We start from the raw sequence: 53,998 nt of genomic DNA, 5'->3' as shown, positions 1-53,998 counted from the left end.
GTTCGTCGCTAAACGCTCGGGTGGAAAAGTTTATAGTGCCGTTAGTCGTACTCGTTGCGGCAGTGCACCTGATGTAGAAGCCTGCTTTACCATTGGTTAAGTTTGAGTAGAAGTAGATGCGGGGGTGGCGCCCCTCGAAATCGAAGTCTAAAAGAGTTCCCAAACTGCGCTGCGTCTCGTATGACAGGAGGCCCGTCATGACTTGGTATTCGACGCTTCGGTATTCAGGGATGGGATCGAAGGAACAGACCGATTCTTTGAATTGAGAGTCTCTTTCGGTTTCTGAGCTGTCGTGGGCGCGCAGCCCGATGCCAGCGAGTTCTTCGAGGGTGAAGCGGTCGCAGAAATCATGAACAACAAGGTCACGATCTGAGCGGTCGTATGCTTCTTGGTAACCCTCGAATCTGGGGTCATCAGGGTCCACATCGACTGGCTGCACGGTGGGGGCAGTAGTCTCGGGTGCGGTGTTAGCTGCAGTGCGAGACACCGTTGCCGTTTCAGTTTCCTTTGGTTCGTTTGGCCCAGAAGAATCTGGTGTGCACGCGCTAGCGCTAAGGAGTGCTGTGGTGCTGAGGAGGGTGAGTAGTTTGTTCATCAGGGTCGGCGTTTCTGTGATCGTGAGTGCGATTGGATTTAGCTTGCTGTGGCGGTGGGGTTGAAGGTGATCATGGCCATGGGACTCCGCTGAGGTTGATCAGCTCGATGAGTTTGTCGTGTGAGTGTTGACAGGTGCTAGCGGCATCGTTGAAGCGCGCATCAGGGATAAGTTCGTCGCTGAACGCTTCGGTGGAAAAGTTTATAGTGCCGTTAGTCGTACTCGTTGCTGCAGTGCAACTGATGTAGAAGCCTGCTTTACCATTGGTTAAGTTTGAGTAGAAGTAGATGCGGGGGTGACGCCCTTCGAAATCGAAGTTCAAGAGTTGGCCCAGATTGCGCTGCGTCTCGTATGACAGGAGGCCCGTCATGACTTGGTATTCGACGCCTGGGTATTCAGGGATGGGATCGAAGGAACAGACCGATTCTTTGAATTGAGCGTCTCTTTCGGTTTCTGAGCTGTCGTGGGCGCGCAGCCCGATGCCAGCGAGTTCTTCGGAGTTAAAGTGATCGCAGAAATCATGGACAACAAGGTCACGATCTGAGCGGTCGTATGCTTCTTGGTAACCCTCGAATCTGGGGTCGTCAGGGTCCACATCGACTGGCTGCATGGTGGGGGCGGTAGTCTCGGGGGTTTGGGGTGCTTGGGGTGCGGTGTTAGCTGCAGTGCGAGACACCGTTGCCGTTTCAGTTTCCTTTGGTTCGTTTGGCCCAGAAGAATCTGGTGTGCACGCGCTAGCACTAAGGAGTGCTGTGGTGCTGAGGAAGGTGAGGAGTTTGTTCATCAATGCTCGGCGTTTCTGTGATCGTGAGTGCGATTGGGTATAGCTTGCTGTGGCGGTGGGGTTGAAGGTGATCATGGCCATGGGACTCCGCTGAGGTTGATCAGCTCGATGAGTTTGTCGTGTGAGTGTTGGCAGGTGCTAGCGGCATCGTTGAAGCGCGCATCAGGGATAAGTTCGTCGCTGAACGCTTCGGTGGAAAAGTTTATAGTGCCGTTAGTGGTGCTCGTTGCTGCAGTGCAACCGAGGAAGAAGCCTGCTTTAGCATTGGTTAAGCTGGAGTAGAAGTAGATGCGGGGGTGACGCCCTTCGAAATCGAAGTTCAAGAGTTGGCCCAGATTGCGCTGCGTCTCGTATGACAGGAGGCCCGTCATGACTTGGTATTCGACGCCTGGGTATTCAGGGATGGGATCGAAGGAACAGACCGATTCTTTGAATTGAGCGTCTCTTTCGGTTTCTGAGCTGTCGTGGGCGCGTAGCCCGATGCCAGCGAGTTCTTCGGTGGTGAAGCGGTCGCAGAAATCATGGACAACAAGGTCACGATCTGAGCGGTCGTATGCTTCTTGGTAGCCTTCGAATTTAGGGTCGTCGGGGTCCACATCGACCGGCTGCACGGTGGGGGCCGTGGTGGGGGCAGTAGTCTCGGGGGTTTGGGGTGCGGTGGTGCGAGACACTGTTACTGTTTCGGTCCTATCAGGACCTGGTGGATTTGGTGTGCACGCGCTAGAACTAAGGAGTGCTGTGGTGCTGAGGAGGGTGAGGAGTTTGTTCATCAATGCTCGGCGTTTCTGTGATCGTGAGTGCGATTGGGTATAGCTTGCTGTGGTGGAGAGGCTATGGCCACTGTATTCCGCTGAGGTTGATCAGCTCGATGAGTTTGTCGTGTGAATATTTGCAAGTACTGGCGAGATCTCTTAGGGGTGTACTAGGGTCCAATAAATCTTTGTAGACAAGTGTCGAGAAGGATAATGTGCCGCTGGTAGTGCTTGTAGCAGCGCTACAATCAAAATTTTCGTCCGTCTCCCCATTGGGTAAATATGCAAAGAAGTAGATGCGGGGGTGACGCCCCTCGAACTCGAAGTCGAGAATAAGGCCAGCTGAGCGATTTTTTTTGTACGGTACTCCGTCGGTTGCGATGAGGTGAACGATATCTGGGTTTTCAGGGAAGGGCTTGAATTGGCAGACCGTGAGTTTCGTCTTCGGCGACTTGCTAGTTTCAAAAGTCTCATCTTTTTGTAGTCCGATACTGGCGAATTCTTCGGGAGTAAAGCGGTCGCAGAAATCATAAGGGACAAGATTGGGGTCTGAATAGTCGTATGCTTCCTGGTAGCCTTCAGACGCAGGATCGTTGGGGTCTATATTGACTGGCTGCATGACAGGTTGCGGCCACCTTATTCCGCTGAGGTTGATCAGCTCGATAAGTTTGTCGTGTGAATGTTTGCAGGTGGTGGCACTATCGTTGAAGTACGCATGTGGGTTAGTGGCGTTTTTGGAAACTTTCGTTGTGAGGTTTACTGTGCCTCCCGAGGTGCTCGTTGCAGCGGTGCAATTGAAGAGTTCACTCGACTCACCATTTTTTTGGGGTGATTGAAAGTAGATGCGGGGGTCCTGTTCTTCGAATTCGAAGAGCAAAAGACGGTTAAGTTGGTGGTATAAGTTGTGCTGTGTGAAGTTTGTCGCGACCGCATAGAGGACGTTGGGGTCTTGTGGATAGGGCTTATAGTCGCAGCTCGATAAAAACCCATCAGGGCTCCGCTCTGTCTCGGAGCTTTCGTCTTCTTGTAGTCCGATGCTGACCAGTTCCTCGGGGGTGAAGCGGTCGCAGAAATCATGGAGGACGAGGTTGGGATCAAAATGGCTGAAAGCTTCGTGGTAGTCTTCGCCCCTAGGGTCGGAGCGGTCTATGGTAATCGGTTGCGTGACGGGTGCAGTGGCGGGAGCTGTCGCCACGTTCAACTTGGACGGGTTGGTGGAATCGGCGTTGAGCTGTGGGGCATCGTTCGTACATGCGGTGAGAAGGGTAAGGCAGCCGCCTAGTATTCCAACTGGCAAGAATTTCATAGCTAGAGTCCTTCGGTCGTTGAATTTCGCGAGAGTAGCTGTATGTAAACCGTTGGACTGCGAATAAGCGCAATCGGTTCCCTGAATGTGGGAGAGACTTGGATATGTCGGTGTGAGGCGAACCTGATCACATACATGGGGAGATATATCCGGGTTAATCCAGATTTATGCAGTGAATCGCATTGTGAAGTCCGTGTGTGGATGCTAGCGCCCCTGTGGGAGGGGGACTTTAGTCACATCGTAGGCTTTACTCATGTTTTTATTAGGTTTTCATTAATATTATTCATATAATATGTGCGGCTTTTTGGCGATATCTAATTCATCGCAAGCTGACGTATTTTGCAATAAATGCGCCTCCTACAATCTAGTAAAGGAGCATTTCAGTGCTGACATGGCTACACACCCCGCCAGCTGCACCACGGTTGCCTCAAGCAGAAATCGACCGTAAATATCCCCGCCTCCGATTCCAAGTTTTCATGGGAATCTTCCTCGGGTATGCAGGCTTTTATCTTATCCGCAACAATATTTCGACTATCGCGCCGTTGCTTCTTGATGAAAATGGCGTCATCGATAAGCCCGCTGTCGGCATTATCGCCAACGCTGTATTGATCAGCTACGGGTTATCCAAATTCTTCAGCGCTATGGTTTCCGACCGCTCCAATGCGCGATACTTCCTTCCGTTGGGTCTGGGCCTGTCGGCCATTATGAACCTCATCGTCGCCTTTGTGCCGTGGGTTTCGGCCAGTGTGGGTATCTTTGCCACCGTTATGTTCATCAATGGATGGTTCCAGGGTATGGGCTATCCTCCGTGTGGGCGCGTTGTAGTTCAGTGGTTTAGTACTAACGAACGCGGCTGGAAAGGCTCATTGTGGAATACCTCCCATAATCTCGGCGCTGGCGCCCTGCCCTTCCTCGTCGCTTTTGGTTTGCACCTTACTGAGCAAAACTGGCGTGCAGCATTCTGGGTACCCGCTGTTGTGGCGCTTGTCGTCGCAGTTATCTCCTTTGTGCTCATCAGGGATAATCCTACCGCTGTGGGCTTGCCGCCAATTGATGAGTACCGCAATGACCCGCCTAAAGTCGCCGAAGACACCAATAATGGGTTGGGAATTTCCACCCGTGAACTGGTATTCAAGCATATCTTGACCAATAAGATCATCCTGCTGCTCGCCATCGGTAATGTCTTCGTTTATGCCTTGCGCTACGGCGTTCTTAACTGGGTGACTACCTATCTCTCCGAAGTGCACAATATGTCGATCACCAGCGGATTGATTAGCTTTGGGGCTTTCGAAATCGCCGGATTTATAGGCACGATTCTGTGTGGTTGGACGTCCGATAAAATTTTCAATGGTAATCGCAGTGCTTCGATCCTGCTCTTCACCACGGGTGCTGGCCTATCTATTGCGGGCTATTGGCTCATGCCTGTCGGCACCCCATTTTTGGTCATGGTGCTATTTGTCGCCCTCATCGGTGGATTCATCTATGGTCCCGTAGGCCTCATTGGTCTCCAGGCTCTAGATCTATCACCTGCTAATGTCGCCGGGACCGCCGCAGGTTTTACCGGTTTATTTGGTTATCTTCTCGGCGCTACCTTAGCGTCTACTGGTGTCGGCTACCTCGTGGAATACGCTGGCTGGGACGTGACCTTCATGGTCTTCCTCGGTTTCGCCGTTCTGATCTTCATCATCTTCCTTTTCATTCGAAGGGAAGAAAATGCTCTACTTGAACGTCGGAAGATGATGATCTAGAGATTTTCACCGAAAGGGCGGGGTGCACGCACACTCCGCCCTTTTTATTACCCGAATAAATAGCCCTGAGCATATATGCCATACTGCTGAGTATGTTCTTTGATTCTTGGTTTTCTCTGATTCGTATTCTTGTTATTGGTGTGCTGACCTATTTCACCATCGTTGCCATATTGCGCATGAGTGGTAAGCGAACCCTCGCGCAGCTCAATGCTTTTGACTTTATTATTACAGTGGCTCTCGGCTCGACTGTTGCGAGCATTATTCTCAGTACGGATGTGACATATTCTGAAGGACTGCTCGCCCTTGGCCTCTTGGCGTGCCTGCAGTTTGTAGTTGCACGAGCAAGCTCCAATAACTCTAGGATCCGGCGCATTGTCACCTCTCCACCTGCACTTCTTGTCCGAGACGGTGAGCCGCTACTCGATGTTATCCATACTCACCGTTTGAGCGTTGCCGGAGTTGAACAGGCGATTCGCCAAGCGGGGTATGGTGGCTTCGACCAAATATTCGCCGTTATCTTGGAATCCAATGGTCAGCTCAGTGTTATCCCCCACAGTAATCGAGGCGATGGAAGCGCATTAACTAATCTCTACTGATCAATGAGCACATTGTGAGTGTCCGTAGAGCTCGATCCCGTCATGGGTAAACCGTTAAGTTCAGAATGAATAGGACTACAGTGCGGAGACTATCGATTGTGTGCAATGGTTATGGTGTGCCGCACGGAAATAATCGCCCGCTTCCTATCATTGGTTTTGCCGCATTCGGCAAAACCGAGAAAATTGTGCACCGTGCACTGCCCCGCCTCGCTCACAACTGGTGGTACCTCAGCGTGCCTCGGTAGTGATGCGGCAGGTCCATATATACCCGGTGACTTAGGTTTTCCCCCACATCCTAAGATTCAGCGCACGCGCTAGGTGACTGGTGAGAATATGAGTTTCGCTAGCGTGCGGCTGTCGCGGGTCTGGCCTTGATTGCCTAATTAGGACATCAAAAAGGAGACTTTCCCCAAGGGAATGTCTCCTTTTCTACTTCTCACGCTCGCTGGTGCTCGTGGCGGGAGATTTTTTCAGAATATAAATGATCAGTCCTAAGGCTACCAGGAGCGCACACCCGAGAAGGACGAGGACATCCGAGATGGGACCAAGGTTGACAACAATCCATCCTTGAATCTCAGCTTGAGTATCAATGCTTATTGCGGACGGAAGATGCGTTGTGCCTTTGCTGAAGATGAAGAGCAGTCCAATGCCTATAAAGAGAAGCCCGGAAAGCATCGACATTGTATTCAGGCGAAGAGGACCACATATCAGCGTCCGGCCGCGCAACCACGATCGTGAACTCATATCAAAACGCTCCCATACTAGCGCTAAACATATGAGGGGAACGGTCATTCCAAGAGCATAGACGGCAAGGATGAGCGCTCCGTAGAGGGCGCTACCACCCACCACGGCTGTGGTGAGCACAGCACCTAAGAGAGGGCCGGCGCAGAACCCCGAGAAGCCGTAGATGGCTCCGAGGAAAAACGTCGCTGGATACCCACGTCCTGTGACTGCAGCTCGAGGACCTAGTCGAAATCCTCCTCCAAAGAAGCTAATTACTCCCATGATGCAAATGAGGACGCCCCCGTAGACAATGAGCTCGTGACGGTAGGTGTTCAGAAAGCTCCCGAGGGTTCCGGCCCCCGCTCCTAAGGGGACGAGAACTGCCAGCAATCCGAGGAAAAATACCCCTGTGCGGCTTAAAAGCTGTGCAGGCGCGCTAAATGCATAGGCGAAAAATGCTGGGAGTAAAAGTGCTGAACAGGGGCTGAGTAAGGCAAGGACGCCTCCGAGGAAGGCGCCCAGTAATCCAAAATCAATCACGATCGTTTAATTCTTAGCCTTTTCTAGCTCGGCGTCGATAACTTGTTTGAAAATTTCAAATGGTTGAGCGCCGTTGACGAACTGCCCACCAATAACAAATCCTGGGGTGCCCGTGATTCCCAAAGAAGCCCCATAGCTGCGGGCCTGGTCAACAGCCTCGTCGAAGGTTGCGTCCATCGCTTCTTGCTTGAATTTATCTAAATCGGGCACTCCTGCTTGACGTGCGAAATCCATAAAATTCTCTATGGTGTTGTGGGGGTGACCCGGGACAGATTGCGAGGCAGTGAACAGGGCGGCTAAGAATTCATGGAATTTACCCTGAGCCGCAGCAGCGCGAGCAGCTTTAGCGGCTGCGATCGAGTGATCACCATTAATAGGGAAGTCATTCCACTCAATACGCACCAATCCCTTATTCACATACTCCTGCATAATTTTAGGATGGGTCTCATTAGCGTGGCGCGCACAGAAGGGGCACTCAAGATCGGAGAATTCGCTGATGACTACGGGTGCGTCGAGGGCTCCAATAGCAAAGGGATCGGCTGGATTGCGGCGGTGGACATTCATGATATCCTCAGCGCGTTTCACTTCAGCCCCAGGTCCGTACATGGTGGCGTCGATAGTAGCACTATCCGTATTGGGGGCAATAGCCTGGCTGCCAGGAGTAGCCTCAGCACCAGCAGGAGCAGCCTCAGTTGCGGGATTGGGGTCGACGCTCGTCGGGGCCGCAGCTGTGGTGCTGATCGTCTCAGCTGGAGCTATGGCAGGTTCGCTACTACCTTTGTTATAGCCTAAGGCATAGCCGGCGAGACCGGCGACGGCGATGAGGGTAATAACAAGCGCCCAGATCGCCGGAGATACGCTGGCGAAAGCCGATTGCTTCGCGGGCGGATGAATAGGTGTTGCCATGGATGAATCTTTCTCTGTTAGGGTTTGTCCAAGTTTATCAGCGTCTGTTATTTCAACGTATTAAGCAGGAGGGCGCCATAACCTGATTTCGCGTATCGACGCTGCGCTAGATGCTTTAATTCCTCGGCACTAATGAAGCCCTGATGGTAAGCAGTGGCTTCGGGGGATCCGATGACAATCCCTGTGCGTTTTTCCAAAACCTCAACATAGGAGCTAGCTTCGCTCAGGGAATCGAAGGTGCCAGTATCGAGCCATACGTCACCTCGAGCCAATTTGACCACGTTAAGATGACCAGCCTGTAAATAGGCCTGGTTAATCGCGGTAATTTCTAATTCGCCGCGCTGCGAAGGGGTGATGGACTGCGCAATCTCCACCACCCGGTTGTCGTAATAGTAGAGACCTACCACTGCGAAATTCGACTGCGGCGCGGCGGGTTTCTCCTCAATGGAGGTGGCGCGCCCTTGATCATCAAAGGTCACCACTCCATAGCGCTGGGGATCTCTGACCTCATAGGCGAAGACTATTCCGCCATTAACTGAGCTGATGCTTGAGAGGCGCTCAGTCAGCTGGGAGCCGTGGAAAATATTATCACCGAGCACTAATGCAACATCATCGTTTCCGATAAAGTCAGCGCCAATGCGAAAAGCATCCGCGAGCCCCCGCGGTTGATCCTGGATAGCATAGCTAATGCTGATTCCGAGGTGGCTGCCGTCGCCTAAGAGGCGACGAAAGTGCTCGATATCGAAAGGAGTCGTAATAACGAGGATCTCTTTCATGCCCGAACTCATCAGTGTTGAGAGTGGGTAGTAGATCATAGGCTTGTTATAGATGGGCATCAATTGTTTCGAAATGCCTTGGGTAATGGGGTAGAGGCGGGTACCTGAGCCGCCGGCAAGAATGATGCCCTTCATTTAGATCATCTCCTCGAATGCGAGTTGCCAATCGCGTGGATAAAAGCCCGTGGCCTCAATCTTCGCTAGATCTAATACAGAATACTGTGGCCTCGGAGCCACCGCCTGATATTCAGCGCTGGTACAGCGGCTCACCCGTGAGGGATCGTGACCGGAGCGAGAAAATACTCGTTGAGCAATCTCGTACCAGCTCACCACCGGCCCGGAATTGCTGAGGTTATAGGTGCCATAGGGAGCCTGAGTATGAAGGAGGTGCACGATACCCGAAGCGATTTCATTGGCAAATGTTAAGCGCCCAAATTGGTCGCCCACAACCTGTGGATTAATCCCTGTGCGAGCAAGGGTGGCCATGGTGGTCATGAAATTTTTGCCGTCGCCAACTACCCAAGACGTGCGGATAATATAGTGCTTGGGGTTTCGGGCCGCAGCGATATCCCCAGCCGCTTTGCTGTGACCGTAGACATTAAGCGGCGACGGAATATCCATCTCGGTATAAGGATGCGCTGTGTCGCCGTCGAAGACATAATCAGAGGAAATATGAACCAGGCACAGGTCATAGTCACGGGTAATATCAGCTAGTGCCCCCACTGCCTGTGCGTTAGTAGACCACGCTTTTCTGCGGTCGGTTTCGCAAGCGTCAACGTTAGTATAGGCAGCCGTATTAATAATCGTGGAATATTTGGTGAAGTCGATGCCAGAAGCAGCCGGCCTCTCAATATCGAATTCTGCCCGCGTGAGGTAGTGCGCATCGGGGAGGATACGACGCAGGGCCGTGGCTACCTGGCCGTCAGCGCCAGTGACAAGAACCTTCTTATTCGGTACCGGTAGCGCCTCATCTAGCGGTGGGTGGTGGCGATCTTTTTCGGAGATTTCGGTAACAGGAAGAGGCCAAGAAATTTCGTCGAGGTTGGTAAAACTGTAGTGGGCCGTGGGAGACCAGTGGGCATCAACGAGGTAGCTATAGCTGGTTGCCGTGAGGGCCTGAAATCCATTGGCTACTCCGCGCGGTACGAAGACAGCTTCGCCGGGGCTTAGGCGGCAGTGGAATTGGGTTTTGAAGGTAGGGGAATCGGCGCGCAGGTCGATCCACGCCCCCTCGACCTCACCGGCGGCGAGGGAGATGAGCTTATTCCACGGTTCGGCGTGCATGCCGCGGGTCACTCCCGGGCGCTGGTTAAAGGAGATATTGTGTTGGACGGGTCGGAAATATTTTAAAGCCAGCGGTGCGAGATCGAGGTTCTGAAATTTTTCGCGCTGCCAATTCTCCTTGAACCAGCCACGGTTATCACCGTGGAGGTCGAGGTGGATGATGGCTAGATCTTTAATAGGCGTGAGGGTGATATTCATGAGTGTCCTTTGCGCGCATAGGTGGCCTCGACACGCTCTTTATCTCCTTCCCACCAACTGCGGTGGGTGGTGTACCAGTCAATAGTGTCCAACAGGCCTGCGCGCATGCCGGTGTCGGTATCGGTAAAGCGTGGTGCCCAGCCTAGTTCGGAGCGCAATTTGGTGGAATCAATCGCGTAGCGCATATCATGCCCCGGGCGGTCGGCGACATGCTCATAACTGCCCGTACCCATGAGTTCGCAGATCAGTTCAATGACCTGCTTATTATTCACGTGGTCGTTATCGGCGCCAATAACGTAGCTTTCTCCGATCGTGCCACGATCAATAATCATATTGACGGCGTCATTATGATCATCGACGTGGATCCAATCACGCACTTGAGTGCCTGAACCATAGAGTTTCGCAGGTTGGCCTATGAGAATATTGGTGATCTGGCGGGGGATAAATTTCTCTATGTGCTGATAGGGGCCGTAATTATTGGAGCAATTGGACAAGGTCGCGGCTATGCCGAAGCTGCGGATCCAGGCCTGCACCAGGTGATCGCTTGAGGCTTTACTCGCGGAATAAGGAGAGGATGGCCTATAAGCGGTGTGCTCGTGAAAACGCGCCGGGTCGTGCAGGTCTAGGTCGCCGAAGACTTCGTCGGTGGAGATATGGTGATAGCGGGTCTGGTGGCGGCGGACGGCTTCTAGGAGTGTATAGGTGCCAATAATATTGGTGTGAATAAAGGGCCACGGATCGGCTAAAGAGTTGTCATTGTGGGATTCGGCGGCAAAGTGAACCACGATATCGTGGGTTTTAACAAGCTCGTCGACAAGCTCAGTATTGGTGATATCTCCTATAACGGTGGTGATATCTAGGCCCTCAAGGTTAGCGGGGTTGCCTGCGTAGGTGAAGGAATCGAGACAGGTGATCTCGTAGTGGGGGTGAGTCGAGAGCGTGCGCCGGATATAGTTGCTTCCAATAAAACCGGCGCCGCCAGTGACGAGCATTTTCATAGTATTTATCGTACCGCGCGCAGCCTCTTCTTCATCCAGCTGTATACAAGTGCCTCCATAAAAGCCGATTGGGCATTATCGGCGGCACCTGCGTGACCACCTTCGGTGTTTTCGTAATAGGTAAGGTCCTGGCCAGCCTGAATGAGGGCGTGGCTGAAGAGACGAGCATGGGCGGGGTGGACGCGGTCGTCGCGGGTGGAGGTTGTTACCAGCGCCGGGGGATAGATCTGGTCGGATTTCGGAACCACGTTCTCTAGTGGTGAGTATGCCTGGAGATAGGGGCGTTCCTCAGGATTATCAGGATCGCCATATTCTGCCATCCAGGAGGCACCGGCAAGGAGGGTGTGATAGCGCAGCATATCGGTCAGTGGAACCTGTATGACCGCACCGCCGATTTTTTCGGGGTAGTGGGTAAGCGCGACCGCGCTTAATAGGCCTCCATTGCTACCGCCGCGCACGAATGTGGTCTCGGGTCGGCTATAACCGCGGTCAACGAGGTCATCGAGGATTGCCTGATGATCTTCGTAGACTTTGTAGCGGTTCTCCTTTGTTGCCTGGTTATGCCACCCAGGGCCAAATTCGCCGCCCCCGCGTAAATTGGGTTGCACGAAGTAATAGCCATCTTCCAGCCAGCCGATGCCCCGTGCCCCGCTATAGGCTGGGGTAAGGGAGACTTCGAAGCCCCCATAGGCATAGACCAGAGTGGGCTTGGGTTGCGGTTGATCAAAGACGCCAACAATGAAGTAGGGGATCTGAGTACCATCAGCGCTTCGTGCCCAGTGTTGCCGGGTCTCGATTTTCGTGGCATCGAAGAAGGTGGGGGCCTGGGCAATTTTTTCTAAAAGGGAGGCACCTTGGCGGTATAAGGTGTCGGGTTGGCTAAAGCTGGAACAGCTCAGCCATACTTCATCGCCGTATTCATCGGCTGAGATTATTCGTGCGGTTGTCAGCTGCGGAAGATCTAAGGTGCGCTGGGCAAAGCTGCGCAAATCAATCTCAATAATCGAGCTGCTGACATCTCGCATGATGGTGATATAGGCCTTGTAGCGGGAGAAATGGAGGCTCTGCAGACTCGTGTGCTCATCGGGGCTAAAAAGCACATGGAATTCTCGGTTACCCGCCATGAATTCTTCGAAGTCGATCACCCCGAGTCCGCCTGCGGGAATGGTGCAGAAATCGGTGCGGGGAACCACAAAGAGGAAATTTTCGCGCACATTCATGCTGGCATCGCCCGGCACCGGAACGGGCTCCAGCCCAGAGGGGGTGTGGACAAAGGTTGTAGAGGTATAAAAATCGATTTGGCGGCGAACAAAAACCCGCTCAAATCCTGGCGTTGGGTCGGCCCACCCCATCACCAGCAGGTCGGATTGTTCTCCAGAGTACAGTTCTTGGGCAGCGCTGATATCCTCTCCGCGGCGCCACACTCGAATCTGTCGAGGGTAGCCAGATATGGTCAGCGAGCCCGGTCCGAAATCAGTGCTGACCAGCAAGCTATCGCTGTCGATCCACGAGAGATAGGAGCGAGCCTCATCGAGGACAAAGCCATTTTTTACAAAACTCTGCGTGCAAAGATCAAATTCGCGCACGCAAGCAGCATCGGCGCCGCCACGAGAGAGGCTGACTAAAGCCACGTCTGCTTCACGGCGTATGACCACGCCCTTCCATACCCAGTTTTCCCCATCCTCGTGGGCCAGGGCATCGACGTCTATGAGTATTTCCCATTGAGTATGAGCGTCGCGGTAGCTCTCTAGCGTGGTGCGTCGCCAAATGCCGCGGGGATGGTGAGAATCGCGCCAGAAATTGTAGAGGAAGTCACCGCGGCGGGTGACGTATGCGATGCGATCAGTATTGTCATAGGCTTCTAAGATGCGACGGGCGAGCTTTTTGTCAACCTCTTTCGCTGCCCGCCCATTCAGAGTTGCTACCCAGCTTAAAGCCTCGGGAGAGTCGATAGGTTCGAGCTCCTGGGTGCTTATATTCGGTAGTGGGTGAGCGGGAGAAACAGAATTCATAGGTGATATGGGCCTTCTGACGAGCGAGTAAAGAGCTAGTGTCAGGCTACCCAACGCGACGGAGGGCGGCAATCAAACGGATAGAAAAATTCGACCCCAGCCCCCTTCTCACTACAGGGGCTGGGGTCGAATGGTCGGTTCGAGCTTTTAAGAATTGAAGGCGCGCTCGAAGGTTACCCAAGAGTTGCGCAGGTCATCTTGCCAATAACCCCACGAGTGGGTGCCGGTGGGGCGGAAATTGAAGTCCGCGGGGATGTTCAAGCTGTCCATCTTAGATTTGAGATCGTGGGTGCAGGCATTGGTGGCTGCCTCGATCACGCCACCTTCGATAATGGTGGTAGCGGCACCGACGGACTGGATTAAGGGATCTTGGCCAATCAGACGTGGGCCAGTGGGCATATCCCAGGCGCCGGCGAGTCCGGATCCGTTGGAAACGTAAACCTCGGAATTGCGTAATCCTTCAGCATTAATCACGGCATCATTATAGATCCAGGTGGGGTTGCCCCATGGACCCCACATTTGCTCGATAGTGGCTTGGCCACGTTGGAGAGTCAGTGCAATAAATCCAGTGGGTGCAGGTTTCGAGGACGCGTAGCAGCCAGAGAAGGCGCCTACAGCGTCATAGAATCCCGGATTGTGTTCAGCTAAGAGAAGCGCAGATGTTGCAGACATCGACATTCCGGCAATAGCGCGTTTGCCATTTGCGCCTAAGAGGTTCTCGATAGGGCCAGGCAGCTCTTTGGTGAGGAAGGTTTCCCAGCGCTGCTTGCCACCGAGATGGGGAACGTCCTGTACCCAGTCGGAATAATAAGAGAAGCGTCCGGCCATGGGGATGACGACGTTGATATCTTTTTCTTTGTAGAAGTCGATAGCATCCGTTTGCATGAGCCAGTTGGCGCGTCCCTCTCCACCGTCGCCACCATTGAGTAGGTAGAGGGTGGGGCGTGCGGGCTGACTGGCTTTGATAACGACTACCGGGATCGAGCGATTATCCATAGCTGGAGAGGTTGCCCACATCTCAACCACGCGATCGCCGTCAACGACACTCCGCCAGCGCGGGTTCTCATTGGTATTCGTTCCCACCGTGATCTGCGAGGTTGCCGCGTTGGCGGCGAGCTGCGCTGGGGTTATGGTGCCGGCCACGGCAGGACTAGCGCCTAAGAGTCCGAGGGCGAAAAGTGTTGCGCTAAGACGTCGGTACGTGTACTTCATAGTGATCCTTTGGGAGCGTATTTGTGCTTACTTCTCATATCATCGTTGTCAGCGCTTCAAACGTTAGCTGAGACGTGGCGAATAGACGATATTTCTGCGCTAATGGTTGCGCCATCAGTGCTCAACAGTATCACCAGTAATGTTACTAGAGTTGCTTATGATACTCGAGTGAATAACATGTGTAGATGGGCGATAGCAGGTATAGGTATAAGCGCTGATACCTTGATATAAGCATTTATAAGCACTTATAAGTGCTTATATAGGCGCGGGCAAAGCTGTTGATGTAACGCTGAAGGCCGCTTGAGCGCTGGTACTAGTTGAGAACTGTGAGCCCTCATCGGCTATTGTTTTTTAAATATATGATCCCTCGAGTAGGCAAGGAACACCATGCCCATTAATGTTATTGAGCAAATTATCGTCCAGATCAACGCCGCCCTCGGAGCCGTCCTTCACTTCGGTTCCTCCGCATCGAGTGAACTAGCGCTCATCTTGGGTCTCATCTAATCCCTAGTAGGCTTTAGGCGCCTCAAAGATCCAGTCTCGCTCGAAAGCCTTTACCCCCTTTAGGTGAGGAGGTCAAACATTTTCCCCGCATAAAAGGCGACATTCAGCGGAATTTTCCGTATCCTTGTGGGCGTGACTAAACATTATGACGTAGTAGTTCTCGGCGCTGGCCCTGGTGGCTATGTGGCCGCCATCCGCGCAGCTCAGCTCGGCAAGAAAGTCGCTGTGGTGGAGAAGCAGTATTGGGGCGGGGTCTGCCTCAATGTTGGCTGTATTCCATCCAAAGCGCTGCTAAAGAATGCTGAAGTGGCCCATATCTTCAATCATGAGAAGAAAACCTTTGGTATCGAAGGTGACGTTAGCTTTGATTTCCAAGTGGCTCACGCGCGCTCCCGCAAGGTTTCTGCAGGCATTGTCAAGGGCGTGCATTATCTCATGAAGAAGAACAAGATCGACGAGATCGACGGCTTGGGCTCTTTTGAAGATGCCACAACCATCCGTATTACTGAGGGTAAAGCAGCGGGCGAAACCCTCACATTCGATGACTGTATTATAGCCACGGGCTCCGTGGTCCGTTCCTTGCCTGGGGTGGAACTAGGCGGAAATATTGTCTCTTATGAAGAACAGATCTTAAGTGCCGATCAGCTCAAGTCCATTGTGATTGTGGGTGCCGGTGCTATCGGCATGGAATTCGCTTATGTACTGGCCAACTATGGTGTCGATGTCACCATCGTGGAATTTATGGACCGCGTTCTGCCTAATGAGGATCAGGACGTGTCTAAGGAGATTGCCAAGCAATATAAGAAGCTAGGTGTCAAGCTCCTTACCGGACATAAGACCACCGCGATCAAAGATCTCGGCGGGGACCATGGCGTAGAAGTGTCCGTGGAATCTAAAGATGGTTCTTCCTCCGATACCATTAAAGCCGATCGATGCATGGTCTCTATTGGTTTCGCCCCGCGCACCGAAGGCTTCGGTTTAGAGAAGACTGGCGTGAAATTAACCGATCGTGGTGCTATTGCCGTTGACGAGCGCATGCGTACGAATATTAAGGGTATTTATGCCATTGGCGATGTGACCGCGAAATTACAATTGGCTCACGTTGCTGAAGCACAAGGTGTGGTGGCAGCTGAAACCATTGCAGGGGCTCCAACCCAAGAGCTGGGTGATTATATGATGATGCCACGGGCAACATTCTGCAACCCCCAGGTCGCCTCATTCGGTTATACCGAAGAGCAGGCGAAGGAGAAATTCTCTGACCGGGAGATCAAGGTAGCAACCTTCCCCTTTAGTGCCAATGGTAAGGCCCAAGGTCTGGCGGAATCGGCTGGTTTCGTTAAGGTCATCGCCGATGGTGAATTCGGTGAACTCCTTGGAGCGCATATGGTTGGCGCTAATGTCTCGGAGCTGTTGCCGGAGCTGACCTTAGCTCAGCGCTTCGACCTTACGGCGGAAGAAATCGGGCGCAATGTGCATACGCACCCCACCCTTTCGGAGGCGATGAAAGAAGCCTGTGAGGGAACTATGGGTCACATGATTAACCTTTAAAGGTTCTCTTAGATAAAGGGGCGCGATCTCACAGGATTGCGCCCCTTTATGTGTACTCGAACAGGGCTTTGGTGCCTGAGTGACGCAATGTCATTTTGACGCTTACAAAAAGATCCGTCCTTTGATTGAATCCAAACGGGTGGACATCTATCGGTCGAAGCAGTATGCACCGCTTTTCAATAAGAGCATTTTAAGGGTGTGGCTTTCTTATAAAGCCAGCTCGAGGGGCTCTACCCGAAGTGAGCGACAGGTCAGGCTATCCTAATTTGCAGGTGAGAGGCTATTTTTAGCTATGTGAGGTGAATCACCTCCACGCTGTGCGAGTGGTAAAACTGTGGTCACGCCTAATAAAGTGGAGGTGACACTGGAGGTGCCATGACTATTAATAATGTTGACCGTGATGCACTCGCGCACGGTAAAATTACCGAAAAGCCGCTGCGTGAGCGGCCAAAGTTCCCAACCTGGGCGCTAAAACTAACTATGGCCATTACCGGCCTTATTTTCGCAGGTTTCGTTGTTTTCCACATGGTGGGAAACCTTAAGATCTTCCTGCCTTTCTACGAAGACGGAAGCCACCCCATCGATGTTTACGGGCATTGGCTACAAAAAGAAATTCTCTATCCGCTGGTTCCTCACGGCTGGTTCGTGTGGATCTTCCGCGGTGTCTTGCTACTCGCTCTGATTCTGCATGTCTACGGCGCTTTCGAACTCACCAGGCGCTCGAATCAGTCCCGCGGCAAATTCCGCCGCACCAACCTCATGGGCGGCATGAACTCCTTCACCACCCGCACCATGCTGGTGACCGGCATCGTGCTCTTGGCGTTCATTGTCTTCCATATCCTTGACCTCACCGCTGGTGTAGAGCCTGCAAGTAGTGACGTATTCGTCCATGGTGAGATCTACGCCAATATGGTTGCAAGCTTCTCGCGCTGGCCAGTAACGATTTTCTACGTTATTGCTATGGTGACCCTATTCCTGCACCTAAGCCACGGCATTTGGCTGGCAATTTCCGATCTGGGTGTTACTGGCAAGCGCACTCGCGCTGTGGTCTTGGCCCTGTCGTATATCGTTCCCGCAGCTGTGATGGTGGGTAATATTTCCATTCCGCTATCCATTGCTTTGGGCCTCATCGGCGCGAACTAAGAAGGACGAAAAGGTAAATCATATGAGCATTAACTCTGAAACCGTAACTCGCCCGGAGTTCCGTCACCCCGAATCCATCGTGCCAGGCGTTCGCCCTGGTACCATTTTGGAATCTCACGAGCCTAAAGGGGTTTCCACCCGTGAGATGTGGCAGTACCACAAGGACCATATGGAGCTGGTCTCGCCACTGAACCGTCGTAAATTCCGTATCCTCGTCGTTGGTACCGGACTCTCTGGCGGTGCCGCAGCCGCAGCTCTCGGTGAGCTCGGCTACGAGGTGCAGGTCTTCACCTACCATGACGCCCCTCGCCGTGCGCACTCGATTGCTGCGCAGGGTGGTGTGAACTCCGCTCGCGGTAAGAAGGTCGATAACGACGGCGCTTACCGCCACGTTAAAGATACCGTCAAGGGTGGTGACTACCGGTGTCGTGAGTCCGACTGTTGGCGCCTAGCATATGAGTCCGTCCGCGTGATCGACCATATGAATGCTATTGGTGCCCCCTTCGCTCGCGAATACGGCGGCGCCCTCGCCACCCGCTCCTTCGGTGGTGTGCAGGTCTCCCGTACTTACTACACCCGTGGACAAACAGGTCAGCAGCTGCAGCTGTCCACCGCTTCTTCCTTGCAGCGCCAGATTCATCTCGGATCGGTGGAGATCTTCACTCACAACGAGATGGTCGATCTGATCGTTACTGAAAAAGACGGCCAGAAGCGCTGCGAAGGCTTGGTGATGCGCAATATCCTCACCGGCGATCTGGTTCCTTATACCGGTCACGCAGTTATTCTTGCCACTGGTGGCTACGGCAACGTTTACCATATGTCTACCCTGGCCATTAACTCGAATGCTGGTGCCATCATGCGCGCCTACGAGGCCGGTGCCTATCTCGCATCGCCATCGTTCATTCAGTTCCACCCCACTGGTTTGCCCGTTAACTCGGAATGGCAGTCCAAGACCATTCTGATGTCGGAGTCCTTGCGTAACGATGGCCGCGTGTGGTCACCTTTGGTAGAAAAAGATGATCGCGATCCTAATACCATCCCAGAGGACGAGCGAGATTACTTCCTCGAGCGTCGCTACCCTGCCTTCGGCAACCTGGTTCCCCGCGACGTGGCTTCCCGTGCTATTTCGCAGCAGATCAATAAGGGCCTGGGTGTTGGACCGCTGCATAACTCCGCCTACCTCGACTTCCGCGATGCGATTGAGCGTCTCGGGGCCGATACAGTGCGCGAGCGCTACTCCAACCTCTTCCAAATGTACGAAGAGACCATTGGTGAAGATCCCTTCACCTCACCTATGCGTATCGCTCCAACCTGCCACTTCACCATGGGCGGTTTGTGGACCGATTACAACGAAATGACCTCCATCGAGGGTCTCTTCGCCGCTGGCGAGTGCTCGTGGACCTATCACGGCGCTAACCGTTTGGGTGCAAACTCTCTACTCTCGGCTTCCGTTGACGGGTGGTTCACCCTTCCGTTTACTGTTCCGAATTTCCTCGCCCATCACCTCGGTGAAGAGCGACTTCCAGCAGATGCCCCAGAGGCTCAAGCTGCTGTTCAGCGAGCCGCTGACCGTATCCATCGCCTCATGAATATTAAGGGTAACGATCCTCACGGCCCTGAGTATTATCACCGCAAGCTCGGTGCTATTCTCTACCGCTATTGCGGTGTGGCACGTGAAATCGATGGTCTCAAGAAGGGCATCGAAGATATCCGCGCACTGCGTCGCGAATTCTGGGCCAATATGCACGTCACCGGTCGCGCTGATGAACTCAACCAGGTGCTGGAATATGCAGCCCGCGTCGCCGACTATATCGATCTCGGTGAACTTATGTGCGTCGATGCTCTCGACCGCGATGAGTCCTGCGGTGCTCACTTCCGTGACGATCACCTCTCGCCTGAGGGTGAAGCTGAGCGCGACGATGAGAATTGGTGCTTCGTTTCGGCATGGGCTCCGGGTGAACACGAAGGTGAATTCATCCGCCACGCTGAACCACTCGAATTCGAAGCGATCCCTCTGATGACAAGGAATTACAAGTAATGAAACTGCATCTAGAAATCTGGCGCCAAGCCGGACCGACCGCGGAGGGGCACTTCGAGTCTGTCACTGTTGAAGACGCAGTTGCGCAGATGTCGATCCTGGAGCTGCTCGACCACGTGAACTCTGAGCGAATCGAACGCGGTGAAGAGCCCTTCATGTTCGCTTCCGACTGTCGCGAAGGTATCTGTGGTACCTGCGGCCTCCTGGTCAATGGTCGCCCTCATGGCTTGGAGCAAAATAAACCCGCATGCCAACAGCGTCTGATCAATGTCGCCGATGGCACCACTTTGAAGATTGAACCATTCCGCTCCGCTGCTTTCCCTGTGGTCAAGGATATGATCGTCGATCGCTCCGCCCTGGATCGCGTTATGCAAGAGGGCGGCTACGTCTCGGTAAACTCCGGTACGGCCCCTGACGCTGATACCCTCCACATGAACCACCAGACGGCAGAGCTCGCCCTCGACCATGCTGCCTGCATTGGTTGCGGTGCCTGCGTAGCAGCCTGCCCGAACGGTGCAGCGCACCTGTTCACCGGCGCCAAGCTGGTACACCTGGCCCTGATGCCGATGGGCAAGGAAGAGCGCGGTCGTCGTGCCCGCAAGATGGTCGATGAGCTAGAAACCAACTTCGGCCACTGCTCGCTCTACGGAGAATGCGCGGATGTCTGCCCAGCAGGAATCCCACTGACTGCCGTAGCCGCTATTAACAAAGAACGCGCTCGCGCCTTCTTTAGTAATAAAGAAGCCTAAAGATCCCTACCCCCGCAGTAGTGGTCAACCTCCTCGCGTGCTTGCTAAGCTTGGAGAATAACACCCTGCTGTGGGGCGATCGAAGACGAACGTGAGAGAAAGGCAGATTATGTCCGCTGCGAATAACACCACTGAGTACCCTGTATTCAATGGCGAAGAATCTAGCCGCATGCATTATATCGAGGGTTACGAGCCAGTTAGCTATGCCGCACCCCACTCGGCATTGCTGCGTACCAGCACCTGGGTCGGTATGGGATTCGTCCTCGCCTCGGTGGCAGGTTTTGGAACCTTAATCTTCGGTTTTGCGACGAAGATTTACGGCACCCAGGACAATGCTTCTTTCTTTATGCTGATCGGTGCCATCTTGGCCGTTAGCATGATGGTTATCGGCTTCGGCTTGATCTACCACGGGCGTCGCTTCAATCGGCAGTATCGTCAAGAGACTGGGCGAGTAGCCTAGCACGCCTAGCAGTTATTGCTAGGGGCACCTCCACTACGGGAGCTCACCGGCGAACCACTTCGGTTTGTCAGTGGGCTCCCGTGGCATTTCAGCAAAGGACAACCACGATATGAATAAACCCATGATCATTATCGCTATCCTAGCGAGCCTGATAACCCTGCTGACTGTGATCAGTTTTCTCGACCTAGCCAGGCAGCTATTATAAGAAATCAATCACAGCTCTCAAGAAAATCAAAGGGATGATATGAGCTTCTCCGGGGTTCCGGCCTTCAGCATGGAAGCTGAGGCCACACGGCGCATCGACTTACGTCGCCATAAAGCTCTAGCCACAGGCTTACTCATTCTCGCGGGGCTGATCTACCTAGCCTGCCAATGGTATGACACCGCTATCAACCCAGGCACCGTCTGGGTTGGCTTCGTGCGCGCTGCCGCCGAGGCTGGAATGGTTGGCGGTTTAGCGGACTGGTTCGCTGTCACTGCCTTATTTCGTTATCCCTTGGGGCTCAAGATCCCGCACACCGCCATTATTCGTCGCAAGAAGGACCAGGTGGGGCGTTCCTTAAGTGAATTCATAGGCGATAATTTCCTCAACGCCGCGCTGATTACGGAGAAAGTCGCGGCTTTGCAGCTGCCCCTGCAATTGGCGCGTTGGCTGAGTGTGGAGAAAAATGCTCGCACTGTTTCAGTTAAAATCTCGGAATTTCTTGTCAAGGCAATCTCAGCGCTCGATCCAGGTGATGCCGAGTCGGTGATCAAGAACTCTCTCATCGACCGGCTCGCCGAACCGCAGTGGGCACCACCTCTGGGCCGGGTGCTCAGCCAACTGCACCACGAAGGGCGCAGTGAACCCCTGGTCGATCAATTGGTGGCTTGGCTGCATCGTAAGGCGTTAGGGAGCGAAGCTCTGATCGCGCGACTCCTAGACGAACGCGCCCCCTCATGGGCACCGCGATTTGTCAATGAGCTGGTGGGGGATCTCGTGGCCGAAAAGGTATACCGCGAGCTCATCACATGGACAGGGACGGTCAATGCAGATAAAGATCATGAGGCTCGCCAAGGGATCCGCGATTTTATTGAGCGCTTCGCTAGCGATCTGCAATCAGATCCCACGTTGATTGCGAAAGTAGAAGAATTAAAGCAACAGTTCCTGTCCTCCACCCCGATTCACAATGCCCCGCAGCTGATGTGGCAGCATACCCGCGAAGGGATCATCACCGCGTGTTCTAATCCCGACTCCTTGCTGCGTCAGAAATTAGAAGAACTTGCACAGACATGGGGGCAACGCTTGGCTACGGATGAGGCCCTCCGCGACAGTGTGGAGCGCCGTTTTGAGTCTATTGCTGAATTCTTTGCCGATAATTATGCCACCGAGGTTACCGGTATCATCTCCGAAACGATTGAGCGCTGGGATGCTGACGAGGCGAGCGAAAAGATTGAATTGATGGTGGGTAAAGATCTGCAATATATCCGCCTCAATGGCACCTTAGTGGGTGCTCTTGCGGGCCTCGCCATCTATACAGTTTCTTATCTACTCTTCTAGGAGCTTGGTCTTTGGCCGTGGAATCCACTACGCTGGGGCTTGGATAGACTGTCTCTTTTGCCAAGAATGAGGGCGCTCGCGTGCTATATATTTCACTATTTCTTTCCTATGCCATTACGGGTGTGTACTGGGTTTTAGCGCTGTGCGCACTCATTGGTGCGGTCGAAGTGCTCTTTACGCGTGACGACGCTTTTACCGCCGCCGATCGCAAGCCCAAAATGATCTGGGCGGCTATCCTCGGTGGTTCCAGTTTTGCGGTGGCCCTGAGCCTGCCTTTCCTCTCGTGGATCGGTATTGTGATGACGGGCCTGTACTGGTTTGACGTACGTCCGCAGATAAAAAATATTATTTCCGGCAACTGGTAGATGAAGCGCTATACCACCTATCTTGATCCGCTTATAGTAGCTGCGGATATCCCCGCGAGCGGCGAGCCCATCTGCACCCCCGCTGGATTGATCGACAGTTCTTGGTCAGATAGTGCCGCGCTTATTGCCTATCCCAGCGGCAAGCACCATATGCTGGTCAAGGCAGCCGAAGCCCGACTGGCGGTAAGTCTTGGTGCACGTCTCGTTATAGTGGTAGCCGATCCGGGATTGGTTCATAGAAACCCCAATGCTTTCCTCACGGAAGCGATTATGATCCGCGAAGCAGCCTCCCACCCCACCACCATCGCGTATATGGTGGAAGCAGAACTACTTAATCCAGCGGATCTTAAAGCAATGGCACATCACGCCAAGCAAGCAGGAATTGATGCTTTGGTATCTGGAACCACCCAATCACACGCGCTCACCGATGAGCTCTTTAGCGAGTATCTGCCCACCATCAGTATGGGCCCTCAATCGCCAGAGCAAGCGATGATCTGGTTAGATACATCGTCTGCAGCCCCTTCTTAAGAAGGCCCCACAGTCGCGCAGGCCCAAGCGGGATGGCGAGGGCTCGCCCTCAACTCGCTTAAATCCCGTGCTCAGCAGTGACACCCGTGGATGTGACGGCAGTGGAACACTGTTGGGCACAAGAACTAAGTAGGAAAAAATCCCCTCGATTATAGCGAGGGGATGTCTGAGCTGGTGTCTTTAAGCTGGTACCTGCTCTTGTAAATCCTTCAAGGGAACGTCTGTACCGGCGAGGCGAAGGGACAATCCTTCGGGAGTAATCACAGCCTCGGTCACTTTCATCCGAGGACCAGCCACCTGAGCAATACCTTGATCAAGGGCCTCGGTAATGGCATTCGTGAGGTTTTCGGGGAGATCAAATCCCAATAATTGTGCATTTGTCGCCTCAAAGGTTAAATTACCTGCAACAACGACCGGTGTAAACGTCAGCACCGCAGCACCGCCTGTGAACTGCACATCAAAGGTGTTATCGGTGGCATTGGAGGAAAAACCCGTCACTGTGATGATCTGCTGCAGGAACTCCTGCGCTAGCGCCGCGATATCATCACTATCTGCCGGAGCTTCCGGCTGGTTCTCCGCCATACCCTTTTGAATCTGCGCTAAGACGAAATCATCGCTGAGAACCGTATGCATCTTAAGCGCCCCAATAGTGGCATCGGGATCTTGGCTCAGCGGCATATCGGTTATCTCAAGATTAATGCGGGGCTGTCCAGTAATGACCGGTGCTGCGCCTGAGATCCTACTAATACTGATGGTATCGGGGGCAGAGACTGCCAAATAGGGAATGCCGCCGCGCACCAAACCCAGGAGCAGAGGGGAGGAGCCTAGTTCCACGGTGGTCTCTTCCTTGGCGGTGCCGAAGGAAGACGTCAATTGATCTTTGATAAACCAACGCATCCCACCCTCAGCAACCACCAAGGTCACCACAATGAGTGCGAGGATTCCGACGACAATACTCGTGACGAGCTTTCCCTTATTCATAAGATACTAGTGTGGTCGAAAAGCCTAAGATTTTCCACCCCATCACTACTCAACCACATGCCACGGCACCGATAAGATATTATCCCGGCGCATCCGAGGCCGAGGCACCTGAAACTCTGGGTTCTCTGAGCGCAAAATCTTGGAAGCTTCAAACCAACGCACTCGAGGCCCGAAGGGGGCGAAACCACTCGCTAGATCCCACGCTCGATCCGCTGCGCTAAGCAGTGAATGGATCTTATTGCCAGGGGTATTGCGGTGGATTAAAACCTTAGGCAGGCGCTCAGCGATACCCGAGGGGGTATCTAAACTCCATGGGTTCCACGCTAGAGTCAACGATTGGGGCCCCTGTGGCGAGAGCAGCACCCATGTTGCCAATCTGCCTATCTCATCGCAGGTACCCTCGATAAAATAACCCTGAGGATCGATCCGACTGAGTACCGTATCCCAAGCTGCATGGACCTGATTCACATCATATTGCCGCAACACATTAAAAGCGCGCGCTAGCTGCGGGCGGTGCCCGGCTAATTCAAATCCGCCCTGTTCGAATTGCACGCCATCGCGTGGGGGTAATACACGCGCCGGGTCGATTTCTAGCCCAATGACTCGCATTGCGGGATTAACTGTGCGCAGCCAGCGGGCCCACTCGCAGGTGGTCGTATGGCTGGCCCCATACCCAATATCGATAGCTAAGGGGGAATCGGTCAGATGGCATGCAGCGCGAATAGCGGGCTGATGAAAAGCCCATCGGTCGGATTTGCGCAGCCGGTTGAATCCGGTGGTGCCGCGCGTAATAACGCCGATGGGCTTGGAAGTCGTGAAATCAGCGCGCTTATTATGCCCGTGATATGCCATGACTTACAAAGATTTTAAAGATGAGCTGAAATCCATTCCTCGGTCAGCTTAGCCTCGTTATTGAAAAGTTCCGCGAGTGCCTCAGCGACTTTAGGTTCAATAGCAGGTCCCATAAAAGGAATATTCACATCCACTTCATTGGCGTAGCTCAGCGTGGTGATCTCGCCCTCGCCACTGAGGTTAATGGTGCCGCGGAAGTCTACCGGCGTCCCCTTAACGTCGGCAGTGTAATCGAGGTGAGAGTTGGCGGCATTGAGGGCACCAACAGTGACCACACGCTTAACCTTGAGTGCCTGAGAAATCATCGCACGCACGGCCTCAGGGAGAATCTCTAGAGGTAGCACCTCGTAGAGGGTGATTTCGGCGCCAGACTCGGTGGCACGGAATTCGTGGACCTCGCCAGCTTCGGGGGAGAGGTGGGCTGCAATATGAGCCCAGTAATCGGCGTTGGTATAGGCTTTGTGAACCTTCTCGGCGCCGTGATTGATAGTTACAGTGTTTTCACTACGCGTTGTCATGGCAATAAGACTACCCTTTAAAGGGTGAGTATGCCTTCTGACACCCTCGAATCTCTATCCCGCATCGATGGCGTTGCGCTTGATCAGCGCAGCTTCGCGGATCTCACCACCTTGCATATAGGGGGTCGCCCCCGCGCTACTATCAGTTGCCAAACTTCTGACTCAGTGGTGGCCGTGGTATCGCTTCTCGACGCCCACCACATTCCCTTCCTCATCGTTGGCGGCGGTAGCAATCTGGTCGTCGCCGATGGAGAATTACCAATCGTGGCCGTGGTAGTAGAAAGTGATACGGTTCGGATCGATAAAGAGACCGGTCAGCTCTATGCTGAGGCCGGCGCCTGCTTCGATGACGTGGTGGCCAAGAGTATCGCCGCCGGCTTGGGTGGTCTGGAGTGTCTCTCCGGAGTCCCTGGTTCTACCGGCGCCACTCCGGTGCAAAATGTGGGAGCCTACGGGGTAGAAATCGCCGATATCCTGAGCGGGGTAGAGCTCTATGACCGTATAACAGGCATTAGGGAGTGGGTGAGCGCAGAAAGCTTAGAGCTGAGCTATCGCTATTCTAATTTGAAGTTCACATCCCGAGCCGTTGTTTTAGCCATTACTGTGCAGCTGCGTACCGATGGTCTTTCCGCGCCGGTGCGCTTTGGGGAATTGGCTCGCCAATTGGGGATCGAGGAAAGCGAGGAGGAGCCGCGCCGCCCAGCTCACCTGGTGCGTTCTGCGGTGCTGACCTTGCGCGCGCGCAAAGGGATGGTTTACAACGAAAAGGATTTTGATACCTGGTCAGCGGGTTCTTTTTTCACCAACCCCATTGTCGACGAGCAGCAACTACGCGTAGTACGCCAGGTTTTAGGGGATGAAGCTCAGGCAATGCCGTGCTTTCCCCACGGGGACACACATTATAAACTTTCTGCGGCGTGGCTTATTGAGCGAGCGGGCTTTTCTAAAGGATATCCAGGTACAGGCCCGGCACGGTTATCGGATAAACATACTTTGGCCTTAACTAATCGCGGTGATGCGAAGGCCGCTGATATTGTGGCCCTCGCCCGCGATATTCAGGCTGGGGTCGAGGAGACCTTTGGGGTCATTCTCGAGCCCGAGCCGATTTGGGTGGGGATTTAGCTATTGCGCTCGAGGAGTGCATCGCGCACCTCGCGGCGCCTGATTTTGCCGAGCGGGTCGCGGGCAAGTTCCTCAAAGTGGTAGAAGGAGCGGGGCACCTTATAGCGGGTGAGGCGCTCGCGGCAGAAGGATTTCAACCCCTCCGGATCCAAGATGGCGCCGGGGGCGAGGGTGATGGCGGCAACAACTGATTCGGAGCCGTCGTCACGCGGTAGCCCCACAACGGCGCAATCCGTGACGTCGGGGTGCTCCGCCAAGGCCTCTTCAACCTCCGCGGGGTAGACATTAAAACCGCCCGTAATAATAACTTCCTTGATACGAGCCACCAGACGAATAAAGCCGTCTTCTTCCATAATTCCCACGTCACCGGTGCGATACCAATCTTTATGGAAGCTTTCAGCGGTGGCTTCTTCGTTATTTAAGTAGCCAGCGAAAACCTGAGGGCCGCGGGCCAGGACTTCACCTTCGGTACCATCGGGCATCGTTTCGTCGAGGTTATCGGGGTTCGCGATGCGAACTTCGGTATCCGGCATGGGAATCCCAACATAGCCAGGGCGACGATTCGGATTCATTGGGTTACCTACCAAAACAGGTGAGGTCTCGGTGAGACCGTACCCCTCAACGAGCAAACCACCAGTGAGCTTCTCCCACTGTTCCACGGTACTCACCGGCAGGGAGGATGCGCCCGAGAAGGAATTGCGCACTCCCGAAATGGAGATTCCCTCGGCCTCCGCCGCTTCGGCAATTTTCTGATACAAGGTCGGTACACCCGGAACCCACGTGGGCTTAACCTTCTTAATCATCTGCATCACCAGCGGTATTTGCGGTGCAGGTAAAAGGAGGAGCTCACCACCAACATAAACGGAGAGGTTCAAGATAACGGTGAGCCCATAAGCATGGAAGAAGGGCAGTGCAGCGAGGAGACGCTCTTCTTGATCGCCTAGGCCTGGTACCCATGCTTTACCTTGTAAAAGGTTGGCAAAGAGATTGCCGTGGGTCAGCTGCGCGCCCTTCGGGGCCCCGGTGGTGCCAGAGGTATAAAGGATCACAGCTACTGATTCCTTAGTAACCTCTACGTTATCGAAGACATCCTCGCCATTGCCGCCGAGCGCAGTGCCAGTGAGCACACTCCAAGGAATGGTATTAGGGGCATAGGCATGGAGTTGATCGCGCTTTTTAATGATCGCTGGAATGGGGAGTTTGAGAGCATAGCGCTGCAGCGTAGGCATCGCGTGGATCATATTGACAGAGACAATAGTCTCCAGCGGGGTCGTACGGCGCAACTTCTCCAGGGTTGAACACACCTTATCCCACACGATTGCGACTCGAGCGCCGTGGTTTTTAAAGGGCTGCTCTAGTTCGCGCGCAGTATACAACGGATTATGCTCAACGACCGTGGCGCCTAGTTTTAAAACCGCAAAATAGGCGGCTACGTGTTGCGGGCAGTTTGGTAGTGCGATAGCAACGCGGTCTCCGGCGCGCACGCCTAGGGCTCGCAGCCCGGCGGCAGCGGAGCGCACCTGTTTATCCAAATCGCCATAAGTTTCGCGGCGACCAAAAAAATTGGTCGCATTTTTATCAGCGTTAACAGCAATGCTGTTGTCATAGACATCGACGAGCGTCGAGTTTTCGTAGTCCAGAGTGTGGGGGGTCCAGTCTCCGTAATACTGCAGCCAGGCCTTGCTTTCGAGAGCAGACATAGAAAGTGTCCTCTTCTTTCGTGGGGCACGGGTGACCGTGTCGTGAAATAATTGCTTTCCCCACTCTACAATAAAACATGACGCTTTCCTCATATACGCGCCAGATTTTATTTCCCTTCCAAATCTTCATATAAAACCATAAGCCCAACGCGGTCAACAGATACTACACTTGACGGTCATGCGCGTCGCCATGATTTCTATGCACACCTCCCCCCTGCTACAACCAGGAATTGGAGATGCCGGGGGGATGAATGTTTATATCCTCAATACCGCGATGAATCTCGCTCAACGCGGGGTTGACGTGGATATATTCACCCGCGCCATAAGGCCTAGCGAAGGCGAGATCGTAACAGTGGCACCAGGCCTCCGGGTGATCAATATCGCAGCTGGCCCCTATGAAGGGCTGGCTAAAGAAGAAATGGCGACGCAATTAGCGGCCTTTAGTAGCGGCATCGTGCGTTTTATTCGCGAGCATCATTCCTATGACCTTATCCATTCCCACTACTGGCTGTCCGGACAAGTTGGATGGTTGCTGCGCGAGGTCTTTGGCATCCCCTTAGTCCACACCGCCCATACCCTAGCCGCGGTAAAGAACCACGATCGCGCCCTCACCGATACTCCTGAGTCAGAAGCGCGCCGGATCTGTGAGCAGCAATTGGTTGACCACGCAGATCTCCTGGTGGTCAATACTGCTGCAGAGACGAAGGATTTGGTGTACCACTACGACGCCGACGAGGCCAAGATCAGGGTGATGACCCCAGGCGTGGACACCACTCTTTTCACTCCGGGAGAGGATCGGAATACTGAGAAGGCGCGCCGGGAGTTAGGAATTCCGCTCTATGCCAAAGTGGTTGCATTTGTGGGTAGGCTTCAAGAATTCAAGGGGCCCCATGTACTCATTGAGGCGATTGCCAAACTTATTCATGCCGATCCGCACCGCGATCTCTATCTCGTGTTGTGCGGTGGGGCCTCGGGGGCCGCGGCAAGTATGACGCAGTATCACGCGATGGTTGCTGATCGTGGCATTGCCCACCGAGTGCGGTTTTTCAGGCCACGGCCGCCGCAAGAATTAGTGAGTATTTACCGTGCAGCCGATATCGTAGCGGTGCCGAGCTATAACGAATCCTTTGGCTTAGTTGCCATGGAGGCTCAGGCCTCGGGTACTCCAGTGGTGGCGTCCAAGGTGGGCGGCTTGCCCATTACGGTCAGCGACCGGGAAACGGGAATCCTCGTGGAGGGGCATAATCCGGCTGATTTTGCTACCGCGCTCGCCACGCTGTTAGATGATGATTCTTTGCGCATCACGATGGCTCGGCGCGCCCACATCCATGCTCAAAAATTCTCTTGGGATCAATCGGCCGAGGTATTGGCGGGAATCTATAGCGAGCTATGCTAGGAGATATGACACCTTTAGAAGTGAGAGATCCTCGTACTGGCGAATGCGTCGGTCAGGTCAGTGAATTAGACGCCCAGGCAGTCGACCGCGCATACGCCGTCGCCCAGCACGCACAAGTCAAGTGGGCTCAGGTTCCTGTGAAAGAGCGCGCAGCCATTATGATGCGCCTGCATGATTTGATTTTGCGCAATCACAATGAGTTATTGGATCTCATCCAACAGGAGACGGGAAAGAATCGACGCAGTGCCTTCGATGAAATTCTCGATGTTGCGGTGACCGCCCGTCACTATGCCAAAAGAGCCCCGTATCTGTTGCGGCGGCATGCGGCGCAAGGGGCTTTACCTATGGTGACCAAAACTCGCGTCGATCATGCACCCATTGGTGTCGTAGGTATTATCTCACCGTGGAATTACCCACTTACCCTCACGATCTCTGACGCCATCCCCGCCTTACTTGCTGGTAATGCGGTTATTTTAAAACCAGACTCCCAAACCCCGCTGACCGCTATCTACGCGGCTCGTCTCCTCGTTGACGCAGGCCTAGATCCAGATCTTTACCAGATCCTTCCTGGGCCTGGGCGTATTGTGGGCGATCGGATAGCTCGCGTCGCTGATTATCTTATGTTTACCGGTTCCACTCAGACCGGGCGTAGCCTCGGGGCGATCGCGGGGGAGCGCCTTATTGGTTTTTCGGCCGAATTAGGGGGCAAAAATCCCCTCATTATTAGTCCCGATGCCGATCTGTCGCGCGCGGTCCGCGGCACCATTGAGGCGGCCTTTTCTAATTCCGGTCAGTTGTGCATCAGTATCGAGCGGGTCTATGTCCACCAAGATATAGCTGATACTTTTATTCCCGCACTTGTGAAGAAAGTCAAAGAAATGCGCATTGGCGGTGGCGGCTGGGAAGAAGATATGGGTTCTTTGATATCTGCGGAGCATCGCACGCATGTGATGGAGTACTTAGATGACGCGCTCAGTCATGGTGCCACCTTATTGCACGGTGGTCCGCGCGATGACCTAGGGCCAGCATATCTAGATCCTATTGTGCTCACCGGAGTCACAGACAGTGCGCGGCTATATCGCGAAGAGGTCTTCGGCCCGGTTATCGCTATCGAGGTCGTAGCAGATGAAGAGACTGCCATTAAAAAAGCCAACGATACCCAGTACGGATTGAATTCGGCGGTCTTTGCTCGTAGTCGCACGGGATGGCGTATCGCCGGCCAATTAGAGTCTGGAACGGTCAATATTAATGAAGGTTTTGCTGCTGCCTTTGGTTCGGTGGATGCTCCCATGGGTGGATGGAAAGCGTCGGGAACAGGGCGTCGGCACGCTGATGACGGGCTATTGAAATATACCGAGGCTCGCACCATTGCTGAGCAGCGATTTTTCCCCATCTCTGGGCCTCAAGGGGTAGATCGAGAACGGTATGCAGGGTTCTTAATGAATGTCCTACGCTGGGGTAAGCATATCCTCTAAAGGCGTCTCCACCCGGCTCGGAGCACGATGAAGCCTACGGCAATGATCGGAAGAATTCCCTGGCCGCCAGTATTGGGGAGGCGGCCAGGGGATGACTTAGTCTGAGTTTCGGCTGTGCGCGCTGGAATTTCGATGGTGGATATTTCGCTCGGAATAGAAAAACCCCAATTGGTCTGATCAACGTCATACCCTGGGGGTTCCTGAGTCATGATCAGGCAGTAGGACTGGCCACTTACCAAGCTAGCGGAGGTGATCTCTGGGGCAAGAGGAGATGTGGTGAGCGGAAAGAGATGCAATGGTTGAGTACCGGGGATCAACTGGTAATCAGGGGAACAGCGGTAGAGATCGAAGAACGCGCCGCCAATCTCCTCGCCATTTTCATTGCGTACAATAATATCAATGGTGGGAGCAGCCGCTAAAGGTTCAGTATGTACCCGAATTGTTGCAGATTGACCTGCGGGAATGCTCAGTGGGAGTTGCGCGCTCTCAAAGCGCCCACTTAAAAAACCTACACCCGACGAGGAAACCTCCAGATAAGCCACGCTGAGCTCGGCAGGGGGGCGGAACTCAAAGGGGGAGAGACCGAAGCGGTTATCCACAAAGAAAATATGGTCTTCGCCTAAACCTGAGGCGACACCATCGAGATATATCTGCTCCCCCACACTGTAAGGCTCGGGGATATCCTGGCACGCAGTGGCGCTTAGCTCAACACCAAAACCAACTGTGAGGACCACGTGATTTTTAGCTCCGCACTCAAGCTGATTCACAGGCGAATCAAGCCGGCTAGTGAGGCGAATGCGGTAAGTGCGATTAGACAAGGGTGCAAGATCACCGCTATCGACTATATAACCCTCTTCTGTGGCGAGAAGATCAACTGCTGTGGGTTCTAGAAGCTGTACCCGCTCGAGCATGAGTCCTGGGCTTATAGCGGGAGTATCCACGAGGGTGAAGGGCTGTGTGAAGGGGGTGTTATTGCGAACAGATATCAGATAGTCGAAGGAGTAGGGGGCATCCTCTGCTTGTTCCAGGGCGATCTTCTCCACGCTGATGGGCACCACGCCGCTGAGATATTCGAAGGCCTCTAGGAATGCGCGATTTAAGGCCACAAGCGGAGATTCACCACGAGGTGAAGAACTAGTTAACTCAGGCTGGGCATAAGCGACCCCGGTATTGAGACTCAGCGCAAGCAACAGACCACCAAGAAGGGTGCGTCGCAAACGGGACATGGGGCATCCTCGGGGTCAAGAGTTGGTCAATGCTGCCTCATGGTAACACCGTCACTCGTGCAGGTGAGGGAGGCGCCACCGGGAAAGTCATCCACTCCTTTTCATTGTGTACGACCAATACACTAGGTGGGTTAAACTTGTTGATATGACGCATTCAACTCCCCTTGATCTCGCTGCCGATCGCTATGTTCACGATATGGCGGCCCTCATCCCTACCCTAGCTAGTGCCTGGGGACTTGATGGCTATGAGGACCAACTGCAGGACTACAGCCCCGACTACCACGAGCAGGTATATCAGCGCACCGCCCGCATGCTGGCCGAGCTGGATCACCTCGACGGCGATCCTATAGCCAAGGCCACCATGCGTGACCGACTAGGGGTAGAAGTGGCCATGTCTGAGCAGGGCGAGGACCTAAGAGATCTCAATAATATTGCTTCCCCCATCCAAGATATCCGCGATACCCTCGTGCAAATGGGCGAGACCGGCCGAGCCGATAGGCTGCGCAAAGTTCCCCAAGCGCTTGAAGGCTATCGCCAATCACTCGCTCTTGCTGCTGATCGCAAAATGGTTGCAGCCCAGCGTCAAATCCACAAGGTTATCGCTGAAATCGATACATTGATTAGCGCTGACACCTTCAACGGTTTTGGGCCGGAGAAGGATATCAACAAAGCCTATGAAGCTTTCGCATTTCTGCGGCAGTGGTTAAAGGACGATTTGTTGCCCCAAGCTCCGCATACAGATGCCTTCGGTAGGGAGCGCTATGAACTCTTAAGCCACCTCTTCGTCGGTGCTCGTGTTGATCTCGACGAAGCCTATGAATGGGGAAACGAGCAGCTCAAGGACATCATCGCCCAACAACACGCGTGTGCTGCGGAACTCTATGGGCCCGATATGGATATCGCCACCTGTTTTGAGCGCCTAGACCGTGAGGATCGCTATACTCTCCGCGGTGTTCCGGCCCTGCAGCAGTGGATGCAACGGGTAGCCGACGCTGCCGTGAATGATCTAGCTGGCATCCACTTCGAGATCCCGCAACTAATGCGTACTATCGAGGCCTGCATTGACCCAGCTGGCACGGGGGGTATCTTCTACACCCAGCCCTCCGCCGACTTCTCTCGCCCTGGTCGGATGTGGTGGTCGGTCCCTGAAGGCGAGGACACTTTCCATACATGGCAGGAATTAACCACTGTGTACCATGAGGGCGTTCCAGGGCACCACCTGCAGTTGGGAACGGCCCTTCTGGCTCAGGACCGCTTGAACCTGTGGCGCCGGATCGCCTGCTGGAATTCCGGACACGGTGAAGGATGGGCCCTGTATGCAGAGTCACTAATGGCAGAACTAGGATATTTCGACGATCCGGGTTACCGCATGGGCTATCTTGATGCCCAACGTCTGCGCGCAGCTCGCGTCGTCCTCGATATCGGGGTGCACCTTGAGAAAAAGAACCCCGACGGAGGCGTGTGGGATTATGATTATGCGCGCGCCTTCTTACGCCGTCATGTAGCGATGGCGGAATCAGCCCTCGATTTCGAGATACACCGCTACCTCGGCTGGGCAGGCCAAGCGCCCAGCTACGCACTGGGGCAGCGCCTATGGCAAGAGCTGCGAGCTGATGCCGCTACAGCGGGAATGAGCGCTCCGGAGTTTCACGCGAAGGCGCTATCCGAAGGCTCAATCCCTATGGATATTTTGCGCCAGGCAGTGTTAGGGTAGCCGAAAAAGTCCGCGCACAATCCCAAAAATCACTCCCAGTACCCCCAAGATTCCAGCAATGATGCCGGCGATCATACCAGGTGTGCTGGGGGCTTTCGGTTGCGGAGAGCTAGGGGGCTTGGGCTGCGTAGTTGGAGTATTGGGCTGAGTAGTCGGTTTTTTTGGTGGCGCCGTTGGGATCTCAGGGTGGGTGGTCGGAACCGTAGGGTGGGCAGACGGGGCCGTAGAGTGAGGTGCATAAGGATCCTCGGTCTGCGGGACACTATCAGGACCTTCGTGAGACTTTATTATGTCTTCCACCCACTTCAAGTGGGGATGAAGTTCCGCATAATCCGCGAAGCCGGCGCTCGCCTTAAAACTTGACGAGGTTACCCCAGCAACGGCGCCATCGATCACCAATGGACCCCCGGAATCGCCGCGGCGCGGCGAGGCATCATTTAAATACTGCACTTCGATGGTCGAACCACCAAAACCAGCAGGATCCATGCGTAGCCTCTTAACAGCGATATCAGCTTTTTTGAGCCGGTGGAGGGTACCGCCGCCCCAGCCATAGGTGATACCTAGATCGCGGAACTGGGCTTGTTTGGGATAAAGCCCAGGGTAGGTAGGTACCGCCATATTCTCACTAATGTGCAGAAGCGCAATATCGCCAAATTCTGGAACCGTAGCCGAATCCACGAGGTACTGCCTGGCCTGGGGGTCATCCTTGAATGGCCGGTTGAGCCCGTGATGAACCGTGCTGGAGTGAGCACAATGGCGCGCGGTGAGTACCCAATGCGGATGAATAATCGTGCCAGTACATACCCCAACCTGAACGACTGCCTGAGCAATGGGATCATCGGAACTGACTTCTACTCCACCCACCAGTGCATGAGCCACAGGCACGTGGCCGAGCAAAGAGGCGGCTAAGCCTAAGGCCACGATAGACTTCTTCACGTTCTAACCTTTCTCACCCGTTTGTGATTGCGGTTTTTGATCATAGAGCACTTATGCCATACGAGAAATATGTGGACACCAAGCTTCCTTCTTCCGCACCTACGAGACCTCTGCTGAGCTGCTCTCAGGACCCTCCTAGGGGATCGTGTAAAAGTGTTAAAAAGTCCACATTTGCCCGACATGTTGGTTTTTCGAGCTGACTTTGCGCCCATTTAATGGCACACTAAGAGCTATGGCTAATGGAAAACTAGTACTCCTCCGTCACGGACAGAGCGAGTGGAATGCGTCCAACCAATTCACGGGCTGGGTTGATGTCAACTTGACCCCTCAAGGCGAGGCCGAAGCAAAGCGCGGCGGCGAGCTCATGAAGGATCAGAATATCCTCCCCGACGTGCTGTATACCTCCTTGCAGCGTCGTGCTATTCGCACCGCACAAATTGCTCTCGACGCCAGCGACCGCCTGTGGATCCCCGTTGTGCGCGATTGGCGCCTCAACGAGCGCCACTACGGTGCACTGCAGGGCCTCAATAAGGCTGAGACCAAGGAAAAGTACGGCGAAGAGCAATTCATGGCGTGGCGTCGCTCCTATGACACCCCACCACCAGCACTCGATGATAATAGCGAGTTCTCCCAAGCACACGATCCTCGCTACGCACACCTGGATGAAGTGCCCCGTACCGAGTGCCTCAAGGACGTTGTTGCTCGCTTTGTTCCTTATTTCGAGGAAGAGATTTTGCCTCGCGTGAAGAAGGGTGAAACCGTTCTCATTGCTGCGCACGGTAACTCCCTGCGGGCCTTGGTCAAGCACCTCGACCATATCTCCGATGATGATATTGCTGGTCTCAATATTCCAACCGGTATCCCACTGGTCTACGAGCTTGATGCTGAAGGCACCGTGCTGAACCCAGGCGGCACCTACCTCGATCCTGAGGCAGCTGCGGCTGGTGCTGCTGCCGTTGCTGCTCAGGGCGGCAAATAATACTCCCTTGAAAGCACGAGGATAGTACGGCATGGAACTCCTCCTTGCTTTCGGCGCGGGCGTGGCCTTGATGGCCTTAGCCCGCGCTTTTTTCAATCCACCACCGCAGCGTGTGGTGGCCAATGATCACGATATCTTAGAGCGAGCCCCCATCGGTCTGCTCATTATCGATTCCGATGACCACCTCATCTTTGCCAATAACCTCGCGCGTCAGTTGGGGTTGGATACGCTGGGTATAGGACGACAGGGGAGTTCCACCATTCAGCTAGCTGAAAAGATTCTCCATATTGAGCGCTCTGACCTTGGGAACGCTACCGCGATATACGCCTACGATGATTCCAAACATCATCGACTCGAAGCAGCCCGCCGCGATGTGGTAGCCAATATTACCCACGAATTGAAAACCCCAGTAGGCAGTATTGCTTTATTAGCTGAGGCGCTACGCCATAGCCTTGACGAGCCGGAACAGGCAGAAAATTTCAGCCAACAGCTCTACGCAGAGGCACACCGACTCGGGGAGATGATCTCCGAACTCATTGCTCTCTCCCAGCTTCAAAGTGCACGTCCGGGAGACAATATGCAGCTTGAACCACTCGATGAGATTATCTCCTTAGCCCTCATGCGCAACCAATTGGCCGCCGATAATGCCCACATCTCTCTCAACAGCGAAACTGCACCAGGGCTGAAACTTTACTGTGACGCCAGCCTTCTGGCCACAGCGCTATCTAATCTCATCTCCAATGCTATCCACTATTCCCCTGCTGGCTCCACGGTATGGGTGAGTACCATCTCGAATAATGAGGGAATAGATATTGTGGTGCGCGATCAAGGTATTGGGATTGCGCAACGCTATCATGAGCGTGTTTTCGAACGATTCTTTCGCGTCGATGTGGCCCGTTCCAGGGCGACGGGTGGCACGGGACTGGGGCTGGCTATTGTTAAGCATATTGCCCATATCCATCACGCTCAGATACGTGTGGAGTCTGCAGAGAATAGGGGTTCAACCTTTATTTTGAGCTTTCCTCCAGGTGAATGTAGAGGCGGTGAGCAATAATGACTACAGTTCTTTTGGTTGAGGACGAAATGGCCTTAGCAAGCCCCTTGATTTTTCTCCTGGAAAAGGAGGGGTATCAGGTCATCCACGCTGCCAATGGTCCAAGTGCGTTGGTGGAATGTGATACTCAAGCAATAGATATCGTGCTTCTCGATCTCATGCTGCCCGGGATGTCTGGGGTGGCAGTGTGTAAAGAATTGCGAGAAATGAGTTCCGTACCCGTCATAATGGTGACGGCAAAAGATTCCGAAGAGGATAAAATCCGCGGCTTCGAGGTGGGGGCAGATGATTATGTTACCAAACCTTTTTCTGCCAAAGAATTAGTAGCACGCATTAAAGCAGTGCTGCGTCGCGGTCCAGATCGCAGCGTAGATCGCAGCATAGATCGCAGCGAAGATCGTGGTGATCAGGTAGAGCGTGGCACGAGCAGGCTTATCCTCGATACTGATACCCGCTCTATTGTAGTGGACGGCTTGAGACAATCCTTAGCCCCCAAAGAATGCGAGCTTCTCGAATATTTTATGTGCAATCCAGGTAACGTTCTCACCAGGGGTTTGCTTATTGAGCGAGTGTGGGGCGCTGACTATGCGGGAGCGACTAAGACTCTCGACGTCCATATCAAGCGGCTTCGAAGCAAGATAGAAAAGGATCCCAGCAACCCAATTCACCTTATGACCGTGAGAGGCGTGGGTTATCGCTTCGAGCCCTAAGAGTAGCGGGATGGGTATAGAAAAGCCTTTCTACCAGCTCTGGTGACATGGTTTTCTCAGCCTCCAGGCGGGCATTTTCCCGCATGATGAGATGATTTTCGAGAATATCGAAGCAGGCAGTGCCAAGCAAAGCCAATAATTCTTCTCGGCAACTACGCCACAGCGGTTGGGTATTCTCATGGCAACCAGGTGCGGTCGTGCAATACCAATCGAAATCCTCACCACCATTGCCCCATCCGCGCCTGGTGTACTCAGTAATGGTGGTGCGCAGAATTTCCTGCCCGTCACTCCGCTGCTCGTAAGCATCAATTCCGCGCAGGGGAAGTTGCCAACACACTTCTGGCTTCACCACAGTGAGATCTCGACCGGTTGCACTGGCCCACTGGTGCAAGGCGCATCCAGTCCCAGAGGCCCACCCAGGACGATTGGCAAATATGCATGCTCCATCAATAATCGCTGTTTTTAAAGCGGGCTCGTTCTCGCCCTCCTCATTTTCTAATTCATCCCACTCCAACCACGGCTCTATAAGCTCGGGGCGATGATGAACATCATCAATGACATCATCGGTGGTATCAGGGCGCAATTGCCAGTAGCGGGCAGGCATCTGAGAAACAGCGTCGAAAAGCGCTACGCGATCATCCTCATCCGCGAGGAAGGCACCGTGATTGCAGCAGCCCACGGATGGAGCATCGCTTAAGATTCCGTGACAGCGGGAGGTCCCGAAGGCACAGCGATAATGCGATTCGAGCCATGTGAGGTCAATGTCAAGAATATGGAGGGGATCCTCAGGGTCGGTAAATTGCCACCATAAACGGGGAAAATCCGGTGCTAATTCCGCCCCCGAGAGGATACTTCGCCCGGCTGGACTGGTTCGGGGGAAGCCCAGATTAATCCGCGTATGCTCGTTCACACCCGCATATCCTAGACGCATCGGGGGAAAATATGCGATACGGGTGGGCTATGGCTGATAAAATTCTTGTGAATATATAATCCTCTGAGAGTTTCTCAACTAGGGCTATACTTGCACAAGCTCATGATAACGCGTTGAATAACCTAGAGATGGCTATAGGATTATGCTACCCAGATACCTAGAGCCGAGAATACTTGGGAAGGTAATGAAAGATGAGTGAGAAACAGCTTACAGTTGCTGAGCTCCTAGCCAGGGCCGGCAAGGAAGAGGCTGCCGAGCCCACCCGCCGGCGCCGCCGCCGCAGCCTCGACGAAGGCGGCGTCTCTGTCGCCGAACTAACCGGCAGCATCCCTAAGGTGGAGGCAAAACCCGCCGAAGCAAAACACTCATCGGAACCCCTCGATCCTGATCCTGAAGACACCCCCGTCACGGTAGTCGCAGAGGACGTTACCTCAACCCCACCGTCGACGGAGCCAGAGGTTATTGTTGACAACGTTAATACCAGTGTCAACACCGAGGACGAGGCAGATAGCGCAGATGAAACGGTGGTCCTCTCGGTGGTACGCGAGGATGAACCCGTGCGCCTGACCACCTCTGGTTTTCCGGCACAGGAGAAGCAGGTGGCGGTTGCTGATCTCACTGAGAAAAAGCCTCCGGCTACTGGCTATGATGTCGAAGGCCAGCCCACCCCAGTCTTTGAAGAAGAGGAAGCGGCTCCCGTTGAGGAAGAGACCCGTTCTATCTCGGTGCTCTCTGTGATCCTCATGGTCGTTGTGGGAAGCATTATTGGCTTCAGCGTCTTTGCAGGTTTCGAATATCTGTGGGGTCATTTCAGCAAGAGCGTTGTCGGGGCACTTGCGCTCGGCGCAACCGCAGGTCTGGTAGTGGTAGTGAAGATACTGCGCACCTCACACGATATCTTCTCCATGGCGCTGGCAGCCGTGGTTGGCCTGGTCATTACCTTTGGGCCGTTATTAGTCGTTGGCTTCTAAGTTTCCATCCCCGCCTGAGATAAGAGGCGGGGTTTTTCTTAAGTGCATTTGCTTCAAATTTTTGGCATGGTAGAACCATGACATCTGTAGCAGTAGTTGGTGGCGGAAAAATAGGCGAAGCTCTTATTGCGGGGCTGATCGAGGGTGGCACGAACCCCAAGGATATTCACGTATCGAATAGGCGGGAGGAGCGGGGAACCTTTCTGCTTGAAACATACGGCATTGTCCCGTTTGACGAACCAGCCGCTGCCGTCGACGGGGTAGATGTCGCATTTTTGTGCGTCAAACCCAAAGTGCTCCTGAATATTGCCGACGAGATCTCTGATGTGATCTCCAATAATGACGCCACCACCGTGGTGTCGATGGCGGCTGGGGTCAGCTGCGCGGCTATCGAGGAGGTTCTGTCCGCCGGAGCACCGGTAGTCCGCGCAATGCCTAATACCCCGATGCTGGTTAACAAGGGCATGATTGCCTTGGCTCCGGGGCGCTTTGTCGAGCAGGAGCAACTAAACGAGGTGGTAAAACTCATTTCTGCGACGGGTCGAGTGCGCTTAGTGCTTGAACAGGATATCGACGCTGTCACCGCCATGAGTGGATCCTCACCGGCCTATTTCTTTCTCATGATTGAATCCATGATCGACGCGGGAGTGGCCTTAGGTCTAAGCCGCGATGCTGCCCAAGAGTTGAGTATTACCGCCCTGGATGGTGCGGCGGCCATGTTGCGTGAGACGGGCGCAGATCCTGCACATCTGCGCGCTAATGTGTCCTCCCCAGGTGGTGCCACGACGGCCGCGATTCGCGAATTTGAAGAGTCTGGTTTCCGAGGCATGGTCTACCGGGCAACGGCCGCGTGTGCGAAGCGTTCGGGGGAGTTAGGGTAATAGATACCCCTGCACAGACAATCCAAGCTGGCTCGGCTGTCGGACTTTACCGTGCTCAGCGAGGTTGATATGAAAACGAGGGGTACTTTTTTTAACTTCTGTTCGCAACAGTCACACCGTTCACGCTAGAATCGTAGAAGCACGTGCGTGTTTTGTTCTGCAGGAGGGGAAGCCTGCAGCGCGCTCGCCGCTGAAGGGTATAGGTTAACTATGGCTAGAGAAGAAAACGGAACCTTTTTAACAGTCGCGGAAGTCGCAGAAATCATGCGAGTATCCAAAATGACTGTTTACCGGCTTGTTCACTCCGGTGAGCTGCCAGCGGTTCGCGTTGGACGCAGTTTCCGCGTTCACGAAAAAGCGGTCAATGAATATCTGAATGCCTCGTATTACGAAGCAGGTTAATATCAGATATCTCAGTGAACCCAGTGCCTGTGAAGGCGCCGACGGCGGTGTATAGGTCTGCGCATGCAGTCTGTATACCGCCATTTTCGTCGTCCTAGATAAGTGCCCGACCCTCGGCAGCAGCCAAGATATGACCTGAGGTTCGATTTATAGAGCGATCCCTTGTTTGAAGCGTGGCTCGATCTGTGGCTCCATCCCTTGTTTGATTCATGCTCCGATCTTTGGCGCGGTAGTGTGATAACCGAACAAGTACCCCAAGTGCCCAAGGCGGAAACTGCCCTCTTAATTTTTGTTCATGGCTGATGCTCGGTATGATTGACACCATTCGTGTCAGGCAAGGCTTTTGCACGAGAATTTCTCGCGGATGCGGCATCGTATCTCCATGGGTGGCCACGGTTACTCTTTATGGCTGGGATGCGGTATCTTGTTGAGATTTTCACACCGCAGGGCGAAAGTGCACTTCGGACTGCTGGGAAGCATTCAGTCCGTGCAATGAGCCAGCAAGACTGACGTCGGAAGTACGTACATCCATCTAGTAAGCGAGGGAAACCGATATGGGTTCTGTCATTAAGAAGCGCCGCAAGCGCATGTCCAAGAAGAAGCACCGCAAGTTGCTCCGTCGTACCCGAGTGCAGCGTAGAAAACTCGGTAAGTAAAACGTCTGTCAAGATCCCTGCCCCAAGGCATCACCTGAAACGATTGGTGAAATCTTATGGGCAGGGATTTTCTGTGTCACCGTACCAGCTAGGATCGACGACGAGCTTTCCAGGTTCGCCACGAAAACAGGGCTGTGATCAGAGCGGGAGCACCAAAGGTGCGCACCGCCTTGCGTACACTGCGATAATCATATATTTCCCACCCATGTGCTTTGGAAATCTTGCGAAGCTGGCGATCGGGATTAATAGCCACCGCCGTACCCACCATCGACAACATGGGAGTATCGTTAACCGAATCAGAATATGCGGTGCACTGTTTGAGATCGATCCCTTCTAAGGTGGCCAATGCCGCCACCGCATGGCGTTTGCCGGGGCCGTGAAGAATATCACCGACGAGTCGACCCGTAAACTTGCCATCCTCCACCTCGGCAACGGTGCCTAAGGCTCCAGTAAACCCTAGGCGTTCTGCGAGAATCTGTCCCAGCTGGACAGGTGTGGCCGAGACGAGCCACACTTGGTGGCCCGCAGCTAAATGTTCTTCGGCTAGCTGCTTAGTACCTGGCCACATTCGATCGCTCATATGGGAATCGACGATCTCACGGCAGAGCTCGACTAGATCAGCGGTCTCTCGTCCTGCAATAAACTCCAGTGCCTGTTCTCGACCGATAGCGACGTCCTTCGCAGATTCTTGACCGGTTACACGGAATTTAATCTGCTTCCACACCATCGGAATGATATCCCCGACTGTAATAAAGCGCTTGCGGAAAAGACCGATGGCAAAGACAATCATCGAAGACCCTTGTATTAAGGTGTTGTCGATATCGAAGAAGGCAGCCGCTCGCTCTGTAGGCGGGTGAGTAGGGTCCGGTTGCTGTTTTCTGCCTCGCCCCGCGGCCTCAAATGCTCCAGATACGGACTTTAAACCAGAGTCGTAGTCACTGAGCTCTAGTCCAAAGAGCTCGCTAGCTGCTAGAGCGGCCGCTGCTTCACCAGCTGTTCGTTGGGCTTCATCGTCGATAGGGGGGAAGGCTTGCTCTTCGAAAAAACGCCGCATATTGCCGCGCGTGCTGCTCCAGCTCGCCAGAAAATCTTCGGGTCGCTGGTGCCACTGCGGGTTTCCGGAGTGTGAGGGTGAAGGGACATCGCCTGAATGAGATGCAGGTTGAGGGGAATTCATTGCGGGTAGTCACTACCTTATGGGGCTTGGTGAGGTGCTGGTTAACGCTACTATCTATCATGCCAGACACACGTATATTCCGCCGTAGCCCTTGCACTAAGCCAGTTGATAGTTTGATTGATACCAGCCCGTGGGGTGTAGCGCATAGGAAGCACAAACCAGCTGCTCTTCCTCAGCCTAAAAGTATTAGGCTAGGAGGTATTTAAAGAAGATTCCGTGGGGTCATCAGCGCGGCATAAAAATGGGGAGGATCTATGGCATCGAAGGTCGAATTGATGGTGCGCAAGCAGTGTGGCTCGTGTGTGCGGGTGCGGGAGCAAATACGTCCGGTTGTACAGGCGGCTGGTTTGGAATTATTGGTCATTGACGTGGAAACCGATCGCGAGCTTCGTGCTGAGTTCTCGGATCGGGTGCCCGTTGTGGTCATCGACGATGAGGAATTTAGTTGCTGGGAGGTGGACAATAGCGACTTAGCCAAGGCTTTGTTGTAAAAAAGTGCGTGATATGACAAGGTTAAATAAACCTTAAATATGCAGGAATTATCCATCTAAAGTTGGATATCTATTGCGCTTTTGGTGGATAGCTACGCGATGCACACCTAAGCGAACGTGGAGAACAGAGAAGGGATAACAGGCGATGAGTGTCCTCGTTGTGGGATTATCCCACAAATCAGCGCCCGTCTCTTTGCTGGAAAAATTAAGTCTTGATCCCGAGCACCGCGATCGCATGGCTCACCAGCTCCTGGCTCGAGACTCAATATCCGAGGCCATGATCATTTCTACGTGTAACCGAGTTGAGGTCTACGTCGTTACTTCCTCCTTTCACGGTGGAATCTCGGATATTGTGAGTGTTCTCCAGCTCAATTCAGGGGTCGATTTCGACCAACTGCGTTCCTCTCTATACGTGCGTTACGATGACGCCGCAGCCGAGCATATGATGGTGGTGACCTCCGGCCTCGACTCCATGGTCTTGGGGGAACAGCAAATTATTGGTCAAGTCCGCTCCGCCTACCAAGCCTCAATTGCTGCTGAGAGCGTTGGCCCGAAATTGCACGGCCTAGTACAGGCCTCGCTCCATACGGGCAAGCGCGTCCACTCCGAGACGGAAATTGATGCAGCTGGAGCCTCAATGGTGTCCTTTGCTTTTGAGCAATCTCTTGGGCATCTGCAGGCGGAGGATTTTCGAGGGAAAACCGCGCTCGTCTTAGGGGCGGGTGTCATGGCTTCCCTGGCCGCCACGCACCTTGGCAGACTGGGCATTAACAAGCTCATCATCTCCAACCGCACCCAATCGCGCGCGGAGCGATTAGCTGAGCATGCTCGCGAATCAGGGGTAGAGGCTGAGGTTATTGATTTCGGCCTGCGTACTCAAGCTTTGCGCAAAGTTGATATTGCTGTTTCAGCCACGGGCGCCCAAAACTTCACCATTACCGCTGCCGATATCCCTGCCATGGACCAGCGTCAATCAGAGCTGCTTCTTATCGATCTCTCCCTGCCTCGTGATATCGAGGATGCGGTGACCGAAAGAGGAGCCAGATTGGTCAATATCGAACGCCTTCACGCCATTCGATCCGACCGTGGATTTATTCCCTCCGACGCCCAAGCTCAAGCGATTGTTGCGGAGGAACTCAAAGCCTACTGCTCTGAGCAGCGGATCAAGGATGTCGTTCCCGCGGTGACGGCTCTCAGGCGCCACGGAGCGAAGCTTGTTGAATCCGAGATGGCCAGGCTGCGCTCGAAAGCAAGTGGGCTCGATGCCCAAGAGCTGCACGAAGTTGAGCGATCAATGCGGCGCGTCGTGGATAAATTGCTCCACCAACCCACAGTAGCCGTGAAACAACTAGCGGCTGAATCTCGGGCCGTCACCTACGAAAGTGCCCTCCAGGAGCTTTTCGGGGTCGCACCAGCCGGTCGATCCATTACGGTCGATCTCGACGCGATGCCGCTCAATGAGGAAATAGGAGCCTAGAAATGTTGACAATCGGTACCCGAGGATCGCTACTGGCCACCACGCAGTCTGGCCATATCCGAGATGCACTGCATCAACTGGGGTACCACGCAGATCTTCGCATTGTCACCACACAGGGGGACGTCAATATGGCCCCAGTGGAAAGAATCGGCGTGGGAGTATTCACCCAAGCCTTGCGTGATGCCCTCGCCCAAGGAGACTGCGATATCGCTGTTCATTCTTTTAAAGATCTCCCCACCGCGCCCGACCCCCGTTTTTATTGTGTGGTTCCTCAGCGCGCTGATGTCCGGGACTGTCTCATCGCTCGCGATGGCTTAGATTTCGCAGCCCTTCCCGAAGGCGCTGTGATCGGAACCGGCGCCCCGCGCCGTATATCCCAGTTGCGGGCGATGCGTCCAGATATTCAGACCCGCCCCTTACGAGGCAATATTGATACTCGCATAGCCAAGGTGCGCTCTGGGGAACTCGATGGCGTTGTTTTAGCATATGCGGGGCTGGCGCGCGTCAATAGGAATAACGAAGCTACCGATATTTTTAATCCTGAGCAGTTTATTCCCGCCCCTGCGCAAGGCGCATTGGCGGTCGAATGTCGCGCAGACGATCAGGCCGCTATTGCTGCTATTTCACAGCTAGCAGACCACCCCGCTACAGCGTGTGCTCTCGCTGAACGAGCGGTTTTAGCCCACCTCGAAGCCGGCTGCACGGCTCCGGTGGCCGCCTATGCTCGTCTAGAGGCAGATACTCTCACTCTTGTGGGAAGTGTTACCCGACTCGATGGCGGCCTCACGCTGCGAGCCCACGCAACCGGGGCTGTGGATCAGGCTGCGAACCTAGGCGAAGAGGTGGCGGCAAAGCTCTTTGCTCGTGGAGCCGCGTTGCTCCTCGATTAGGACTTAAGGCCATTATGATGCCCGCAATCGTGGTGCCTCGAGCGCTCGGACAGGCACAAAACATGGTTAACGCCATCGAGCACCACGGCATGCGCGCCCTCGTCGTACCCATGATCGCCATCAAACCTACCCGCGATCAACAGGTCTTATCTAAGGCATTACAAGGCGCATATGAGTGGGTCATTTTCACCTCCACCAATGCTGTTGATGCCTGCCGCGAGGCCTTACCTCTCCATGGAGTGAAAATAGCGGCCGTCGGCGTCAAAACCGCACGTGCGCTCGAAGAACTCGGCCAATCGGTTGATGTAGTTCCGCCCGCACAGCACTATAACGCCACTGGACTGCTCACTATTTTTCCTCCCTTTTGTGCACAGAGCACACACCAACCCCAAGGCGCAGGGAGAGTTCTGCTGCCTCGAGGCAACCTGGCGAGCCCAGAACTACCCGCAGGGTTGACCTCGCTGGGATATGAGGTGGACTGCGTCGAAGCCTATCGAACCGTGGAGGCACCACCGCCCCCACCAGAGGTGCTAGAGATTATGGCGGCAGGCGACTACGCGGCAATCTGTTTGAGTTCGGGATCGATGGCTCGACATTTTGTTAGTCGTTTCGGTCTTCCACCACAGCGGTGTGTTGTGGGCTGTATCGGTCCCCGCACCTTAGCCGTGGCCGAGGAGCTCGGACTACACTCCACAGTGATGCCCCCTGTTGCCACTGTCGACGCACTGGTTAGGGTCACCATCGACCAAGTACGATCAAGGTTGAAATTCGAATAATAATGAAGGCTTAATCATGACCTCCCACTATCCACAACGCCGTCCTAGGCGGCTGCGCGTTAATGCCACGATGCGAGATTTCGTTGCAGAAACAACGCTGCAACCCGCAGATCTCATTTACCCGCTCTTTATTGCCCACGGTCTATCTCAACCTCGTGAGATCAGTTCGATGCCTGGCCAATATCAACACACGATGGACTCCTTGCGCGAAGTCGTCGGCCAAGCGATTGAGTGTGGTATCCGCTGCATTGATCTCTTTGGAGTCCCTGACGAAGGTAATAAAGACGCTCGTGGCACGGAAGCGAGCGACCCGGATGGCATCCTCAACCGAGCAATTTCAGTGCTCCGCCAGGAATACGGTGATGATATCCTCATTATGGCCGATACCTGCCTTGATGAATTCACCGATCACGGTCACTGTGGAGTGCTCACTGAGAATCAGTGGGGTGAGATGATCGTTGATAATGATGCTACTCTTCTCCGTTATAAAGATATGGCGGTATCGCAGGCGCGAGCCGGAGCGCATATTATCAGCCCATCGGGAATGATGGATGGACAAATCCGCGCGATCAGGGAGGGGCTTGACGAAGCGGGCTACCATGATGTGGCCATTATGGCCTACTCCGCTAAATATGCATCTGCATTCTTTGGGCCATTCCGAGAAGCCGTCGGCTCCAGCCTGGTGGGGGATCGGCGCGCTTATCAGCAAGACCCCGCGAATGCGCGCGAGTCGCTGCTTGAAGTCGATCTAGATATAGCCGAAGGTGCCGATTTCGTCATGGTAAAACCAGCCATGAGTTATCTCGATATCGTACGGCAGGTAGCAGATCGTTCACCTATCCCAGTTGCCGCCTACCAAGTCTCGGGTGAATATGCGATGCTACACGCGGCAGCCAGTAACGGGTGGCTCGACCTCGATGCCGTGATGATGGAATCCCTGCTCTCTATTAAACGTGCAGGCGCTGAGCAGATTTTGACTTATTTTGCGTTGGATGCGGCAAAAAAGCTCCGTAACTTTTAAACTGGAGAGACAAATTTATTGGCTTGCGGAGCCACGAGAGTAGATTTTGAGGAATTATGAGCGAACCGGGATCAAAACCTGAATTAGTGGCTTTTGCGATCAAACTGTTAAGCGGCATTTTTCTCATCGAGATTCTCCACCAGATTATCGCCACAGTGGGCGCTATCATCCACCGGGATACTCTTATCCGACAAATTCAACAGGCTTATGCGGATTCGGATGCCGGCCTCAAACCCGGCCCCGCGATGCTCGATCTCCTTGCAATAGTCAGTATTTGCTTCTCGGCCTTAGTTGCTATCGCTCTCGTCGGGGTCTTTGCGTGGTTTGTGACCACCTTGTCGCAGCGGGGCAAGCGATCTGCGATGGCCCGACGATTGCTTATTTATGTATGTATATATCTCAGTGTTCGGGGAATTTTTGTCTTTGCTGTCACTGAGGCAAGTGCTATGTCCTTAGTGCTGTTAGCAATCAACGGCAGCTTACAAATTCTTATCGGTGTGGGAGCAGCCTTAGCGGTTTATCTTTTAGGCCGAGAAGAGATGCGTCGCTGGGCTGAGGATGACACTAACTCCACGCCCGTATCGTCGATTCGGTCATAGAAAGGCGTATATAGCGGGTGGATGAGGCCGCCGCGGTGTTCCTTATTGTCCTTTCAGTACCCATCAGAGTCCCGCAGTTTCTCACGGTGTTCTCCAGTGCCGTGAGAAACTGCGGGGTTTTGCTATGACTATAAGATTTTTCTAAGTATTTAGTGAGCTCCCAGTCCTGATAAAAAGCATTTGAATATAAATACTCTTCAATCGTGAGTGGTATCACAAATATATTATGCTGTGAATAAGATCCCCAATATCTAGTAGCATATCAGCAAAAGCGCAGATCAGACCATAGGTGAGTGGAAGAAAGAGGTCCGTTTCTTCGGCCTTTTCTGGGGATGATATTACTAAGAGCCTTAGCCGGTGTGCATAGTTATTTCCTATTTGTTACCGTGGTCTTCACAGAAAACTTATTAACTACAGGAGCTCCTGAGGGTCGACTGATTGCTTGGCTCCACGAGCAACCAGCTCGACCAAGACGGGGTGCGGATATCGCCCTCATACAGGCGCTCCGAAAGAAAGGTTCACGATGACGCAAACCTATGGCCGTCGCAATGCGGGGAAAAACCTCAGTGCTGGCAAATTCCGCACAGGGCTTTCCGCAGCTGCAATTATCGCCTTAGCCGCAACAGGCTCCCTGAGCGTCCCAGTGATTGCTGAGGAGAACCCAGCAGCTGATGCGCAGGTTGAATCTCAAAATCAGGATGCACAGACTGATGCGCAGTCTCAGGACGCTCCAGCAGCAGACGCTCCAGCGTCGGATACTGAAGCGCAAGATACCCAGACGCCGGATGCTCAGACTCCACAGGGTGGCGAAAAAGCGCCAGCTTATGAATCTGCTCCAGTTACGGAAGATATCAACGATCTCCCCGAAGGCCTTCGCGACCTTATCGGTGGAGCAAATGACGAGACCGATACCGACAACGATGGTATCCCAGATGCTTATGAGGCCTTCTACGGAACCAAAGTGGGCAATCCTGATACCGACGGTGATGGCATCCTGGATGGCGACGAAGTTCTAGGAACGCACAATCAAACATTCCCTACCGGTTATTTTCCTGATACCCCCGGCTCAACCAACCCTGCCGATGCCGATACCGATAACGACGGCACGAGCGACGGTGTGGAGCTTAAGGTTAAGTACAACGAGGTCACCGGGGAGACCGAAACGCTCGACGGTGAAAAGACCGACCCCAACGACAGCACCTCCGGTGCTTTGACTCTAACTTTGCCCGACGGTGAGGATACCGACAACGACGGCCTCCCCGACGCCTTCGAGCTAGAAATTGGTACCAAGATCGACAACGTTGACTCCGACGGGGACGGGATTACCGATTACGATGAGGTCTTCGCAACCGTGTCGAACGATCTCTTCAAGAATCATTCCTTCAATCCGGAGTGGCCAGCAGGCAATACCGACCCCAACAACGCAGATACCGACGGAGATCTGATCCCCGACGGAAAAGAAATGCAGGTCAAGGTCCGAGGCAATAAAACCGTTGACGATGGCATTCCGGGCACCCTACCTACCGACCCAAACAAAGCTGACTCGGACGGCGATGGCCTCACCGATAAAGAGGAGCAGGACTACGATACTGATCCTTGGGAAGCAGATACCGATAATGACGGCATCGGTGACGCCGCTGAGGTGAAGGGTCTACTCTCGGATTTCGAGACCAAATTTGATCCCTCACGTCCAGCGGGCAATACCAACCCTAAGGATCGGGATACCGACAAAGACGGAGTGCTCGATGGTATTGAATTGGGTACCTACGTCGATGAGGCAACGGGCCAGACCTTTGTGAACCCTACCCTCGATCCTCGCTTCTTCACCGATCCAAACGTACAAACCGTCGATACCGACGGTGACGGCCTAGCGGATCCCGTAGAAGAGAACTTCGGAACCAACCCTCAGGCGAAGGACTCTGACGAGGACGGAATTGATGATTTCTCTGAAATTGCTGGTACCTTCAACCCCTTCAAGGATCAACACGCAGACGGCATCAATTTCCCAGGGAGCACCAACCCAACTAATAACGATACGGATGGCGACGGTATCCTAGACGGTGAAGAACTGAAGGTTCGCTTCGATGAGACCGAAGGCCGCAGTATCCAAGATGAATCTGCCTTCGGTGAGTACACCAACCCTAATCGCGATGATCGCGTGGTGGATACCGATGGTGACGGCATTCCCGACGACGAAGAGATCGCAATCGGAACTGACCCACAGCTGGCCGACACCGATAAGGATGGCGTTAATGATCTGGACGAGCTAACCGGCAAATACGGTGAGCCAACCGATCCCCGCGATCCAGACTCCAAGCCCGCGACCGCTGTACCTGAAGAAGCTCCTAGTGTTGAGCTTCCTGAGGGCGAAGTGCCGGAGACCGCTGTACCTGAAGAGGCTCCTAGTGTTGAGCTTCCTGAGGGTGTAGTGCCAGAGGCTGCTGTTCCTGGCGAGGCTCCTAGTGTTGAGCTTCCTGAGGGTGTAGTGCCGGAGACCGCTGTACCTGAGGAGGCTCCTAGTGTTGAGCTTCCTGAGGGTGTAGTGCCAGAGGCTGCTGTTCCTGGCGAGGCTCCTAGTGTTGAGCTTCCTGAGGGTGTAGTGCCGGAGACCGCTGTTCCTGGCGAGGCTCCTAGTGTTGAGCTTCCTCAAGGCGAAGTGCCGGGGCAAGATAAGACCGGTAGCGCCGATCTTAAGGATCCGAAGTTCTGGACTAACCTTCTCGGTGGGGGCGCCATTGCCGCAGCAGTGACTTTCGCTATCGCAGCGCTGGTATCTCTGATTCCTGGTGGTCCTGTTGCCGGAACCTGGCCTCAAAACCGCCACGCACCTTTTGATTGGACCCGCCCATTCCCATGGCTGCGTCCTATCGTTGATTCCTTCATGAAGAACTTCACTAATCCACAACGCTAGGATCAGGAAGTCCTAATACAGAAGATTAGGCGATGACTTTGGCTCTGAGCTGCTGATGAAATAGCAGCCCAGAGCCTTTTCATTTCTCTTAGCCTGCTTCAGAAAGGCGGAGTTCCGAGGAAAGAACGCCCAAAGGAAGCTCACGAGGTCAATCTTCAACTCAGCCCCATGACCCTGTAGTGTGTGAGGAGTGCCTCTGGGAAAGCTGGGGCTTCGTCGGTCGGGTGCCGAGTGATGGGGAGCTTTTTTCTCCCGCTGAATAGGCTGTGAGACAGTAACGGGTTGGAAAATTATGGATCAAAACGATATTAAGGCCATCGATTCACGGGTTCTTGATGCTATCGCCTCGGCGAAGAAAGCAGCAAAGCGAGTAGGAATCTCGTCATTTACTCTTTCGGATATCAACGACCCCGAAGAGGCGGCGGCCGCTGCCATTAGTAGTGGACGCACCTCTTTTGCCTTCGAGCTCAAGGGATTAGAAAATGCTGCTTCCGTAGCACCGCTAGAAGAAGCCATCAACGACATTGAGGGCGTTGAGGCACGCATCGTTTACACCTCATCCATGGCATGGGTGAGTGCCATTCGCACGATCGATATCCAAGTTATTGAACAAGTCTTTGCCCGCCACGGGATTACTGCTCGTCTCACGGACTCCTCGATTCGACGGCGCATGGCGTGGTCGGATGTGGAGGAGGGGAGAATCTCCCGCTCGCAACTGCGACAGCGTCGTCGGCAGCAGCGGATGTCACGGGGGGCGCGCAAGCTCGCCGAAGAAGAGCAGAAGGATTTCGCTCTTGCCCGCAGAGAGGGTTTTCTGGAAGGGCCGGATCGGCATATCGAGCCCCAAGACCCCACAGATGTACTTTTCACAGCACGAAGCCTCATCACGAAAGCTCGGCTGATCGTCTCATTATTGCTCACCATCCCCGTGGTAGTGATCAGCTACGATTCGACCCTGCAATTCGATTACTGGCAGTGGGTGCTCGCTCTCATTGCATTTCCTGTTGTTACCTATGGCGCTTACCCCTTCCACCGGGCGATGCTCGGCGGTTTCCGACGCAGCATGTTCGCTCTCGATGCTGCGAGCTCCCTCGCTATTATCGCCGCATATGTTTATTCCGTCTTGCATATGCTGCTGAGTTCGGCAGGGAGCCCGAGCTATCGGGTGAGTTCAGAAATTCTCACCGCATCTCCCGCCGCTAATGATTCCGGGGTCTTCTTCTTCGATGTCGCGTGTACGATGACCCTCTTCCTGCTAGCGGGACGCCTACTGTCACGCAAAACCCGAAAGAACTTAGTTGATGAGCTCGCCGAGTATCTTCCCGCTGCCCGCCAGACGGCCCTGCGGGTAACCAAACAACGCACAACTGGGGCAGTCAAAGAAGAGGAAGTTGCAGTTCAGAAACTCAACGTGGGCGATGACCTCATCGTTGCGGCAGGAGATATTATTCCTGTTGATGGAATAGTTATCGGCGGATCCTCCACCATCGACGGTCGAGCCCTCGGGATCGGCCACTTCGATGTCAAAGTTAAAAGTACCGTGTACGCAGGGTGCATCAACGGAGAAAAGAACCTGAAAGTACGCGCCATCGCAACGGGTCACCGCACCTGGTTAGTAGCAATAGCGCGGTGGATTCGGCGTTCGGGTCTTCATCAAAATTATTCAGATGCTCTCGCTACCCGTTCGGCATCGCTACTCGTTCCAGCAGCAATTATGGGCGCGGTGACTGTCTTTTCCATCTGGGCACTGCTCACCAACAATTACTATCTCGCCACCGCAACGGCCCTCTCTATGATGGGGTGCGTGGCGCCGGTATCCCTAGCTGTATCCGCGTCGGTGGCTACCCGTCAGGGAATTGAAGCAGCAGCGCGCCGAGGCGTGCTGATTCGAGATTCTGCGACGGTGCGTCGCCTCGATATGGTGGACACGGTTATCTTCAACCGAGTGGGTGCCTTAAGTGAAGGCGAAATGTCAGTGGAAACGGTTACCGCGAATGCGGGAGAAAATGCTGACCTCGTGATTCGCGTTGCCGGAGCCCTGTGTATGGAGAGTGAACATCCCGTATCGCTGGCTTTGGTGCGAGCAGCCCGGGAATCTCGGGATACGTCCTCTGATGATTCTATCCCGAGTTTGATCGAGGTGAGCCACCAATATATTGATGAACAAGGTAGCTTCGGGGGTGTCGTAGAGATTCCTATGCGCACCGCTGATGGGGGCATGGAGATGCGTAGCGTAGAGGCGAAACTGTGGCGCCCGCGTAATCTCTCGGATGTCAAGGGTCGGTTGGCTGCCCCCGCTGTCTCTGGGGGCACACCGCTCGTCGTTCGGTGGAAGGGGCAAGATCGCGGCGTTATTACATTGCATGATGAGGTAAAACCCGATGCTAATGATTCCATTGAGGCCCTCGAGGATCAGGGCATCGACACCATGATGCTCAGCCGTGATACCTATCCGGTGGCGCGTCGCTACGGGGATATGGTTGGAGTATCGCATGTGTTGGCAGGTATCCAGCCGGGAAATAAACCCCAGACGGTGCGCAGTGTGCACAACCATGGCCGGGTAGTGGCCGTTGTCGGCGATGACTCGGCTAAGCGTTGCTTTAGAGCTGCCGATGTGGGCGTGATGGTGGGAGCGATGGCGAGTATGCCACTGCCTGCAGGGCTGGAAACGACCGACGCTAATGTTGTCCTCTTAAGGGGTCTTACCGAACCGATACCGTGGCTCTTTACCGGAGCCAAGCGCATGAATCGCCTCATTAATAACAATTTTCTTTTAGCCTGGACCTATAATATCGCTGCTATGACCGCTGCTGCTCTCGGGCTTTTGCATCCTATGGGTGCCACCAT

49 protein-coding genes (1 of these 49 only partly in view) are annotated in these 53,998 nt (G+C 53.9%); 30 read left to right on the top strand and 19 right to left on the bottom strand.

Translation table 11 applies throughout. The annotated features are described in order from the left end of the window. From NXT01_RS04035 to NXT01_RS04020, 4 genes are all read right to left on the bottom strand, one after another. Positions 1-595: hypothetical protein (locus NXT01_RS04035; RefSeq protein WP_259077711.1), on the bottom strand; the 595-nt coding region annotated here is incomplete at its 3' end. A 70-nt stretch (positions 596-665) separates the two neighbouring features. After that, the gene (locus NXT01_RS04030; protein WP_259077708.1) at positions 666-1,460 is read right to left on the bottom strand and encodes a hypothetical protein; all 795 of its coding nucleotides are present in this window, start codon (positions 1,458-1,460) and stop codon (positions 666-668) included. Further along, on the bottom strand, positions 1,451-2,149 hold the full coding sequence (locus NXT01_RS04025; RefSeq protein ID WP_259077705.1) for a hypothetical protein: 699 nt from the start codon (positions 2,147-2,149) through the stop codon (positions 1,451-1,453). Before NXT01_RS04025 ends, NXT01_RS04030 begins: the two co-directional genes overlap by 10 nt. Positions 2,150-2,210: 61 nt before the next feature. Then, positions 2,211-3,437, bottom strand: coding sequence for a hypothetical protein (locus tag NXT01_RS04020; protein WP_259077703.1), 1,227 nt, complete (start codon positions 3,435-3,437; stop codon positions 2,211-2,213). Positions 3,438-3,820: 383 nt separating this feature from the next. Here NXT01_RS04020 and NXT01_RS04015 point away from each other — a divergent pair, with 383 nt between their 5' ends. The 3 genes from NXT01_RS04015 to NXT01_RS04005 all read left to right on the top strand — a co-directional run bounded on the left by NXT01_RS04015 (position 3,821) and on the right by NXT01_RS04005 (position 6,026). Beyond that, the gene (locus NXT01_RS04015; protein WP_259077702.1) at positions 3,821-5,185 is read left to right on the top strand and encodes an MFS transporter; all 1,365 of its coding nucleotides are present in this window, start codon (positions 3,821-3,823) and stop codon (positions 5,183-5,185) included. A 92-nt stretch (positions 5,186-5,277) separates the two neighbouring features. After that, a complete protein-coding gene (locus tag NXT01_RS04010) occupies positions 5,278-5,781 on the top strand; it encodes a DUF421 domain-containing protein (RefSeq protein ID WP_259077701.1) in 504 nt (167 codons plus the stop codon). A gap of 65 nt (positions 5,782-5,846) precedes the next feature. Then, the gene (locus tag NXT01_RS04005) at positions 5,847-6,026 is read left to right on the top strand and encodes a hypothetical protein (protein WP_259077700.1); all 180 of its coding nucleotides are present in this window, start codon (positions 5,847-5,849) and stop codon (positions 6,024-6,026) included. A gap of 184 nt (positions 6,027-6,210) precedes the next feature. On the opposite strand, the gene NXT01_RS04000 is transcribed toward NXT01_RS04005, so the two are convergent. The 7 genes from NXT01_RS04000 to NXT01_RS03970 form a co-directional block, all read right to left on the bottom strand. After that, positions 6,211-7,044 carry a cytochrome c biogenesis CcdA family protein gene (locus tag NXT01_RS04000; RefSeq protein ID WP_259077697.1) on the bottom strand — a complete coding sequence of 278 codons (834 nt, stop codon included), beginning with the start codon at positions 7,042-7,044 and terminating at the stop codon, positions 6,211-6,213. A gap of 6 nt (positions 7,045-7,050) precedes the next feature. Next, positions 7,051-7,950 carry a thioredoxin domain-containing protein gene (locus NXT01_RS03995; RefSeq protein ID WP_259077694.1) on the bottom strand — a complete coding sequence of 300 codons (900 nt, stop codon included), beginning with the start codon at positions 7,948-7,950 and terminating at the stop codon, positions 7,051-7,053. Positions 7,951-7,997: 47 nt separating this feature from the next. Next, positions 7,998-8,861 (bottom strand): glucose-1-phosphate thymidylyltransferase RfbA, encoded by an 864-nt coding sequence (gene rfbA / locus NXT01_RS03990; protein ID WP_259077692.1) that lies wholly within the window; start codon positions 8,859-8,861, stop codon positions 7,998-8,000. Next, positions 8,862-10,208, bottom strand: coding sequence for a dTDP-4-dehydrorhamnose reductase (rfbD, locus tag NXT01_RS03985; RefSeq protein ID WP_259077683.1), 1,347 nt, complete (start codon positions 10,206-10,208; stop codon positions 8,862-8,864). Continuing rightward, entirely contained in the window at positions 10,205-11,200 is a 996-nt protein-coding gene (rfbB, locus tag NXT01_RS03980) for a dTDP-glucose 4,6-dehydratase (protein WP_259077815.1), read from the bottom strand. Before rfbB ends, rfbD begins: the two co-directional genes overlap by 4 nt. A gap of 11 nt (positions 11,201-11,211) precedes the next feature. Then, positions 11,212-13,218: a prolyl oligopeptidase family protein gene (locus NXT01_RS03975; protein ID WP_259077680.1), complete on the bottom strand. Its 2,007-nt coding sequence runs from the start codon at positions 13,216-13,218 to the stop codon at positions 11,212-11,214. Positions 13,219-13,365: 147 nt separating this feature from the next. Next, complete coding sequence (locus NXT01_RS03970; protein ID WP_259077677.1) at positions 13,366-14,430, bottom strand: alpha/beta hydrolase family protein; 1,065 nt, start codon at positions 14,428-14,430, stop codon at positions 13,366-13,368. 636 nt (positions 14,431-15,066) lie between these two features. Here NXT01_RS03970 and lpdA point away from each other — a divergent pair. The 8 genes from lpdA to NXT01_RS03930 all read left to right on the top strand — a co-directional run bounded on the left by lpdA (position 15,067) and on the right by NXT01_RS03930 (position 23,305). After that, positions 15,067-16,482, top strand: a complete 1,416-nt coding sequence (gene lpdA, locus NXT01_RS03965; protein WP_259077675.1) for a dihydrolipoyl dehydrogenase — start codon at positions 15,067-15,069, stop codon at positions 16,480-16,482. Between the two features lie 375 nt (positions 16,483-16,857). Next, complete coding sequence (locus tag NXT01_RS03960) at positions 16,858-17,625, top strand: succinate dehydrogenase cytochrome b subunit (protein WP_259077664.1); 768 nt, start codon at positions 16,858-16,860, stop codon at positions 17,623-17,625. A 22-nt stretch (positions 17,626-17,647) separates the two neighbouring features. After that, positions 17,648-19,663 carry a fumarate reductase/succinate dehydrogenase flavoprotein subunit gene (locus tag NXT01_RS03955; RefSeq protein WP_259077660.1) on the top strand — a complete coding sequence of 672 codons (2,016 nt, stop codon included), beginning with the start codon at positions 17,648-17,650 and terminating at the stop codon, positions 19,661-19,663. After that, positions 19,663-20,412, top strand: coding sequence for a succinate dehydrogenase/fumarate reductase iron-sulfur subunit (locus NXT01_RS03950; RefSeq protein WP_259077657.1), 750 nt, complete (start codon positions 19,663-19,665; stop codon positions 20,410-20,412). Before NXT01_RS03955 ends, NXT01_RS03950 begins: the two co-directional genes overlap by 1 nt. Positions 20,413-20,521: 109 nt before the next feature. After that, on the top strand, positions 20,522-20,872 hold the full coding sequence (locus tag NXT01_RS03945) for a hypothetical protein (RefSeq protein WP_259077655.1): 351 nt from the start codon (positions 20,522-20,524) through the stop codon (positions 20,870-20,872). A gap of 244 nt (positions 20,873-21,116) precedes the next feature. Further along, a complete protein-coding gene (locus tag NXT01_RS03940) occupies positions 21,117-22,412 on the top strand; it encodes a DUF445 domain-containing protein (protein WP_259077652.1) in 1,296 nt (431 codons plus the stop codon). An 80-nt stretch (positions 22,413-22,492) separates the two neighbouring features. After that, complete coding sequence (locus NXT01_RS03935; RefSeq protein ID WP_259077650.1) at positions 22,493-22,777, top strand: DUF2516 family protein; 285 nt, start codon at positions 22,493-22,495, stop codon at positions 22,775-22,777. Continuing rightward, a complete protein-coding gene (locus NXT01_RS03930) occupies positions 22,778-23,305 on the top strand; it encodes a hypothetical protein (protein ID WP_259077647.1) in 528 nt (175 codons plus the stop codon). It begins immediately after the preceding gene. Positions 23,306-23,485: 180 nt separating this feature from the next. Here NXT01_RS03930 and NXT01_RS03925 read toward each other — a convergent pair whose 3' ends face one another. Genes NXT01_RS03925 through NXT01_RS03915 form a run of 3 tightly spaced genes read right to left on the bottom strand, consistent with a single transcriptional unit; the run spans position 23,486 to position 25,656 of the window. Then, positions 23,486-24,286: an LmeA family phospholipid-binding protein gene (locus NXT01_RS03925; RefSeq protein ID WP_259077646.1), complete on the bottom strand. Its 801-nt coding sequence runs from the start codon at positions 24,284-24,286 to the stop codon at positions 23,486-23,488. Positions 24,287-24,331: 45 nt separating this feature from the next. Next, complete coding sequence (locus tag NXT01_RS03920; protein WP_259077643.1) at positions 24,332-25,138, bottom strand: class I SAM-dependent methyltransferase; 807 nt, start codon at positions 25,136-25,138, stop codon at positions 24,332-24,334. A 14-nt stretch (positions 25,139-25,152) separates the two neighbouring features. After that, entirely contained in the window at positions 25,153-25,656 is a 504-nt protein-coding gene (locus NXT01_RS03915) for a DUF2505 domain-containing protein (RefSeq protein ID WP_259077642.1), read from the bottom strand. Between the two features lie 30 nt (positions 25,657-25,686). Between NXT01_RS03915 and NXT01_RS03910 the strand changes: the two genes are divergently transcribed. Beyond that, positions 25,687-26,778 (top strand): UDP-N-acetylmuramate dehydrogenase, encoded by a 1,092-nt coding sequence (locus NXT01_RS03910; protein ID WP_259077813.1) that lies wholly within the window; start codon positions 25,687-25,689, stop codon positions 26,776-26,778. Here NXT01_RS03910 and NXT01_RS03905 read toward each other — a convergent pair. Further along, a complete protein-coding gene (locus tag NXT01_RS03905) occupies positions 26,775-28,478 on the bottom strand; it encodes a long-chain-fatty-acid--CoA ligase (protein WP_259077639.1) in 1,704 nt (567 codons plus the stop codon). The two genes, NXT01_RS03910 and NXT01_RS03905, sit on opposite strands and share 4 nt — an antisense overlap. 178 nt (positions 28,479-28,656) lie before the next feature. Between NXT01_RS03905 and mshA the strand changes: the two genes are divergently transcribed. Continuing rightward, positions 28,657-29,874 carry a D-inositol-3-phosphate glycosyltransferase gene (gene mshA / locus NXT01_RS03900; protein WP_259077635.1) on the top strand — a complete coding sequence of 406 codons (1,218 nt, stop codon included), beginning with the start codon at positions 28,657-28,659 and terminating at the stop codon, positions 29,872-29,874. Positions 29,875-29,879: 5 nt separating this feature from the next. Next, positions 29,880-31,349 carry a succinic semialdehyde dehydrogenase gene (locus NXT01_RS03895; RefSeq protein WP_259077633.1) on the top strand — a complete coding sequence of 490 codons (1,470 nt, stop codon included), beginning with the start codon at positions 29,880-29,882 and terminating at the stop codon, positions 31,347-31,349. Here NXT01_RS03895 and NXT01_RS03890 read toward each other — a convergent pair. Further along, a complete protein-coding gene (locus NXT01_RS03890; protein WP_259077630.1) occupies positions 31,346-32,575 on the bottom strand; it encodes a hypothetical protein in 1,230 nt (409 codons plus the stop codon). The two genes, NXT01_RS03895 and NXT01_RS03890, sit on opposite strands and share 4 nt — an antisense overlap. Positions 32,576-32,720: 145 nt before the next feature. Here NXT01_RS03890 and NXT01_RS03885 point away from each other — a divergent pair, with 145 nt between their 5' ends. After that, positions 32,721-34,289 carry a DUF885 domain-containing protein gene (locus NXT01_RS03885; RefSeq protein ID WP_259077618.1) on the top strand — a complete coding sequence of 523 codons (1,569 nt, stop codon included), beginning with the start codon at positions 32,721-32,723 and terminating at the stop codon, positions 34,287-34,289. Here the strand turns inward: NXT01_RS03885 and NXT01_RS03880 are convergent. Then, positions 34,281-35,225, bottom strand: coding sequence for a S1 family peptidase (locus NXT01_RS03880; protein WP_259077616.1), 945 nt, complete (start codon positions 35,223-35,225; stop codon positions 34,281-34,283). The genes NXT01_RS03885 and NXT01_RS03880 overlap by 9 nt on opposite strands. A 232-nt stretch (positions 35,226-35,457) precedes the next feature. Between NXT01_RS03880 and NXT01_RS03875 the strand changes: the two genes are divergently transcribed. The 3 genes from NXT01_RS03875 to NXT01_RS03865 are packed head-to-tail and all read left to right on the top strand — an operon-like array spanning position 35,458 to position 37,968. Next, positions 35,458-36,204 carry a phosphoglyceromutase gene (locus tag NXT01_RS03875; protein WP_259077613.1) on the top strand — a complete coding sequence of 249 codons (747 nt, stop codon included), beginning with the start codon at positions 35,458-35,460 and terminating at the stop codon, positions 36,202-36,204. Between the two features lie 31 nt (positions 36,205-36,235). Then, positions 36,236-37,258 carry a cell wall metabolism sensor histidine kinase WalK gene (locus tag NXT01_RS03870; RefSeq protein WP_259077611.1) on the top strand — a complete coding sequence of 341 codons (1,023 nt, stop codon included), beginning with the start codon at positions 36,236-36,238 and terminating at the stop codon, positions 37,256-37,258. Further along, entirely contained in the window at positions 37,258-37,968 is a 711-nt protein-coding gene (locus NXT01_RS03865; RefSeq protein ID WP_259077609.1) for a response regulator transcription factor, read from the top strand. The genes NXT01_RS03870 and NXT01_RS03865 overlap by 1 nt, the downstream gene beginning before the upstream one ends. Here the strand turns inward: NXT01_RS03865 and NXT01_RS03860 are convergent. Next, entirely contained in the window at positions 37,928-38,878 is a 951-nt protein-coding gene (locus NXT01_RS03860) for a hypothetical protein (protein WP_259077607.1), read from the bottom strand. The two genes, NXT01_RS03865 and NXT01_RS03860, sit on opposite strands and share 41 nt — an antisense overlap. Positions 38,879-39,090: 212 nt before the next feature. On the opposite strand from NXT01_RS03860, the gene NXT01_RS03855 reads away from it, so the two are divergent. The 4 genes from NXT01_RS03855 to NXT01_RS03840 all read left to right on the top strand — a co-directional run bounded on the left by NXT01_RS03855 (position 39,091) and on the right by NXT01_RS03840 (position 41,809). Beyond that, positions 39,091-39,870 carry a hypothetical protein gene (locus tag NXT01_RS03855; protein ID WP_259077606.1) on the top strand — a complete coding sequence of 260 codons (780 nt, stop codon included), beginning with the start codon at positions 39,091-39,093 and terminating at the stop codon, positions 39,868-39,870. A 77-nt stretch (positions 39,871-39,947) separates the two neighbouring features. Beyond that, complete coding sequence (proC, locus tag NXT01_RS03850) at positions 39,948-40,751, top strand: pyrroline-5-carboxylate reductase (RefSeq protein ID WP_259077603.1); 804 nt, start codon at positions 39,948-39,950, stop codon at positions 40,749-40,751. 210 nt (positions 40,752-40,961) lie between these two features. Beyond that, positions 40,962-41,153 (top strand): helix-turn-helix domain-containing protein, encoded by a 192-nt coding sequence (locus tag NXT01_RS03845; protein ID WP_259077602.1) that lies wholly within the window; start codon positions 40,962-40,964, stop codon positions 41,151-41,153. A gap of 554 nt (positions 41,154-41,707) precedes the next feature. Continuing rightward, a complete protein-coding gene (locus tag NXT01_RS03840; RefSeq protein WP_003402602.1) occupies positions 41,708-41,809 on the top strand; it encodes a 30S ribosomal protein bS22 in 102 nt (33 codons plus the stop codon). 88 nt (positions 41,810-41,897) lie between these two features. Here NXT01_RS03840 and NXT01_RS03835 read toward each other — a convergent pair whose 3' ends face one another. Next, complete coding sequence (locus tag NXT01_RS03835; protein WP_259077600.1) at positions 41,898-42,986, bottom strand: HAD-IB family hydrolase; 1,089 nt, start codon at positions 42,984-42,986, stop codon at positions 41,898-41,900. 254 nt (positions 42,987-43,240) lie between these two features. Between NXT01_RS03835 and NXT01_RS03830 the strand changes: the two genes are divergently transcribed. From NXT01_RS03830 to NXT01_RS03795, 8 genes are all read left to right on the top strand, one after another. After that, positions 43,241-43,477 carry a glutaredoxin family protein gene (locus NXT01_RS03830; RefSeq protein ID WP_259077598.1) on the top strand — a complete coding sequence of 79 codons (237 nt, stop codon included), beginning with the start codon at positions 43,241-43,243 and terminating at the stop codon, positions 43,475-43,477. 145 nt (positions 43,478-43,622) lie between these two features. Further along, on the top strand, positions 43,623-44,954 hold the full coding sequence (locus NXT01_RS03825) for a glutamyl-tRNA reductase (protein ID WP_259077596.1): 1,332 nt from the start codon (positions 43,623-43,625) through the stop codon (positions 44,952-44,954). A 2-nt stretch (positions 44,955-44,956) separates the two neighbouring features. Further along, positions 44,957-45,844 carry a hydroxymethylbilane synthase gene (hemC, locus tag NXT01_RS03820; RefSeq protein WP_259077593.1) on the top strand — a complete coding sequence of 296 codons (888 nt, stop codon included), beginning with the start codon at positions 44,957-44,959 and terminating at the stop codon, positions 45,842-45,844. A 14-nt stretch (positions 45,845-45,858) separates the two neighbouring features. Then, positions 45,859-46,620, top strand: coding sequence for a uroporphyrinogen-III synthase (locus NXT01_RS03815; RefSeq protein ID WP_259077590.1), 762 nt, complete (start codon positions 45,859-45,861; stop codon positions 46,618-46,620). A 16-nt stretch (positions 46,621-46,636) separates the two neighbouring features. Beyond that, complete coding sequence (hemB, locus tag NXT01_RS03810) at positions 46,637-47,641, top strand: porphobilinogen synthase (RefSeq protein ID WP_259077587.1); 1,005 nt, start codon at positions 46,637-46,639, stop codon at positions 47,639-47,641. 56 nt (positions 47,642-47,697) lie between these two features. Further along, entirely contained in the window at positions 47,698-48,240 is a 543-nt protein-coding gene (locus NXT01_RS03805) for a hypothetical protein (protein ID WP_259077584.1), read from the top strand. 523 nt (positions 48,241-48,763) lie between these two features. Next, positions 48,764-51,151, top strand: coding sequence for a hypothetical protein (locus NXT01_RS03800; protein ID WP_259077583.1), 2,388 nt, complete (start codon positions 48,764-48,766; stop codon positions 51,149-51,151). Between the two features lie 292 nt (positions 51,152-51,443). Next, on the top strand, positions 51,444-53,998 hold the 5' portion of the coding sequence (locus NXT01_RS03795; RefSeq protein WP_259077582.1) for a cation-translocating P-type ATPase. Its footprint extends 61 nt past the window's final position; the window shows 2,555 of its 2,616 coding nt (coding positions 1-2,555); the start codon lies at positions 51,444-51,446; the stop codon falls past the right edge of the window.

Source organism: Corynebacterium sp. ES2775-CONJ, assembly GCF_024814515.1.
Taxonomy (GTDB): Bacteria; Actinomycetota; Actinomycetes; order Mycobacteriales; family Mycobacteriaceae; genus Corynebacterium.
This window is presented reverse-complemented; position numbering and strand designations above follow the sequence as displayed.

Bases quoted from the DNA above. Each gene is read 5' to 3' on its own strand.
- NXT01_RS03955 (WP_259077660.1), top strand. From the start codon at position 17,648: ATGAGCATTAACTCTGAAACCGTAACTCGCCCGGAGTTCCGTCACCCC.
- NXT01_RS03930 (WP_259077647.1), top strand. From the start codon at position 22,778: ATGAAGCGCTATACCACCTATCTTGATCCGCTTATAGTAGCTGCGGAT.
- NXT01_RS04005 (WP_259077700.1), top strand. From the start codon at position 5,847: ATGAATAGGACTACAGTGCGGAGACTATCGATTGTGTGCAATGGTTAT.
- NXT01_RS03995 (WP_259077694.1), bottom strand. From the start codon at position 7,950: ATGGCAACACCTATTCATCCGCCCGCGAAGCAATCGGCTTTCGCCAGC.
- NXT01_RS03915 (WP_259077642.1), bottom strand. From the start codon at position 25,656: ATGACAACGCGTAGTGAAAACACTGTAACTATCAATCACGGCGCCGAG.
- NXT01_RS03815 (WP_259077590.1), top strand. From the start codon at position 45,859: ATGATGCCCGCAATCGTGGTGCCTCGAGCGCTCGGACAGGCACAAAAC.
- NXT01_RS04020 (WP_259077703.1), bottom strand. From the start codon at position 3,437: ATGAAATTCTTGCCAGTTGGAATACTAGGCGGCTGCCTTACCCTTCTC.
- NXT01_RS04025 (WP_259077705.1), bottom strand. From the start codon at position 2,149: ATGAACAAACTCCTCACCCTCCTCAGCACCACAGCACTCCTTAGTTCT.
- rfbD (WP_259077683.1), bottom strand. From the start codon at position 10,208: ATGAATATCACCCTCACGCCTATTAAAGATCTAGCCATCATCCACCTC.
- rfbA (WP_259077692.1), bottom strand. From the start codon at position 8,861: ATGAAGGGCATCATTCTTGCCGGCGGCTCAGGTACCCGCCTCTACCCC.
- mshA (WP_259077635.1), top strand. From the start codon at position 28,657: ATGCGCGTCGCCATGATTTCTATGCACACCTCCCCCCTGCTACAACCA.
- NXT01_RS03905 (WP_259077639.1), bottom strand. From the start codon at position 28,478: ATGTCTGCTCTCGAAAGCAAGGCCTGGCTGCAGTATTACGGAGACTGG.
- NXT01_RS03865 (WP_259077609.1), top strand. From the start codon at position 37,258: ATGACTACAGTTCTTTTGGTTGAGGACGAAATGGCCTTAGCAAGCCCC.
- rfbB (WP_259077815.1), bottom strand. From the start codon at position 11,200: ATGCTCGTCACTGGCGGCGCCGGTTTTATTGGAAGCAACTATATCCGG.
- NXT01_RS03875 (WP_259077613.1), top strand. From the start codon at position 35,458: ATGGCTAATGGAAAACTAGTACTCCTCCGTCACGGACAGAGCGAGTGG.
- NXT01_RS03825 (WP_259077596.1), top strand. From the start codon at position 43,623: ATGAGTGTCCTCGTTGTGGGATTATCCCACAAATCAGCGCCCGTCTCT.
- NXT01_RS03870 (WP_259077611.1), top strand. From the start codon at position 36,236: ATGGAACTCCTCCTTGCTTTCGGCGCGGGCGTGGCCTTGATGGCCTTA.
- NXT01_RS03800 (WP_259077583.1), top strand. From the start codon at position 48,764: ATGACGCAAACCTATGGCCGTCGCAATGCGGGGAAAAACCTCAGTGCT.
- NXT01_RS03855 (WP_259077606.1), top strand. From the start codon at position 39,091: ATGAGTGAGAAACAGCTTACAGTTGCTGAGCTCCTAGCCAGGGCCGGC.
- NXT01_RS03845 (WP_259077602.1), top strand. From the start codon at position 40,962: ATGGCTAGAGAAGAAAACGGAACCTTTTTAACAGTCGCGGAAGTCGCA.
- NXT01_RS03895 (WP_259077633.1), top strand. From the start codon at position 29,880: ATGACACCTTTAGAAGTGAGAGATCCTCGTACTGGCGAATGCGTCGGT.
- NXT01_RS04010 (WP_259077701.1), top strand. From the start codon at position 5,278: ATGTTCTTTGATTCTTGGTTTTCTCTGATTCGTATTCTTGTTATTGGT.
- NXT01_RS03805 (WP_259077584.1), top strand. From the start codon at position 47,698: ATGAGCGAACCGGGATCAAAACCTGAATTAGTGGCTTTTGCGATCAAA.
- NXT01_RS03885 (WP_259077618.1), top strand. From the start codon at position 32,721: ATGACGCATTCAACTCCCCTTGATCTCGCTGCCGATCGCTATGTTCAC.
- NXT01_RS04030 (WP_259077708.1), bottom strand. From the start codon at position 1,460: ATGGCCATGATCACCTTCAACCCCACCGCCACAGCAAGCTATACCCAA.
- NXT01_RS03950 (WP_259077657.1), top strand. From the start codon at position 19,663: ATGAAACTGCATCTAGAAATCTGGCGCCAAGCCGGACCGACCGCGGAG.
- NXT01_RS03970 (WP_259077677.1), bottom strand. From the start codon at position 14,430: ATGAAGTACACGTACCGACGTCTTAGCGCAACACTTTTCGCCCTCGGA.
- NXT01_RS03945 (WP_259077655.1), top strand. From the start codon at position 20,522: ATGTCCGCTGCGAATAACACCACTGAGTACCCTGTATTCAATGGCGAA.
- NXT01_RS03835 (WP_259077600.1), bottom strand. From the start codon at position 42,986: ATGAATTCCCCTCAACCTGCATCTCATTCAGGCGATGTCCCTTCACCC.
- NXT01_RS03840 (WP_003402602.1), top strand. From the start codon at position 41,708: ATGGGTTCTGTCATTAAGAAGCGCCGCAAGCGCATGTCCAAGAAGAAG.
- NXT01_RS03830 (WP_259077598.1), top strand. From the start codon at position 43,241: ATGGCATCGAAGGTCGAATTGATGGTGCGCAAGCAGTGTGGCTCGTGT.
- NXT01_RS03975 (WP_259077680.1), bottom strand. From the start codon at position 13,218: ATGAATTCTGTTTCTCCCGCTCACCCACTACCGAATATAAGCACCCAG.
- NXT01_RS03910 (WP_259077813.1), top strand. From the start codon at position 25,687: ATGCCTTCTGACACCCTCGAATCTCTATCCCGCATCGATGGCGTTGCG.
- NXT01_RS03960 (WP_259077664.1), top strand. From the start codon at position 16,858: ATGACTATTAATAATGTTGACCGTGATGCACTCGCGCACGGTAAAATT.
- proC (WP_259077603.1), top strand. From the start codon at position 39,948: ATGACATCTGTAGCAGTAGTTGGTGGCGGAAAAATAGGCGAAGCTCTT.
- NXT01_RS03925 (WP_259077646.1), bottom strand. From the start codon at position 24,286: ATGAATAAGGGAAAGCTCGTCACGAGTATTGTCGTCGGAATCCTCGCA.
- hemC (WP_259077593.1), top strand. From the start codon at position 44,957: ATGTTGACAATCGGTACCCGAGGATCGCTACTGGCCACCACGCAGTCT.
- NXT01_RS03940 (WP_259077652.1), top strand. From the start codon at position 21,117: ATGAGCTTCTCCGGGGTTCCGGCCTTCAGCATGGAAGCTGAGGCCACA.
- NXT01_RS03890 (WP_259077630.1), bottom strand. From the start codon at position 32,575: ATGTCCCGTTTGCGACGCACCCTTCTTGGTGGTCTGTTGCTTGCGCTG.
- hemB (WP_259077587.1), top strand. From the start codon at position 46,637: ATGACCTCCCACTATCCACAACGCCGTCCTAGGCGGCTGCGCGTTAAT.
- NXT01_RS03920 (WP_259077643.1), bottom strand. From the start codon at position 25,138: ATGGCATATCACGGGCATAATAAGCGCGCTGATTTCACGACTTCCAAG.